At 59.9% G+C, this 55,976-nt stretch carries 59 protein-coding genes and 1 riboswitch (2 of these 60 cut by a window edge); of the genes, 38 read left to right on the top strand and 21 right to left on the bottom strand.

Features of this window, described 5'->3' with window-relative positions; translation table 11 throughout:
* From D3P04_RS13925 to D3P04_RS13870, 12 genes are all read left to right on the top strand, one after another.
* Positions 1-50 carry the final stretch of a TRAP transporter small permease subunit gene (locus tag D3P04_RS13925; RefSeq protein ID WP_119749904.1) on the top strand. 466 nt of this gene lie to the left of the window's left edge, so the window shows 50 of its 516 coding nt (coding positions 467-516); the start codon falls outside the window, past its left edge; it ends in the stop codon at positions 48-50.
* A gap of 3 nt (positions 51-53) precedes the next feature.
* On the top strand, positions 54-1,382 hold the full coding sequence (locus D3P04_RS13920; RefSeq protein ID WP_119749902.1) for a TRAP transporter large permease: 1,329 nt from the start codon (positions 54-56) through the stop codon (positions 1,380-1,382).
* Complete coding sequence (locus tag D3P04_RS13915) at positions 1,379-2,119, top strand: SDR family oxidoreductase (RefSeq protein ID WP_119749900.1); 741 nt, start codon at positions 1,379-1,381, stop codon at positions 2,117-2,119. Before D3P04_RS13920 ends, D3P04_RS13915 begins: the two co-directional genes overlap by 4 nt.
* The gene (locus tag D3P04_RS13910; protein WP_119749898.1) at positions 2,116-3,144 is read left to right on the top strand and encodes a Gfo/Idh/MocA family protein; all 1,029 of its coding nucleotides are present in this window, start codon (positions 2,116-2,118) and stop codon (positions 3,142-3,144) included. The genes D3P04_RS13915 and D3P04_RS13910 overlap by 4 nt, the downstream gene beginning before the upstream one ends.
* A gap of 49 nt (positions 3,145-3,193) precedes the next feature.
* The gene (locus tag D3P04_RS13905; protein ID WP_182912858.1) at positions 3,194-3,931 is read left to right on the top strand and encodes a GntR family transcriptional regulator; all 738 of its coding nucleotides are present in this window, start codon (positions 3,194-3,196) and stop codon (positions 3,929-3,931) included.
* Between the two features lie 208 nt (positions 3,932-4,139).
* Entirely contained in the window at positions 4,140-4,946 is an 807-nt protein-coding gene (locus tag D3P04_RS13900) for a FadR/GntR family transcriptional regulator (RefSeq protein WP_119749894.1), read from the top strand.
* On the top strand, positions 4,927-5,373 hold the full coding sequence (gene rpiB, locus D3P04_RS13895; RefSeq protein ID WP_119749892.1) for a ribose 5-phosphate isomerase B: 447 nt from the start codon (positions 4,927-4,929) through the stop codon (positions 5,371-5,373). Before D3P04_RS13900 ends, rpiB begins: the two co-directional genes overlap by 20 nt.
* A 69-nt stretch (positions 5,374-5,442) precedes the next feature.
* Positions 5,443-6,366, top strand: coding sequence for an NAD(P)-dependent oxidoreductase (locus D3P04_RS13890; RefSeq protein ID WP_119749890.1), 924 nt, complete (start codon positions 5,443-5,445; stop codon positions 6,364-6,366).
* Positions 6,363-7,040, top strand: coding sequence for an amino acid ABC transporter permease (locus D3P04_RS13885; protein WP_119749888.1), 678 nt, complete (start codon positions 6,363-6,365; stop codon positions 7,038-7,040). Before D3P04_RS13890 ends, D3P04_RS13885 begins: the two co-directional genes overlap by 4 nt.
* A 9-nt stretch (positions 7,041-7,049) precedes the next feature.
* Complete coding sequence (locus D3P04_RS13880) at positions 7,050-7,724, top strand: amino acid ABC transporter permease (protein ID WP_119749886.1); 675 nt, start codon at positions 7,050-7,052, stop codon at positions 7,722-7,724.
* A 21-nt stretch (positions 7,725-7,745) separates the two neighbouring features.
* On the top strand, positions 7,746-8,471 hold the full coding sequence (locus D3P04_RS13875) for an amino acid ABC transporter ATP-binding protein (RefSeq protein WP_119749885.1): 726 nt from the start codon (positions 7,746-7,748) through the stop codon (positions 8,469-8,471).
* Between the two features lie 42 nt (positions 8,472-8,513).
* Positions 8,514-9,314 carry a transporter substrate-binding domain-containing protein gene (locus D3P04_RS13870; protein ID WP_119749883.1) on the top strand — a complete coding sequence of 267 codons (801 nt, stop codon included), beginning with the start codon at positions 8,514-8,516 and terminating at the stop codon, positions 9,312-9,314.
* Positions 9,315-9,451: 137 nt separating this feature from the next.
* Here D3P04_RS13870 and D3P04_RS13865 read toward each other — a convergent pair whose 3' ends face one another.
* On the bottom strand, positions 9,452-10,156 hold the full coding sequence (locus D3P04_RS13865; protein ID WP_220475340.1) for a GntR family transcriptional regulator: 705 nt from the start codon (positions 10,154-10,156) through the stop codon (positions 9,452-9,454).
* A gap of 189 nt (positions 10,157-10,345) precedes the next feature.
* Between D3P04_RS13865 and D3P04_RS13860 the strand changes: the two genes are divergently transcribed.
* From D3P04_RS13860 to D3P04_RS13830, 7 genes are all read left to right on the top strand, one after another.
* Positions 10,346-11,623: a M20 family metallopeptidase gene (locus D3P04_RS13860; RefSeq protein ID WP_220475339.1), complete on the top strand. Its 1,278-nt coding sequence runs from the start codon at positions 10,346-10,348 to the stop codon at positions 11,621-11,623.
* A gap of 21 nt (positions 11,624-11,644) precedes the next feature.
* Positions 11,645-13,204: an ABC transporter substrate-binding protein gene (locus D3P04_RS13855; RefSeq protein WP_119749879.1), complete on the top strand. Its 1,560-nt coding sequence runs from the start codon at positions 11,645-11,647 to the stop codon at positions 13,202-13,204.
* Positions 13,205-13,282: 78 nt separating this feature from the next.
* Entirely contained in the window at positions 13,283-14,230 is a 948-nt protein-coding gene (locus tag D3P04_RS13850; protein ID WP_119749877.1) for an ABC transporter permease, read from the top strand.
* On the top strand, positions 14,223-15,047 hold the full coding sequence (locus tag D3P04_RS13845; RefSeq protein ID WP_119749875.1) for an ABC transporter permease: 825 nt from the start codon (positions 14,223-14,225) through the stop codon (positions 15,045-15,047). Before D3P04_RS13850 ends, D3P04_RS13845 begins: the two co-directional genes overlap by 8 nt.
* A 10-nt stretch (positions 15,048-15,057) precedes the next feature.
* Positions 15,058-16,695: a dipeptide ABC transporter ATP-binding protein gene (locus D3P04_RS13840; protein ID WP_119749873.1), complete on the top strand. Its 1,638-nt coding sequence runs from the start codon at positions 15,058-15,060 to the stop codon at positions 16,693-16,695.
* A 61-nt stretch (positions 16,696-16,756) separates the two neighbouring features.
* Entirely contained in the window at positions 16,757-17,995 is a 1,239-nt protein-coding gene (locus tag D3P04_RS13835) for a M20 family metallopeptidase (RefSeq protein ID WP_119749871.1), read from the top strand.
* Positions 17,988-19,112, top strand: coding sequence for a M24 family metallopeptidase (locus tag D3P04_RS13830; protein ID WP_119749869.1), 1,125 nt, complete (start codon positions 17,988-17,990; stop codon positions 19,110-19,112). Before D3P04_RS13835 ends, D3P04_RS13830 begins: the two co-directional genes overlap by 8 nt.
* Before the next feature lie 90 nt (positions 19,113-19,202).
* Here D3P04_RS13830 and D3P04_RS13825 read toward each other — a convergent pair whose 3' ends face one another.
* From D3P04_RS13825 to zigA, 5 genes are all read right to left on the bottom strand, one after another.
* The gene (locus D3P04_RS13825) at positions 19,203-19,613 is read right to left on the bottom strand and encodes a cytochrome C-552 (protein ID WP_119749867.1); all 411 of its coding nucleotides are present in this window, start codon (positions 19,611-19,613) and stop codon (positions 19,203-19,205) included.
* A gap of 16 nt (positions 19,614-19,629) precedes the next feature.
* Positions 19,630-20,913, bottom strand: coding sequence for a sulfite oxidase (locus D3P04_RS13820; protein ID WP_119749865.1), 1,284 nt, complete (start codon positions 20,911-20,913; stop codon positions 19,630-19,632).
* 265 nt (positions 20,914-21,178) lie between these two features.
* A complete protein-coding gene (locus tag D3P04_RS13815; RefSeq protein WP_119749863.1) occupies positions 21,179-21,850 on the bottom strand; it encodes a CobW family GTP-binding protein in 672 nt (223 codons plus the stop codon).
* Positions 21,847-22,149, bottom strand: a complete 303-nt coding sequence (locus D3P04_RS23715; protein WP_119750154.1) for a DUF6525 family protein — start codon at positions 22,147-22,149, stop codon at positions 21,847-21,849. The genes D3P04_RS13815 and D3P04_RS23715 overlap by 4 nt, the downstream gene beginning before the upstream one ends.
* Before the next feature lie 86 nt (positions 22,150-22,235).
* Positions 22,236-23,456, bottom strand: a complete 1,221-nt coding sequence (gene zigA, locus D3P04_RS13805) for a zinc metallochaperone GTPase ZigA (protein WP_119749861.1) — start codon at positions 23,454-23,456, stop codon at positions 22,236-22,238.
* 422 nt (positions 23,457-23,878) lie between these two features.
* Here zigA and D3P04_RS13795 point away from each other — a divergent pair, with 422 nt between their 5' ends.
* Complete coding sequence (locus tag D3P04_RS13795) at positions 23,879-24,412, top strand: hypothetical protein (RefSeq protein WP_119749857.1); 534 nt, start codon at positions 23,879-23,881, stop codon at positions 24,410-24,412.
* A gap of 215 nt (positions 24,413-24,627) precedes the next feature.
* On the opposite strand, the gene D3P04_RS13790 is transcribed toward D3P04_RS13795, so the two are convergent.
* Entirely contained in the window at positions 24,628-25,533 is a 906-nt protein-coding gene (locus D3P04_RS13790; protein ID WP_119749855.1) for a LysR family transcriptional regulator, read from the bottom strand.
* Positions 25,534-25,675: 142 nt separating this feature from the next.
* Here D3P04_RS13790 and D3P04_RS13785 point away from each other — a divergent pair, with 142 nt between their 5' ends.
* The 7 genes from D3P04_RS13785 (at position 25,676) to D3P04_RS13755 (ending at position 32,096) form a co-directional block, all read left to right on the top strand.
* Positions 25,676-26,719, top strand: a complete 1,044-nt coding sequence (locus tag D3P04_RS13785) for an ABC transporter substrate-binding protein (protein WP_119749853.1) — start codon at positions 25,676-25,678, stop codon at positions 26,717-26,719.
* A gap of 5 nt (positions 26,720-26,724) precedes the next feature.
* Complete coding sequence (locus D3P04_RS13780; RefSeq protein ID WP_119750152.1) at positions 26,725-27,537, top strand: ABC transporter ATP-binding protein; 813 nt, start codon at positions 26,725-26,727, stop codon at positions 27,535-27,537.
* Positions 27,537-28,340, top strand: a complete 804-nt coding sequence (locus tag D3P04_RS13775) for an ABC transporter permease (protein ID WP_119749851.1) — start codon at positions 27,537-27,539, stop codon at positions 28,338-28,340. The genes D3P04_RS13780 and D3P04_RS13775 overlap by 1 nt, the downstream gene beginning before the upstream one ends.
* A gap of 74 nt (positions 28,341-28,414) precedes the next feature.
* Positions 28,415-29,779: an FAD-dependent oxidoreductase gene (locus tag D3P04_RS13770; protein WP_119749849.1), complete on the top strand. Its 1,365-nt coding sequence runs from the start codon at positions 28,415-28,417 to the stop codon at positions 29,777-29,779.
* A gap of 11 nt (positions 29,780-29,790) precedes the next feature.
* Positions 29,791-30,960, top strand: a complete 1,170-nt coding sequence (locus tag D3P04_RS13765) for a CaiB/BaiF CoA transferase family protein (protein ID WP_119749847.1) — start codon at positions 29,791-29,793, stop codon at positions 30,958-30,960.
* Entirely contained in the window at positions 30,957-31,733 is a 777-nt protein-coding gene (locus D3P04_RS13760; protein WP_119749845.1) for an enoyl-CoA hydratase-related protein, read from the top strand. The genes D3P04_RS13765 and D3P04_RS13760 overlap by 4 nt, the downstream gene beginning before the upstream one ends.
* Positions 31,734-31,748: 15 nt before the next feature.
* Positions 31,749-32,096 (top strand): 4Fe-4S dicluster domain-containing protein, encoded by a 348-nt coding sequence (locus tag D3P04_RS13755; protein WP_119749843.1) that lies wholly within the window; start codon positions 31,749-31,751, stop codon positions 32,094-32,096.
* Between the two features lie 251 nt (positions 32,097-32,347).
* Here D3P04_RS13755 and D3P04_RS13750 read toward each other — a convergent pair whose 3' ends face one another.
* The 5 genes from D3P04_RS13750 to nrdH form a co-directional block, all read right to left on the bottom strand.
* The gene (locus D3P04_RS13750; RefSeq protein ID WP_119749841.1) at positions 32,348-32,749 is read right to left on the bottom strand and encodes a pyrophosphohydrolase domain-containing protein; all 402 of its coding nucleotides are present in this window, start codon (positions 32,747-32,749) and stop codon (positions 32,348-32,350) included.
* Positions 32,749-33,726 (bottom strand): class 1b ribonucleoside-diphosphate reductase subunit beta, encoded by a 978-nt coding sequence (nrdF, locus tag D3P04_RS13745; protein WP_119749839.1) that lies wholly within the window; start codon positions 33,724-33,726, stop codon positions 32,749-32,751. Before nrdF ends, D3P04_RS13750 begins: the two co-directional genes overlap by 1 nt.
* 8 nt (positions 33,727-33,734) lie before the next feature.
* A complete protein-coding gene (gene nrdE / locus D3P04_RS13740; RefSeq protein ID WP_232845015.1) occupies positions 33,735-35,816 on the bottom strand; it encodes a class 1b ribonucleoside-diphosphate reductase subunit alpha in 2,082 nt (693 codons plus the stop codon).
* 68 nt (positions 35,817-35,884) lie between these two features.
* Positions 35,885-36,301 (bottom strand): class Ib ribonucleoside-diphosphate reductase assembly flavoprotein NrdI, encoded by a 417-nt coding sequence (gene nrdI, locus D3P04_RS13735; RefSeq protein WP_119749835.1) that lies wholly within the window; start codon positions 36,299-36,301, stop codon positions 35,885-35,887.
* Between the two features lie 7 nt (positions 36,302-36,308).
* On the bottom strand, positions 36,309-36,530 hold the full coding sequence (nrdH, locus tag D3P04_RS13730; RefSeq protein WP_119749833.1) for a glutaredoxin-like protein NrdH: 222 nt from the start codon (positions 36,528-36,530) through the stop codon (positions 36,309-36,311).
* A gap of 101 nt (positions 36,531-36,631) precedes the next feature.
* Positions 36,632-36,822, bottom strand: a riboswitch (cobalamin riboswitch).
* Between the two features lie 201 nt (positions 36,823-37,023).
* Here nrdH and D3P04_RS13725 point away from each other — a divergent pair.
* From D3P04_RS13725 to D3P04_RS13700, 6 genes are read left to right on the top strand one after another with little or no spacing between them, the layout of a single operon-like run.
* Complete coding sequence (locus tag D3P04_RS13725) at positions 37,024-37,752, top strand: succinate dehydrogenase/fumarate reductase iron-sulfur subunit (RefSeq protein WP_119749831.1); 729 nt, start codon at positions 37,024-37,026, stop codon at positions 37,750-37,752.
* 4 nt (positions 37,753-37,756) lie between these two features.
* Entirely contained in the window at positions 37,757-38,089 is a 333-nt protein-coding gene (locus D3P04_RS13720) for a succinate dehydrogenase (protein ID WP_119749829.1), read from the top strand.
* On the top strand, positions 38,086-38,430 hold the full coding sequence (gene sdhC, locus D3P04_RS13715) for a succinate dehydrogenase, cytochrome b556 subunit (protein ID WP_119749827.1): 345 nt from the start codon (positions 38,086-38,088) through the stop codon (positions 38,428-38,430). The genes D3P04_RS13720 and sdhC overlap by 4 nt, the downstream gene beginning before the upstream one ends.
* Positions 38,431-38,432: 2 nt before the next feature.
* Entirely contained in the window at positions 38,433-40,196 is a 1,764-nt protein-coding gene (locus tag D3P04_RS13710; RefSeq protein WP_119749825.1) for an L-aspartate oxidase, read from the top strand.
* A gap of 21 nt (positions 40,197-40,217) precedes the next feature.
* Positions 40,218-41,174 (top strand): fumarate hydratase, encoded by a 957-nt coding sequence (locus D3P04_RS13705; protein WP_119749823.1) that lies wholly within the window; start codon positions 40,218-40,220, stop codon positions 41,172-41,174.
* Positions 41,171-41,839, top strand: a complete 669-nt coding sequence (locus D3P04_RS13700) for a fumarate hydratase C-terminal domain-containing protein (RefSeq protein ID WP_119749821.1) — start codon at positions 41,171-41,173, stop codon at positions 41,837-41,839. The genes D3P04_RS13705 and D3P04_RS13700 overlap by 4 nt, the downstream gene beginning before the upstream one ends.
* Positions 41,840-41,850: 11 nt before the next feature.
* Here D3P04_RS13700 and D3P04_RS13695 read toward each other — a convergent pair whose 3' ends face one another.
* The 8 genes from D3P04_RS13695 to hisD all read right to left on the bottom strand — a co-directional run bounded on the left by D3P04_RS13695 (position 41,851) and on the right by hisD (position 49,773).
* The gene (locus D3P04_RS13695) at positions 41,851-42,594 is read right to left on the bottom strand and encodes a sulfite exporter TauE/SafE family protein (RefSeq protein WP_408634378.1); all 744 of its coding nucleotides are present in this window, start codon (positions 42,592-42,594) and stop codon (positions 41,851-41,853) included.
* A 1-nt stretch (position 42,595) separates the two neighbouring features.
* A complete protein-coding gene (locus tag D3P04_RS13690; RefSeq protein ID WP_119749817.1) occupies positions 42,596-43,507 on the bottom strand; it encodes a LysR family transcriptional regulator in 912 nt (303 codons plus the stop codon).
* A gap of 177 nt (positions 43,508-43,684) precedes the next feature.
* Positions 43,685-44,683, bottom strand: coding sequence for an ABC transporter substrate-binding protein (locus tag D3P04_RS13685; protein ID WP_119750151.1), 999 nt, complete (start codon positions 44,681-44,683; stop codon positions 43,685-43,687).
* A gap of 78 nt (positions 44,684-44,761) precedes the next feature.
* Complete coding sequence (locus tag D3P04_RS13680; protein WP_119749815.1) at positions 44,762-45,664, bottom strand: ABC transporter permease; 903 nt, start codon at positions 45,662-45,664, stop codon at positions 44,762-44,764.
* Entirely contained in the window at positions 45,657-46,427 is a 771-nt protein-coding gene (locus D3P04_RS13675; protein ID WP_119749813.1) for an ABC transporter ATP-binding protein, read from the bottom strand. The genes D3P04_RS13680 and D3P04_RS13675 overlap by 8 nt, the downstream gene beginning before the upstream one ends.
* A gap of 309 nt (positions 46,428-46,736) precedes the next feature.
* Complete coding sequence (locus D3P04_RS13670; protein WP_119749811.1) at positions 46,737-47,714, bottom strand: alcohol dehydrogenase catalytic domain-containing protein; 978 nt, start codon at positions 47,712-47,714, stop codon at positions 46,737-46,739.
* Entirely contained in the window at positions 47,711-48,469 is a 759-nt protein-coding gene (locus D3P04_RS13665; RefSeq protein WP_119749809.1) for an SDR family NAD(P)-dependent oxidoreductase, read from the bottom strand. Before D3P04_RS13665 ends, D3P04_RS13670 begins: the two co-directional genes overlap by 4 nt.
* Positions 48,466-49,773: a histidinol dehydrogenase gene (gene hisD / locus D3P04_RS13660; protein ID WP_119749807.1), complete on the bottom strand. Its 1,308-nt coding sequence runs from the start codon at positions 49,771-49,773 to the stop codon at positions 48,466-48,468. Before hisD ends, D3P04_RS13665 begins: the two co-directional genes overlap by 4 nt.
* 201 nt (positions 49,774-49,974) lie before the next feature.
* On the opposite strand from hisD, the gene D3P04_RS13655 reads away from it, so the two are divergent.
* The 5 genes from D3P04_RS13655 (at position 49,975) to D3P04_RS13635 (ending at position 54,645) form a co-directional block, all read left to right on the top strand.
* Positions 49,975-50,991 carry a LacI family DNA-binding transcriptional regulator gene (locus tag D3P04_RS13655; RefSeq protein WP_232845006.1) on the top strand — a complete coding sequence of 339 codons (1,017 nt, stop codon included), beginning with the start codon at positions 49,975-49,977 and terminating at the stop codon, positions 50,989-50,991.
* Between the two features lie 191 nt (positions 50,992-51,182).
* On the top strand, positions 51,183-51,962 hold the full coding sequence (locus D3P04_RS13650; protein WP_220475337.1) for an ABC transporter permease: 780 nt from the start codon (positions 51,183-51,185) through the stop codon (positions 51,960-51,962).
* 1 nt (position 51,963) lies between these two features.
* Entirely contained in the window at positions 51,964-52,749 is a 786-nt protein-coding gene (locus D3P04_RS13645; RefSeq protein WP_119749801.1) for an ABC transporter permease, read from the top strand.
* 18 nt (positions 52,750-52,767) lie between these two features.
* Entirely contained in the window at positions 52,768-53,565 is a 798-nt protein-coding gene (locus D3P04_RS13640; protein WP_119749799.1) for an ABC transporter ATP-binding protein, read from the top strand.
* Between the two features lie 39 nt (positions 53,566-53,604).
* Positions 53,605-54,645, top strand: a complete 1,041-nt coding sequence (locus D3P04_RS13635) for an ABC transporter substrate-binding protein (RefSeq protein ID WP_119749797.1) — start codon at positions 53,605-53,607, stop codon at positions 54,643-54,645.
* 416 nt (positions 54,646-55,061) lie between these two features.
* Here the strand turns inward: D3P04_RS13635 and D3P04_RS23155 are convergent, their stop codons facing one another.
* Positions 55,062-55,976, bottom strand: the 3' portion of a protein-coding gene (locus D3P04_RS23155; protein ID WP_147391945.1) for a hypothetical protein. It continues 663 nt past the right edge of the window; the window shows 915 of its 1,578 coding nt (coding positions 664-1,578); its start codon lies beyond the right edge, outside the window; the stop codon is at positions 55,062-55,064.

Here is a 55,976-nt window from a genome sequence, read left to right as displayed (position 1 = left end):
TCGACACCGTGATCAATGGTGTCCCGGAAGAACAGATCGAGGGGGAATAAGCCATGGAATCCCTGATTGTTGCTTTTGGCATTCTTGCGCTGGTCATCTTCTTTCTGGGGATCGGCGTCTGGGTCTTTGCCGGCCTGCTGCTGGTCAGCACTGTCGGTCTGGTCTTGTTCATCGACATGCCGTTCCACCGTATCGGAACCATTCTCGCGCCACTGGTGATCCGCAGCTCGACCGCATGGGAACTTTCCGCCATCCCGATGTTCATCTGGATGGGAGAGATCATCCTGCGAACAGATGTATCGACCCGGCTTTTCAAAGGGCTGTCGCCCCTGACCTATTATCTTCCCGGCCGGATGCTGCATACGAATATTCTCGGCTCCGCCGTCTTCGCCGCGATCTGCGGATCAAGCGCGGCGACCACGGCGACCGTCGGCAAGATCACGATCCCCGAACTGAAGAAACGCGGCTATTCGAATGCGCTGTCCTATGGCTCGCTTGCCGGTGCAGGCAGTCTCGGGCTGTTGATTCCGCCTTCGATCATGATGATCGTCTACGGGGTTCTGGCCGAGGTTTCCATTTCGCGTCTTTTTGCCGCCGGTATGATCCCCGGTCTGATGATCGCCGGTATCTATTCGGTCTATGTGATCATCTACAGCCTGTTCCGGCCCAACGTGGCGCCGGCGGATTCCCATGCGCCCGGCTTCAGGGACATGATCACGGGTGTCTGCAATCTGGCGCCCATTGGCATCCTGATCGGGGTCGTCCTTGGCGCAATCTATTCCGGCCTTGCCACGCCATCGGAAACGGCCGCAATCGGGGTTGCCGTAACGCTGATCTATGCCGCCTGCACCTGGCAATTGTCATGGAATACCTTTATTTCCAGCCTCACGGCAGCAGTTCATACAAGCTGCATGATTTCGGCAATCATGATCGCGGCGGCATTCATGTCCACCGCCATGGGCTTCATGCATGTACCCCACAATATCGCCAGGGTCATCGACGGTCTGGAACTGTCGCCTTATCAGCTGATCTTCATTCTCGTGCTGTTCTATCTGTTGCTGGGCATGTTCCTTGAGGGTATCTCGATGATGGTGATGAGCCTGCCGATCACGCTGCCGCTGATCCTGGCCGCGGGCTTCGATCCGATCTGGTTCGGTATCTTCCTGATCCTCATGGCAGAGCTGGCGCAGATCACCCCGCCCGTGGGTTTCAACCTGTTCATCCTTCAGGATCTGACCAAGGTATCCATCACGCGGATCATCGCTGCATGTGTGCCTTTCTTCCTGCTGATGTGTTTCGGCGTCGCACTGATCACGGTATTCCCCGAGATCGTCCTGTGGCTGCCCGACTACCTGTTCCAGAGTGGCGGAGGATTGCCATGAACCGGCTGACCGGAAAGGTCTGTGTGGTGACCGGCGGCGCATCTGGCATCGGTCGGGAAACCGCGCTTGCCTATCTGCGCGAAGGCGCAACGGTTCATGTCCTCGATCGAGACGGACAGGGACTGGCGCTTCTGGCCCGGCAATACCGCGAATTGCATGTGGTCGAGATCGACATCACTGATAATGAGGCGGTGAGCCGGTTTCATTCTGGGCTGGAACGTCTGGATGTGCAGTTCAACTGCGCCGGTATGGTGGCGGTGGGTGATCTGAACGCATGCACTCCCGACGACTGGCAACGGTCGCTGGATCTGAATGTGACCTCTGTCTACCTGATGATGCGCGCGGCGGTGGAGCTGATGCTGCGGCAGAGAAGCGGCAGCATCATCAATGTCGCATCGGTCATTTCGTCGATCGGGGCCGCGCCGGACCGGTTCGCCTATGGGGCAACGAAAGCGGCGGTGATAGGTATGACCAAATCGGTTGCGCTTGATTATGCCTCGGCCAATATCCGTTGCAATGCGATCTGCCCCTCGGCGGTGGAGACACCGTCGATGACCGCGCGGATCGAGGCCATGCCCGACAGCGCGGCCGCGCGGCAGAGCTTCGACGCGCGGCAACCTCTTGGCCGCATGGGCACCCCCGCCGAGATTGCCGAACTTGCGGTTTATCTTGCCTCGGACCTGTCCGGCTTCATGACCGGCAGCGAACTGGTTATCGACGGAGGCGCGAAATTATGACCTCAGACGCATCCGTCCGGGCGGCGATTATCGGCTTGGGCCGTTGGGGGAGAAACCTTGTGGCCGCCAATGCCGCCAATCCGGCATCTGCGCTGCGTTTTACCCATGCCGCCACAGGAACGCCCGACAAGGCGCGGCCTTTCTGCCGCGAATACGGGCTGCAGTTGCTGCCGGGCCTTGAAGAGGTGCTGGGCAGTAATCGGGTCGATGCCGTTGTCCTTGCCACCCCGCATAGTCAGCATGGTGCGCAGATCTGTCGGGCGGCGCGCGCGGGCAAGCATGTCTTGGTGGAAAAGCCCCTGACACTTGCCCTTGCCGAAGCCGAAGCGGCTGTTGCCGCGGCACAGGCGGCGGATGTCAAGCTTTGCGTTGGGTTCAATCGCCGTTTCCTGCCTGCCTTTCAGCAGCTTGAGGCAAGCGTTGATGCCGGTGCGCTGGGTCGGATCCTGCATGTCGAGGGCGCGTTTTCGGGAAGTTTCGGTTATGGATATACCGATCAGATGTGGCGCGGTGACACGCAGGAAAATCCGGCGGGTGGCATGGCCGCTATGGGGATTCATATCCTTGACGCGATGATTGCCCTGCTTGGCCCTGTGCGCAGGGTATCGACCGTCAGCCGCCGCATCGCGGCGCCTGCGCAATTGAAGGATGTGACCAGTGTCATGCTGGATTTTCATTGCGGGGCGACTGGCAGCCTGTCGACGCTGATGACCACCGGCAGCTTCTGGCGGCTCCATGTCTTCGGCTCGGAGGGCTGGGCGCAAATGCCGGATCAGTCCAGTCTGATCACCTGTGATCTGGCGGGGACGCAGGAATGCAGGAGTTTCGATCCCTGCGACGGCCTTGCGCGGGAGCTTGACGCATTCGGGGGCAATATTCTCGCGAATCAATCTTATCCGGTGACGTATCATCAGGCACTGAGCGGTGTCGCGGCCATGCAGGCCATCGCGATTTCCGCGGAACATAATGCAGAGTGGACGGAGGTCGAATCCCCCGCTACATCCTTGGTGTGCCCTATGGCCTGAATGAATGCATCTGGCCGTGAATATTGATTCAAAGCGTTTCAGGATAAAAATGAATAAATCGGTGGACGAAAGGGATGGTCAGAAGGTCGCCAGAAAGATCCGCGAGGCCATTCTGAGACTGGAATTGCGGCCGGGATTGACGCTGGACGAAGCGGACCTTGCCGAACAGATGAATGTTTCACGCACACCGGTGCGCGAAGCCATCATTCAGCTTATCTCCGACGGGCTGGTGCATCGCCACGGTCGCAAGGCCATTGTCGCCACGATGGATTTCGACGAAGTTCCGAAGCTCTATGACGCCCTGCTTGTTTCAAGCCGCCTGATTCACCGGCTGGCCGCCGAACACCGGACCGACGAGGATCTGGCCGCGATCCACAAAACCATGCTGGCTTTCGAGCGCAGCAAGGATGTATCCAACGGTGTCGAAAGGTCCGAGGCGAATCTGCAATTTCATCTGGCGATTTCGCGTGCGGCGCATAACCGTTATTTTTCGACTTTCTACGACAATGCGCTGCTTGGGACGATTCGTCTGGCGAGGGCCTGTTTCGCTCAGATCAGCACCGTTGAATATCTGAACCCCACGACGAAAGAAGAGCTTGCGACGCATCTGGCGGAAACCGAACGCCAGCATCGTGCCCTATATGCCGCAATCGACGCATGTGACGTCGAACTTGCCGATAAATTGGCGGTAGATCATTATGTCCTGACCCGAAACCGGGTCGAGAAGGTCCTGTTCCGGGTAGATCCGGCCGTGGAAAATATGGATCTGTCAAAAGAATTGCCCTGAATTCTTCGCGGATATCTGGCGGATTCTCATCCGGTTGCATGCATGTGACCGGATGATTCCGTCCGGCCGACATGGCCATCGGCCGCGCTGCACCCGATCTGCGCGGCAAGAAAATTTTCAAAGAACCGTTAAATATCGCTGATCATGCGCATCGCGCATTGACTGGGGATGCCATTATGATACCAGTGGTCATACCACGGTTAGATGAATGGACGGATTTGTGTCGATTGTTCGTGAAAAGGCGGAAGGCAAGGGGGGCTATGAAGGCGTCGTGGCCTATCTGCGCGAACAATTGCTTTCGGGTGAGTTGAAGACCGGTGATTGCCTTTTGCCCGAAAGAGAGCTTTCGGCCCGTCTGGGTGTCAGTCGCCAGGTCCTGCGGGAAGCCTTGCGTGCATTGGCGATGATTGGCGCGGTCGAGATCCGCCATGGCGTCGGCACCATCGTCAGCCGGCCCGATGTCTCGACCCTGGGCGAATTCTTCACCTTCGCGCTGGCGCAGCAGTCGGAGGTGATCGATGATATCATGGAAGCGCGGATCGCCATCGAGCACCACGCCATCCGTCTTGCCTGTCGTCGTGCCGGGCAGGCCGATTTTGACCGCCTGGCCGAGCGTCTGTACGATATCGTGGAGACCATCCACGATCCTGAGGCGGGCGGGCATGCCGATTTCCGCTTTCACGAAGCATTGGTGCAGGCGGGCGGTTCACCGACGCTGATCAGTCTTTATTCCTCGATCGCCTCTCTGATGATGCGCTCGCATCTGGATCGCCGCGAGCAGATCATCCAGGTCGAGGGGATCACGGAATTCCTGATCGATCATCATCGCAAGATTTTCGAGGCGATCGTCGCGCGCGATGCGGGCGTCGCCGACGAATTGCTGACGCGTCATTTCGAGATCGGCGCTGATTTCAGGCGGCGGGCCGGCTTCCGCAGTGCGGCCGCCAATCTTCGCAGTAGCGCGTCAGAGACCAATATCATCCAAGGAGAACAGAATGCAGATCGTGATCGGTAGCGACCACGCCGGGTATCACCTGAAAGAGAGTGTCGTGAATTTCCTGCGTGAGCTTGGTCACGACCTTGTCGATATCGGCAGTTTCAATCCCGATCCGGTGGATTTTCCCGATATCGCGCGCAGCCTTTGCCAGAAAATTCGTAGCGGAGAGGGCGAGCGTGGCCTGCTGATCTGTGGCACCGGCGTCGGGGCCGTCATTGCGGCCAACAAGATCAAGGGGATCCGGGCAGCTGTCTGCCACGATGTGCATTCGGCCCATCAGGCGGTCGAACATGACGATGTGAACGTGATGTGCATCGGGGCGCAGATCGTCGGAGCCTGGCTGGCGCGGGATCTGGTCCAGTCGTTTCTGGATGCACGTTTCGTGCAGGATGATGATTTCATTCGCCGTGTCGAGAAGCTTGCGCAGCTGGAAGAAGAAAATTGACGATCGGGCGGATGCCAAGCCATCGCTTTGCATTGCGCCGGAAAAGTGAAATCTGGGAGGAGACAGGCGATGTCTGTGCAGACGAAGGGAAGTGTTGGCTTCCTTGGGCTGGGGGTCATGGGGCGTGAAATGGCCCGCAATCTGGCTGCGGCCGGTTTTGGTGTAAAGGCCTATGATGTTGTTCCGGCTGCGATCGATGCGATGGCGGAAACCGGTGTCACCCCTGCTGCGAGTATCGCGGATGCAGCTGCCGATGCCGATATCGTCATCTCGATGCTGCCCGATACGCCCCAGGTCGAAGAGGTCGTGCGCGGAGACGGGGGATTGCTGTCCAGCCCACCGCGGGGCGGGCTCTATGTGGACATGAGCACTATTGCCCCCGAGGCGACCCGCAAACTGGCGGCCGATCTGCTGCAGGCGGGGGTTCAGATGCTGGATGCACCGGTGTCGGGCGGCCCGGTGGGCGCAAGGGATGCCACGCTGACGATCATGGCCGGCGGTGAGGCGGCGGCTTTCGAGCGGGCGCGCCCGTTCTTGCAGGGCATGGGCTCGACGATCAACCATGTCGGCGCCTCGGGGGCCGGACAGACGGTGAAGCTTTGCAACCAGCTGATCTGCGGCATCAATCTTCAGGCCATTTGCGAAGCCTTTGCATTGGGACGGGCATGCGACATCGATCTTGTCCAGATGCGAGAGGTCCTGATGGGCGGGTCCGCCAATTCGTGGATGCTCGAAAATCTGGGTGCCGCCATGATCGAGGGCGATATTTCGGCCGGATTCCGTATCGATCTGATGATGAAGGATTTGCGTCTGGTGCTGGGCGCTGCGCAACAGAACCTCGTTCCACTTCCGGCGACCAGTCTCGTCACCTCGCAATATATCGACGCACAGGCCCATGGCGAGGGCGCGAACGGCAATCAGGCGCTGTTCCGGGTCTATGACCGCATGTCGGGACGGCCGACCCGGCCCGACACCCCCGCGAGCCTCACATGATACTGGACTTCACGCTTATCATCGCCCGCTGGCAGATGCTGATGGACGGTGCCTGGCTGACCGTTCAGCTGGCCGCGGTGACGACGCTGACGGGTTTTCTGGTCGGAACTCTTTGCGCCGTGGCGCGGCGGTCCCGCTTCCGCCTTGCCGCATCCACGGCGGGACTCTATGTCGAAGCCATCCGAAATACGCCCTTTCTGGTGCAGATCTTTCTTGTCTATTTCGGCCTGTCGAGCCTTGGTCTGTCCTTGTCGGCCGTCACGGTCGCCATTATCGCGCTGACGATCAATGTGGGAGCCTATACCGCCGAGATCATGCGGGCCGGGTTCGACTCGATCCATCGCGGCCAGTGGGAGGCCGCCGAGACATTGGGGCTGACGAAGTTTCAGCAATACTGGCATGTCGCGCTCCGGCCCGCGATGGAGCGGGTCTATCCGTCCCTGTCCAGCCAGTTCATATTGCTGATGCTGGCCTCTTCGGTGACTTCGCAGATTTCGACCGAGGAACTGACGGCGGCTGCAAATTTCATCCAGTCCGAGACCTATCGCCCCCTCGAAACCTATCTGCTGATCGCGCTGATCTATGTCGCGCTTTCGCTGGCCATGCGCGTGGTCTTCTGGGGCATCGGCATGATCATCTTTCCCCGACGCCGACGCCTTGGAACCAGCTTGTAGGATCTGAAAATGGATACGGCTCTCAACCTTAACCATATCGGGTTCCTGCTTGATGGCGCGCTTTGGACGCTTGTGCTGTCGCTGATGGCTTTCCTGGGCGGCGGTCTGGCGGGCTTTGCCGTCGCCATGGGGCGGATTGCCCCGCAGAGAATCATCCGCATCCTGACAACGGGTTATGTCCAGCTGGTTCAGGGCACGCCGCTGCTGGTCATCATGTTCGTAATCTATTTCGGATTGCCGACACTGGGCTTCTCCATATCGCCCCTGCTTGCGGCCGGCCTGTCGATGACCATCTATGTCAGTGCCTATCTGGGGGAAATCTGGCGCGGGGCCATTCAGTCCGTGCCGCGGGCCCAGTGGGAGGCTGCCGAATGCCTGGCGCTGAGTCGCGGGCAAAGAATGTTCAAGGTCATCCTGCCGCAAGCAATCCGGATCGCCACCCCGCCCACCGTGGGTTTTTCGGTCCAGATCATCAAGAATACCTCGCTTGCCTCGGTTGTGGGATTTGTCGAACTGACCCGCGCGGGCCAGCTTATCAATAATTCGATCTTCGAGCCGTTCATGATCTATCTGATCATCGCCGGTCTCTATTTCTGCCTGTGCTTTCCCGTCTCTCTGCTCAGCCGACGGCTTGAGCGGACGGGTGTTGCTCGCGCGCAGAGGATCGAACTCGTCTCAGCCTGACATTTCAAATCGGAGCGCCTCATGTCCATCGTCGTCCTCGACAATGTGAAAAAAAGTTTCGGTGCAGTAACGGTTCTGCATGGCGTGTCCTTCTCGGTCGAGAAGGGGCAGGTGATGGCCCTGATCGGCGCCAGCGGATCCGGCAAGAGCACCGCCCTGCGCTGCATCGACCGGCTGGAGCAGATCGATAGCGGCCGGATCGAGGTTTGCGGCCATCAGGTCGCCAGTGCCGATCTGGATCTGCGCAAGCTGCGCCTGGATGTCGGCATCGTCTTCCAAAGCTATAACCTGTTTCCGCATCTGACGGTCGAACAGAATATCACGCTGGGACCGGTTTCGGTGAAGCGGATGCCGAAATCCGAGGCAAGGAAGATCACTGCAGATGTATTGGCAAAGGTCGGGCTGGCCGACAAGGCCTCTGCCTATCCCGAACAGCTTTCGGGTGGCCAGCAACAACGGGCGGCGATCGCGCGATCACTGGCGATGCAGCCAAAGGTGATGCTGTTCGACGAGGTGACCTCGGCCCTTGATCCCAAGCTGACCGGCGAGGTTCTTCGCGTGATCGAGCAGCTTGCCGACAGTGGCATGACGATGATCATGGTGACCCATGAGATGAATTTTGCGCGGCGTATCGCCGACCGGATCGTCTTCATGCATGACGGCAGAGTACACGAACAGGGCGGCGCGGAGATTCTGTCTGCGCCCGCCACGCCCGAGCTGCGCGATTTCGTTTCGAACGAACTTTGACAATCGGGCAGCCTGAATGCCCGACATATTGTGGAGGAGAAGATGATGAAGAATCTTGGAAAGATGCTGGCCGCCGGTATGGCAGCCGCCGTATTGGCGCAGCTGCCGGTCACGGCTATGGCGGATCAATATGCCGATATCATGGCCGCAGGAAAGATCCGGGTTGCCACCGATCTTGCGATTCCGCCATCGGGTATGCTCGATGACGATCTGCAACCTATCGGATCTGATGTCGAAACCGCGCGTCTGCTCGCAGAAGACTGGGGGCTGGAACTGGAATTCGTCGAGACCACGGGTGCCACACGGATCCCGAACCTGCAGACCAACAAGGCGGATATTGTCATTTCCACCCTGTCGGTCACGCCGGAACGGGCTGAAGTGATCGATTTTTCCGAAGCCTATGCCGCGCTTCGGTCAGTTGTCGGCGCTCCGGCAGATTCGGATATCTCGGGCTGGGAGGATACCCAGGGCCTTGCGATTTCCGTAACACGCGGCACCACTCAGGACACCCATCTGACGCCTCAGGCCGCAGAGCGTGGTTTCACCGTTACCCGATATGAGGATGACGCCACGTTGGTGACCGCCGCTGTCAGTGGGCAGGCCAAGGCCGTGGCCACCTCCGAAACGCTGGTGCAGCAGATCGGCGAGCGCAATCCGCAGCTTGCGTTTGAGCCGAAATTCACGATCGAAACCTTTGATCTGGCTATCGGTTTGCGCAAGAATGAACCGGAACTGAAGGCAAAGCTTGACGAGTGGGTCGAGACCAATCTGAAAAATGGCAAACTGAACGACATTTACGAGAAATATCACGGCGCGTCATTGCCCGAGGAAATGCTGCAATAGTCTGATATCATCACCAGCACCGGGCGGGCCTATGCGAGTGTTGATGTCGCTCGCATGGGTCTTTCTGCGCGGCATTTTTACATCGTCTTTCAAGGTAGATGGCGCCATGTCGTGGGTCAGGCGTGTCTGAAAGGCAATTACTGAATCTCGTTGATATAGACATCGTCGCTTGTTGTCGCGCGATGTGAGTTCAGCAGGATGGGCTGCGCCTGCTCGTCATAAGCCACCTCCCGCAGCACCAGCACGGCGGCGGGATGCGACAGGTTCAGCAATGCGTGATCTTCAGCATCCGCGATACTTGCTTCGATCTGTTCGCGAATGGCTGAAATTTTAAGCCCATATTCGTTCCACAGCATCGGATAGAGCCGCGCCGGAACCCGGGCGGGGTCTGTCGGGAAACCAGGGACCAGCCGACAAGGTATCACGATCGTCTCATGCATGACCGGACGGTCATTCACCAGACGCAGACGATGCAATGCATGAACCTGGGTGCCCTCTGGAATCGCTAGCCGCCGCGCCTCGTCGGTGGTCGCTGCGCGGGATTGCAGCTCCAATACGCGCGCGGTGGAGTTCTGCAAGTCACCGGCGCGGGAATGCAGCCGGAAATATGTGTAGTAAAAGCGCAGCGAATGACGCGGTGTGCGCCCGGTAACGACTGTCCCGGTCTTGCGCCGTCTTGCAAGCGTCCCCTCGGACACCAATTCGCCCAAAGCGCGTCTGATCGTGCCGACCGAGACACGAAATTCCAGCGCAAGCGCGGTTTCAGACGGCAGGACGGTTCCTGTCTGCCATTCGCCGGAAGTGATTCTTTCGGCAATCTGGTTTGCAACCGTCCGATACATCGGGGCGTAGGCAGTATCTTTGTTTAAAATTTCATCACTCCCATCGTTCCGGCTGACCGCCTTTGGCATTTCATTGAACTGATCGCGGCAACGGTCTTGACGTCAAGCCCGCAGTTCTGTTTATTTCTATATAGTTTATAGTTTTCATCATGCGCCGCAAGCGCCCATTTGGAAGCAAGCGACATCGGAATGACCCAGAACACGGCATTTGCCCGGGCCGACAGATTGATCGAGACCGACCTCAGCCTGGCGGTGGCGGACCTCGCACGGATGGTAGCGACGGATACGACATTCCCGCCCGGCGCGGGCTATGACGCGTTTGCCGCGCTGATGGAAAGCATTCTGGCACCATTGCGGATGACCACACGGCGGGTCACCGTGCCCAAGGATTTATGGCATGTCGAAGACGGACCGGCCTTTGGCGCGCGGACCAACCTGATCGCGGACATGCAGGGCGATCTTCCGGTTTGCAGTCTTTACTTCCATGTCGACACTGTCTGCGCCGCGCGTGGCTGGAAGCGCGATCCTTTTCGGCTGACCGAAGAAGAGGGCGTTCTTTATGGTCTTGGCGCCGCCGATATGAAAGGCGCCATTGCCGCGGCCGTTCACGCCCTGCGCGTAGCCGAGGAAACCGGCCTGCAATTGGCCTATCGTCCGCAACTGCTGCTATGCACCGATGAGGAAGGCGGACTTTATCCCGGCATTCGCTATCTGGCGGAACAGGGCTTGATCGACGGACATCTGTTGAACTTCAACGGCTCGGCCGGGCCGCGGATCTGGGGAGGCTGCTTTGGCAGCTTCAATCTTCAGGTCACGGTGGACGGTTTCGCCGCACATGCCGCCGACCGTGCGCAGCGGGGCGTGAATGCGATCGAGGCGGCATTGCCGATGATGCAGGCGGTGCAGGATCTGCGGCCGTCTATTGCTGCACGCGTCTCGGATCTGCCAGTGCAGCCCGGAGCAGAGCCGCTGCGCCCGCAGATTGCGGTCACGGTGGCGAATGGAGGAACCTGCGGCGGTCAGGTGCCTGACCGCTTTACCTTCGTGGTCTCGCGCCGCTATGCTCCAGAGGAAGATTTCGCAGCCGCCCGGGCCGAGATCGAAACCGTGCTTTCTGCCGCCTGCCCGACAGGCGCACGCTCTCGCTTCGACCTGATCGGCCATCTGACCCCCACGGCAGATCCCGAAGGGCCGCATTACCCGCGCTGGATCAAAGCGGTTCAGCACGGCTTTGGCTATGGCGCGGAAGAGTTCGTGAAATATGGCGCCGCCAGCGCATCGGATTCAGGCTACGTTCAGCAGGCCGGTGTGGCGCAAGAGATCATTCTTGGCGGGCTGATCCGTCCTGCCGCGAATGCGCATGGCGCCGAAGAACACACCACCCGCGCCGATCTTGCCGCATTGTCGCGCGCGATATTGGCCTATCTGGCCGATGATTTCGCGGCCGAGCTTAATCCAGATAAATAAGTCCAACCGAGGAGTTCCAGAATGTCCTTCAATCGTCGAGCATTCCTGAAGACAAGCACCGCCATCGCCGCCCTTGCCGTCGCGGCCCCGCATCTGGCACTTGCGCAGGCAGAGCCGGAACAGGGCGGGACGCTGCGTGTGGCCGTTGATCAGGCCATCAGTGTCATCCATCCCCTGCTGACACGGGTGAATCCAGAATATCTGGCGGGAGAGTTGCTGTATTCCGGCCTGACCCGGTTGGGCACAACGATGGAGCCGGAACCAGATCTTGCGACCTCGTGGGAAGCCGATGACGATCTGACCGTCTGGACCTTCGTCCTGCGAGAAGGTCTGAAGTTCCATGACGGCTCCGACTGCACCAGCGCGGACGTGGTTGCCAGTTTCGAGGCGATCCTTAACCCCGAGCTGGCCTCACCGGCGAGCAATAATGTCGGTCCGATCGAGACGGTTGAGGCCATCGACACGACAACGGTGAAATTCACCCTGTCGTCACCCTATGCCGATTTCCCGGCTGCGCTGGCCTATAACAATGCGCGGGTCATTCCCGCCTCGGTGATCTCCGACGATTTCGGCAGCCTGCGATCCACCGCGATCGGAACCGGGCCGTTCAAGCTGGTTTCCTACGAGCCGGACCGGCTTGTGGTGGTCGAACGCAACCCGGATTACTACGATCCGGCGCGTCCCTATCTGGACCGGGTCGAACTGCATGTCTTCCCGGATCCGGGGGCACAGGTGTCCTCGCTGATCGCGGGCGATATCGATTTGGTGATGACCATCGGGCCGAATGATTTCATGCGGCTCGAAGGGCAGGATGGCGTCGATGCGCAGCGCGTTGCCTCGGGGCAGTTCTGCAATGTCAATTTCGGCTGCGATATGGCGCCATTCGATGATGTGCGGCTGCGTCAGGCGCTGGCTCTGACCATCGACCGCCAGGCCATGGTTGACTTCATGACCGAAGGGTTCGGCACCATGGGCAACGACACGCCACTGAACGAAGCCTATCCGTTCTTCCAGCCGGTGCCACAGCGCGAAAAGGATATCGAACGGGCAAAGGTATTGCTGGCAGAGGCAGGTTATCCCGATGGGTTCGAGGCGGAACTGATCGCGTCAGACCGTCCGGCAATCCGTACCCAGCTTGCCGTCGCCTTGAAGGAAATGGCGAGCGAGGCGGGCATCACCATCAATGTGACGACGATGCCGCATGCAACCTATCTTGATCAAGTCTGGACCAAGGGGGCGTTCTATATCGGCTTCTACAACATGCAGCCGACACCGGACGGCATCTTCAGCCTGCTGTTCACATCGGATGCGGCCTGGAACGAGACCCGCTGGAACAACAAGGAATTCGACGAGCTGATCGGCAAGGCCCGCGCCGTCAGTGCCGCCGAAGAGCGCACGGCGCTTTACACCGAAGCGCAGGCGCTGATGAATGAAGAGGCTCCGTCGATCATCCCGGCCTTCTTCGATATGCTGGGCGCCAAGCGCAGCTGGATGCAGGGCTACGACATCCACCCGCGCGGATCGGTCTTCCGGCTTGATTTTGCCTGGCTCGACGGCACTGCGCCGACACGTCAGGGATAAGCACGAGAGCGGCCGGCCCGGATAATTCCGGCGGCATGATTCCAACGGGAAGAACGGCTTACGATATGGGTAACTGACGTGTCGGCGAACTACATTCTCAAGCGCATCGCGCTGATCTTCTATACGCTGTTCATCGTCTCGGTGCTGGTGTTCGGGATCACCCAGATCCTGCCAGCGGACGCCGCCGTGATGATGCTGGGCGAAAACGCCACGCAAGAGGCGTTGGAGGCCCTGCGCCAGCGCATGGGCCTGAACGACCCGGTCTGGATGCAATATCTGCATTGGGCCGGAGGCGTGCTGCAAGGTGATTTCGGAACCTCGCTGCGGACCGGTCAACCAGTCGGACCCGCGCTGTTCTCGGCCCTTGGGACCTCGCTGACGCTGGCGGGGTTCGCGTTGATCTTCATGCTGATCCTGGCGATGCCGATGGGCGTGATCGCCGCCATACGCCGGGGCAAACCCGCCGATCTGATCGTGGGTTTCATCTCTTATATCGGAGTCTCGCTGCCGGAATTCGTGACCGCTACACTGGCTGTCATGCTGGTCGCGGATATGTGGGGACTGCTACCGCCTGCCGGTTATATCCCGTTGTCGCAGGATTTCTGGGGCGGGCTGGAACGCCTGATCCTGCCGGTTGTCGTCGTTTCGGTGATGATGATCGCCCATGTCTCGCGCATGGTGCGGTCAGAGCTGGTCGATGTCATGCATACCGATTATATCCGGGCCGCCCGGCTGAAGGGCCTGCATCCGCGCCGGGTACTGTTCCGCCACGGGCTGCGCAATGCGCTGTTGCCGACTATCACCATCGTCGCGCTGGATGTGGGTTATCTGCTGGGCGGCGTGATCGTGGTCGAGGAAATCTTTTCCATCCCCGGCATCGGCCGATCATTGATGTCGGCGATCCAGAACCGCGATCTGCCCGTGATTCAGGCCGGTGTCATGATTATGGCGGCCACCTATTCCATCGTCAATTTCGCCGCCGACCTGATGTATGCGTGGCTGGACAAGAGGATCCAGTATGACTGACTTCCTCCGTCGTCTTTTGCGGACACCTCAGGGTTTTCTGGGTAGTCTGATCGTCGGCCTGATCCTGATCGCTGTCGCTCTGGGACAATGGCTGACGCCTTATGGCCCTGCCGACATGCAGGCTCTGGCCCGCTATGGCGCGCCGTCGATCGAGCATTGGCTGGGCACCGATCAATATGGGCGCGACATCCTCAGCCGATTGCTGGACGGCGCGCGCTCGACCGTGGTCATGGCGCTTCTGGCAACCTTTATCGGTACGCTGGGCGGTGCCGTTCTTGGTACCGGATCGGCCTATCTGGGCGGACGCGCGGATGAATTCATCATGCGCACGGTCGATGCAGTGATGGCGATCCCGTCGCTTCTGCTGGCGCTTCTGGTCGTGTCATTGCTGGGGTCAAGCTCGGCCAATGCGCTTCTGGCTATCGCCATCGCCTTCATGCCCAGCATGGCGCGGATCAGCCGGTCGGTCGCGCTGGCCGTGCGCAAGCAGGATTACGTCAGTGCCGCCATCGCCCGCGGCGAGGGCAGCACATATATCATCCTGCGCGAGATGCTGCCCAATGTCATTGCGCCGATCGTTGTCGAAATGACGATCCGCGTATCCTTCGCCGTGATGCTGTTCGCGACGCTGTCCTTTCTTGGGCTTGGGGCACAGCCGCCTGCGACCGATTGGGGGCTGATGGTGTCCGAGGCGCGGCAATATCTGCACCGGTCCTATTGGATCCTGCTCTGGCCAAGTGCCGCCATCGCACTGACCGCCATTGGGTTCAACCTGCTTGGCGACGGGTTGCGCGACGCCCTGAACCCCCGGACCTGAGGAATTGACGATGACCAACTCTAGCCAACCGGTCCTGCAAATACGCGACTATTCGCTGGCCTATCATGTTCCTGCCGGACCTGTGCCGGTCCTGAAGGGTATCAACCTCCAGATCGAAAGGGGCGAGATCCTTGGCCTTGTAGGGGAAAGCGGTTCGGGTAAATCCACGCTGGCGGGGGCGGTCATGCGCTATCTGTCCGGCAATGCCCATGAAAATGACGGCGGGATCTTCCTTGGCGATACCGATCTGCGCGCGCAAACCCAACGGGCGATGTCGGATATCCGGGGCAGGCGGATGAGCATGGTGTTTCAGGATCCGGCGACCTCGCTGAATCCCACCCTTCGCCTGGGCGAACAACTGGCAGAGGTTCTGATCCGTCATCGCGGACTGAGCCGGGCTCAGGCTTGGCGCGAGGGCGAGGCGCGGCTGGCTCATGTCGGGTTGAAGACGCCGGCAGAGATGATGCACCGCATGCCGCATGAGGTCTCGGGTGGGGAAAAGCAGCGGGTGGTGATCGCCACCGCCTTTGCCTGCAATCCCGAACTGATCATCTTCGATGAGCCGACGACGGCTCTTGATGTGATCACATCGCGCCAGATCCTTGATCTTTTCGCGGAATTGCAGTCCGAGACCGGTGTGGCATCGCTGTATATCTCGCACGATCTGGCGCTGGTGTCGCAGACGGCGGGTCGGGTCGCGGTTCTGGAAAAGGGCAATATCGTCGAAGAAGGCGAGACGCGCGAATTGTTCCGCAATCCGGTGCATTCCTATACCCGTGCCCTGATCGATGCCGTGCCCCGCCCGGAACGGCGGTTGGTGCAGCCATTGGCAGCGGCAAGTGCGCCGCCGCTGGTGACCATTCGCGATGTCAGCGTCAGCTATGGCCGTAAATCGCTTCTGGACAGCGTCCTGCGCCGGGATTTTCAGGCGGTGGTCGGCAATCGCGCTATCACGCTGGATATCCGCCCGGGTGAGGTGCTTGGCATCGTCGGCGAAAGCGGCTCGGGAAAATCCACGCTGGCCAAGGCCATGACCGGGCTGAACCGCTTTGACGGGCTGATCGAATTCGACGGTCGTCCCGTGCGCGGCCTGACCGATATGAACCGCGATTACCGCCGCGACGTTCAGATCATCTTTCAGCATCCCGATGCCTCGCTGAACCCGCGTCAGAAGATATCAGAGATCCTGGCGCGGCCGATCCGTCTTTACGGTGACCGTGCGGATGGTTCGGCGCGTGACCGCATCGCAGCCATGCTGGAGCGGGTGCGGTTGCCCGCAAGCTATATCGACCGCTATCCGCATCAGCTTTCGGGCGGAGAAAAGCAGCGCATCGCCATCGCCCGGGCATTCCTGTCCAATCCGCGTCTGGTCATCTGCGACGAGATCACCTCGGCTCTGGATGTTTCGGTTCAGGCTTCGGTGATCGATCTGTTGATGGAACTGCATCGCGACACCGGCGCGGCCTATGTCTTCATCACCCATGACATCAACCTGATCCGCCAGATCGCCCATCGTATCGCGGTGATGTATCGCGGCGATCTGATCGAGGTCGTCGAGGCGGACAGGATCGGCGATTCCGACCGCGCGCCCTATACACAGCAGCTTCTGTCGGCGGTGACAGCGCCCGCTTCGGCGCTTGGGGGGTGACGGAGGCAGTACGACATCTACTACCGGGGGCCTTTGGCCCGATTGTTCTCAGGAGAAGATAATGGACCGTAAAACACTGCTTGACAGTGTCGATGAGAAGGCTTGCCTCGACTTCGTGTCGATGATGGTCAGGCACAAGACCTATTCAGAGACCGAAGGCGAGACCATTCTGGTCAAGCGCATGGTCGAAGAGATGCAGGCTGTCGGGCTGGACGCGCATATTCATCATTTTGGCAGCAAAGGGCGCTGCAATGCGGTCGGGACATATAAGGGGAGTGGCGGCGGCAAAAGCCTGATTTTCAACGGCCATCTGGATACGAATCCGGCAACCGAAGGCTGGACGGTCGATCCCTGGGGCGGGCTGGTCGACGAAAACTTCATTTACGGCATCGGCGTGTCGAATATGAAATCATCCGATGCGGCCTATTTTTGCGCCGTGAGGGCGTTGAAGCAGGCTGGCGTGAAACTGAAGGGCGACGTGATCCTGACATTCGTGGTCGGGGAGTTGCAGGGCGGAGTCGGTACCGAGGCATTGATCCGCGACGGGTTGAAGGCCGATTATTTCGTCAATTGTGAACCCAGCGATCTGGTGGCGGTGACGATGCATTCCGCGGCGCTGAAGTTCCAGATCAACCTGATCGGCGATACGCGCCACCTGTCGAAGCGGGAAGATGCCGTCGATGCGGTGATGGCGGGATGCGATCTGGTGCCGCGCCTGAACGCGATGACTTTCTCGGGGGCGATGTCGCCGGAACACGCCTCGGTCAATCGCTGTCATGTGGGTGTTTTCAAAGGCGCGCTTGGCCGCGAGATGGAAGAATGGCGTCCGCCGCAAGTGGCGGATTATTGCGTCCTGAAAGGGTCTGCCCGCTACGCGCCCGGACAAACCCGCGAGGGTGTACTGGCCGATATGGAAAAGGAGCTGACGGCGCTGCGTTCCCGTTTCCCCGGGCTCAAGACGGAACTGATTTCGATGGACGCGATGGAGGAACAGGGGCTTTCCCTGATGCCACCCTACGAGGTCCGGCGCGACAGCGGGATCGTGACCGCGATCAACGCCGCCTACAAGGAGGTCCGGGGCGAGGAACAGCCCACCGGAGCGATTACGCCGACGCGCTTCTACGGATCGGATGCGGGCCATCTATACGAATTAGGCGGGATGGAAGGCATCGTCTGCGGCTGTGGCGGGCGCTACAATACGATGCCGGATGAGCGTGTCGATATTGTCGATTATATCGACATGATCAAGGTCTATATGCTTACCATCCTTAATGTCTGCGGTATCGATGAGGATGCCTGATATCCCGCAGGAATACCGCTGGCGTCTGGACAGGGCGCGGGCCGAAATGGACCGGGCCGGTTGCGATCTGCTGATCCTTGACAGCGGCGAGATCATGGCATGGCTTTCGGGCTTCACCGTCTCCGAAACCATGTATCGGGCGATCTTTCTTCCGCGCGAGGGCGATCCCTGGTTCGTATTGCGCGAACTTGACATGGCGCCTTGCCGCGAGGGCGGCTGGATCAGCGACATCATCGGCTATGCTGATGATGCGTGCCCGGTGACCGAAATGATCGCTCAGATCCGGGACCGAGGCCTCGGAAATGTCCGGATCGGAATCGATTTCAATTCGATCAGCTGGAACCCGGCGAGGATGGAGGCATTCTCTGCCGGGCTTCCGGGCGCAGCTTTCATCGATTTGCGGAGCCTGTCGGAATCGCTTCGTTGGATAAAATCCGCGCATGAGATCGATTTATTGACCCGGGCATCCATTATTGCGGACAAGGCGATGGCGGAAATCGTTGCCGCCGCCCAGCCGGGGCTGACCACGCGCGATGCCGCAGCGATTGCGGCAAGCTGTTTCCTGCGCTCGGGCGCGGATATCGGCGAGACCGGTCCGATCGTTTTGGGCAAAGGCAGCCACGAATTCCTTCACGGCCTGTTCCAAACGAATAGCCTGACGGCAGGCGATGTGCTGCATGTGGAGTTGACCCCGTATGTCTCTCGCTACGGGGCAAGACTCATGCGGCCTGTCGTGATCGGTGAACCCTCGGTCGGGCAATACGAGGCCGCGCAGACACTCGTGGCACTTCAGGATGAACAGATCGCGGCGATGAAACCGGGCGCGGTCGTGGCCGATGTCGATTGTATCATGCGGCAAGGTGCGTTGCAGGCGGGGCTGCGCGACGAATATAAAAATGTCACCGCCTACACGCTGGGCCTTTATATCCGAACGCCCCGCAGCAGCGATTTTTCCCGTGTTTTCCTGCCTGGTCAGACCTGGATGCTAGAGGAAAACATGGTCTTTCACGTCTATACGACCGCGCGGGGACTAGGGTTTTCCGAGACGGTTGTGGTGACGCCTGAAGGTGGCCAGCGGCTGACACGCTCGGCCAGAAAGATTCTGGGCAAGAGTTGAAAGCCATGGATATTCCGCTTCGGCAAGGGTAGCCGATAGCGGAAATGCTGAACTCAGCGAGTGTCCGGCGGGGGAAATTATCCGGGGCTCCTATCTCTCGGACGAAAAATTCTGCTTGAGATAGGTCAGGATGATCTCCTTGGTTTCCTCATCCGGTTCGACCATGCCTTGCGCCTCGACCATCCATGTCCACAACTCGTTCCAGCGGTGATCGGTCACGCGCTGCTGCTTTATGATTTCGGCCGAATGGCAGGCGACGCATTGGTAAAAAGTCTCTTCCGCACCCACGCCATCGGGCAGGCCACCCAGTTCTTCGTTGCCTGCCCCCTTGTCACCGGTATCGGCTTTGGCGCGAATGGCTGTCATGGGATCAAGCGGGTCCGAGCCTGCCGGCCTGCCGGCCAGCGCGCTCATCGGATCGGGTCTTGCGTCAGCCGCGGCCAGACCCGCCCCAAGCACCAGCACGGCCAGACCGGCCGCGCATTTCGTAATAATGGTCATCGCTCGCCTCATCCGCTCAGGCAACCGCGACAAGCGCGATGCGGTGCTGGATATTGTTGGCATAACCGCGAGGGTTCCAGACCGGGGACAGGGGCGGCTGGCTGATGCCATCCTGATCGGTCGCCCGGGCCCAGACCTCATAATAGCCATGCTGGGGCGGAGTCACATTCGCGCGCCAGCGTTGCCATGCAAAACGGTTTGGCGCGGGATCCAGTTCGGCTTCCTGCCAGGTCTGGCCGAAATCCAGAGAAACATGCATCGCGGCGACGTCCCCCTTGCCGCACCAGGCATGGCCCCGCACTTCCGCCGTTTCGCCGGCTTTGACCTCGAAGCCGGTTTCGGGGAAGGTGATAACGGATTTCACCGGCATTTCCATAAGGATGACCATGTCCTCCTCGGGCACCTCAGTGCCGGGCGCGACAGGATAGGCCGGGATGCGATAGGAATCGCCGGTCATTTTCGCGCCGTCATGTTCCTTGTCGCGAATCCAGATGCGATTGAGGTATTTCTGCGACGCCGATGCCGGATATCCCGGAACGATCAGCCGCAGGGGAAAGCCGTGCAACGCGGGCAGTGGTTCTCCATTCATTTCCCAGGCGATGATCGCATCTTCCTGCAATGCCTTGTCGATGGGGACACCCCGTGAAATGACCTCTTTGCCCTCTTCGCCGTTCAGATGCGCGTCATTGCCATAATGTCCGGTATAGACCGCGCTTTCCTTGATGCCCGCCTCTTTCAGCACATCGGCCAGCCGGACGCCGGTCCATTCCGGGCAGCCGACCGCGCCGACAGTCCACTGATTGCCCGATGTCCCCGGCTGGAAGAATGCGCGCCCGTTTCCGCCACATTCGATCACCAGCCGCCGCGTGACGTTTTCGAAACGTGACTTCAGATCTTCGATTGTCAGTTCCAATGGAGTGTCAACTTCCCCGTCAATGGTCAGCGTCCAGCCAGCAGCGTCCTGATCCAGCGCCGTTTGCGGGACAAGGCCATTCATGCGGATGAACAGCTTTTCATAGGGCGTGACATCGTCATCCAGCAGATGTGCCGGGGTTTCCGCGTTCAGCGGGCGGTTACCCAACACCACCAGCCCCTTTTTTGCCGCCATCAGATCCAGTCCGGTATCCTGGGCCAGAGCCACGGGAAACAAGCCTGCCGGAAGATTGCGCTCGAAGGGTATGGTCATGCCCAGCATGGCCCCCATCGCCGTCAGGCCGCTTGTTCTGAGAAAGCCGCGACGCGACCTGTCGGGCGCGTCCGCATCCCGCGTTGCTCCGGCGTTTCCAGACTGTTCAGACATGTTTCCTCCTTCGTGGCTTGGCACATCCCGGGAATCGGGCGCTGCCGGCTTCTTCCGGTTGCAGGGGCTGACCCTCCCGTCGGGACCTTACTGCAACTTCACCCGCGAAGGATGGCAAATCATTCGTCTATCGGCAATGTGATAGTTCCGCGGAATATGCGGATGTTATGATGGCAGGAGTAAGAATGTTGTGCATCGGAAGTGGTTGCGCCAAGATAGGCGCCGGCTGGCAGAGTGGGGCCGAAGTCATCAAATACCGCCGTCGCTATCCTATACGGTTGGCATGATGCGCCGTCCAATATGCGGTATCGGGCGGTTTGCCTGCAGGATCGAATGCCGCAATCGAGAAGATATCGGCAGGATTTGTGTCCTCACCGCGCAGCAGCAGCGCATTCGGCGCCCAATGTCGAAGCCATGCGCCCAGTGTCACGTGATCGCCAGTGATCGCAATGTCGAGTTTGGTCAGCACGATAAGATCCGCGACGGCAAGCTGCCGTCGCGCCGCTTCGAACTGAGCCAGCGTCGCTTCCGCGTTGACCGAGTCGACGCAGGTCACCACGCCATTCAGCGAGAAGAGTCGACGGAGTTCGGCATCGGCCATGAAGGCTAGAAGAAATGGCGCGGGATCCGCGATCCCCGGCGTTTCGATCACGACCCGGGAAAATGAGGGGCCCTCTCCGCGATCGGCAGCCTGCGCGAGCGCAAGAAGCCCCTTGCGGATGTCACCCGGGATCGAGCAGCAGAGACTGGACGTCGCCGAGTTCATGGGGCGCTCATTGCATCTGTGCAATTGTTGGCCGTCGAACCCCACCGTATCCACCTTATTCACGATCACAGCGGTGTCGCCGAAGCTTTCGTCGGCAATCCAGCTTTTCAGCAGCGTGGATTTGCCCGCGCCGCGAAAGCCGGTAAGGATCGTGACCGGGCGCGGGATCATGAAGGCGCCACCGAGGCTGCGGGGTGATCGTTTCCCCAAATGCGGCAGACATCCCTGCAAAGCTGTTTGCGCTCGATCCGGGTGAGGTGAAGATGCACCCTGGTCACATCTCCATCGCAGTCCCGAAGCGCGCGGCGCCAGACGCGGAGCGCCGATTGCGCCGACCAGGGCAGTGCCGCCTGAGCAAGCCAGAGCCGCAGTTCGGCAGGCAGCCGGTCATAGGCTGCCATCGAGTCACTGGCCCGCCGGCGGCGTCGGAGGGTGCTTCTGGTATTGGGGCTTGTGCGAGGTGCTGCCAATTGTCCCGCTTCGCAACCTTGCCGGTAGGCAGAAGGCGGCTTTCGCCGGATTGCGGATGCGCGCTTTGTCCTGACCGTCGGCGGCATCAGGCGGCCTGCGGCGCGTTTCGCCAGCCGGGAAATGGATCCGGCAGATCAGTCCATTGATGCGGTGCGAATTCGCTCTCGTCTCCGATCAGGGATGAATCCAGCGCGGCAGTAATGGCGGTCTGGTCCATCCCGGAGCCGATGAAGACCAGTTCCTGACGTCGATCGCCGAAAGGCTCAAGCCAGTTCCGCTTCAGATATTCGATCGCCTGCGGATGATCAGGCCAACGGTCTCTCGCCACCGTTGCCCACCACATGCCCATCGGCCTGATGCTGCTGAGCGCGCCGGCAAGCGAGAATTCCGCCAGCCAGTCGGGCCGCGTGGCAATCCAGAAATGCCCTTTGGCGCGAAGCACGCCGGGCAGGGGGCCGTTCAGCACATCGTGGATTTTCTGGGGGTGGAATGGACGGCGCGCCCGGTAGACGAAGGATGAAACGCCATATTCCTCGGTCTCGGGGACATGATCCGAAAACCCGTAAAGCTCCTTCGCCCACATCGGATGCAGATGGGCCTTGTCGAAATCGAAAAGTCCGGTATCGAAGATACGATCCTGCGGGACATGCCCGTAATCGGTCTCGATAATCCGGGCGTCGGGATTGAGCGATGTGACGATCTTGCGCGCCGCATCGAGTTTCTGGACACCGGCATCGCTGATCTTGTTGAGCACCACCACATCGGCGAATTCGATCTGATCGACCAGCAAATGCACCAGTGTCCGGTCGTCTTCCTCTCCCAGGCTTTCGCCCCGGTCGCGGATGAAGTCGTGACTGGAATAGTCCCGTAGCAGGTTAACCGTATCCACGACGGTGACCATCGTGTCGAGCCGGGCGACATCCGACAGGCTCTTGCCGTTTTCGTCGCGGAACTCGAAAGTCGCGGCAACGGGCAGGGGTTCTGCGATGCCCGTTCCCTCTATCAGCAGATAGTCGAAGCGCTTCTCGCCGGCGAGCCGCCGGACCTCTTGCAGCAGATCGTCGCGAAGCGTGCAGCAGATGCAGCCATTCGACATCTCGACCAGTTTTTCTTCGGTATGGCTGAGATCGGCACTGCCCCCGCGCACGAGATCGGCATCGATATTCACCTCGGACATGTCATTGACGATGACGGCGACACGCCGACCCTCGCGATTGTTCAGCACATCGTTCAGGAGGGTGGTTTTCCCGGCGCCAAGAAAGCCCGACAAGACTGTAACAGGCAGGCGTGTATCCGTGTTTTGCATATTTCTCTCCTTGAAATGTTATATCATAACATATTAAGAGAGATCCACGGACGCCGCAAGCCGGTTTCCCATATCCTGGGTCAATCCGAGGATGTCGCCGGGAAACATTGTCGTGAAGGACATCCGCGCGAACAGCCCGCGGCATCGAATGGTTTCACGCCGTGGGCATTCGCTTCGGCATTGTCATGAAGGCACAATCGTGTCCGCAAGCTTGGCTTGAACAGCGGGCATCTGCCGATTGCCCCCGAAAGCTGAATGCCGTTCGGTCAAGGAAGCGGCGTAAATACTATCCGGAGCACTTCGCGGAAAAATGGGAACAAGCACGCGTGATTTGCGGGTTTTGATCGCCGCCCTTGCAAGCATGGGCATCCATACCTACGTCCTTGCCGTAACCCGCCGGCAGCGACAACAGAACAACGGGCATGCTGACGATGCGATTCCTGCTGATATTTCATTCCGAGCTGGCCGATCAATGGCGCTGCTTCGATACTGCACATCTTCCCGCGTTTCGTTCGGGGCGAGTAGAGGATCTGCCCTCGGCCCTGCGGGCTGCGCCGGCGCAGGTCATGCGCTGGATGCTTGGGCGCTACGAAATCTCGGGTGATCTTATACCTGTGCCGGAACGCCCGAACCATGAGGCGGGGCGGGATGGTGTGATCTCGGTTTACGCTCTCGATCCCAAGCAAGCCGTCATCGGTCTTGAAAACGAATATCTTGGCGCCTGGCTTGAGATGTTCCTGCATGAGAACCGGCCGCTTGGTTATATCACCGCCCAGAAAGAACGGGTCTTGCCGACTGCGGACGTGATGACCCCGCTGGAAGAGCGCGCGGCGCGGCCTTTGCATAGCGATGACGCGGCTTGCCGCCAGACAGTGGACAGGATCACCGAACACCAGCATTCGCTGGACGAGTTGCGCAATCTCGAAGGACCAAACCATCTGAGGGAGAGGGCCTGACTACAGCCGTGGTGCCCAGAGCCTTCGGGATCTCCTCAATCGGCGTTGATTTCATAGAGCCGTGGTTTCAACGGAATGCAAAAGCCATCTGCATGAGTTCCGGATCGGTGACCCGATCCGGAATAACCTTGCTGATTTCTTGCCGCAGCATACCGTCCATTCCAGCGACAATCCTGCCTGTCGATCAGACATCGTCACGCGATAAGAATTTCTTCTTAGGAATCAAGGCGCATGCGGCTCATTTCCTTGGCGAGCATATCGCACATCAGCCGCTTTGCGGTATCAATGGCGCTTGTAGCCGAGACAAAAATCCCGACCCGGATATTGGCGAGCATCTCCTGTATCAGCGGAACGAATTCCAGATCGCCGCGCTCCACCTCGTCATAGAAACCGATTTTTGTGTAAAGCCCGATACCGCGGTTGGCGAGGATCATTTCTTTCGAGAGAAACAGGGTATTCGTGAAAATATGAGTGGATAACGGAGTGACCAGGGTTGCGATCGCCTGATCGATGATCGATTTGCCGCCCCGGGCGTCGATGGTGCGCACCAGCCGGTAATGCGAAATATCCTCGACCGTGACACTGGCGCGCCCGGCAAGGGGATGATCAGGTCGTACCAGCACACCGAAAGGCGCCGATTTTTCCGACAACAGCCTGATATCGGGATGTTGGGAAAAGGTGAAGGCAATGCCGATCTCGGCCGTGCCTTCGGCCACTTGCTGAACCACGTCTTCCGGTTGGGCCGTTGTGACAGAAATAGAAATATCCGGGTAGATTTTGCCGAATTCGATCATCGCGCGGGGCAGGCAGCCGACCGCGATGGAATCGATGGTGTGGATGTTGATATGGCCGGTACGCAAGTCCCGCATATCATCGATCAGGATTTTCATACGTTCGTAATCGTGCAGCACCTTGCGGCAATGCTCGAGCAGAATCGTCCCTACCGAAGTCAGCTCTACGCCCTCGGGCGTGCGATCGAACAGCGATACGCCCAGCCTGTCCTCGACGCTGAGGATCTTGCGATTGACCGAGGTCGACGACACGTTCAGCAGAAGCGCCGCCTTGCGGATCGATTTTTGCCTGGCAACTTCGTCAAAATATTTCAGGAAGATGGAATGCATCGCAACCTCCGGGTGGGTGGTGCAAAAATCGCACCACTGTTGGCTGATCTTTCTTCTACCTGCATCACCATCCCGGCGATAGAGTGGAATAACATAAGGCCGAACCAAGGGCCGCTTCCCATCCCCAGCAGGAGAAATGCAAATGACGAGATACATGTTGGACGGGCTGTCCCGCCGCAATCTGTTGCGAAACATGGGGGTTGCCGCAGGCGCAGCCTTTACCGGTTCCGTTGTCGGAATCGACCGCGTATGGGGCGCCGATACCTTCGCTGTAACGCTGCAGCTGGGCTGGCTGGCCGGTAATGGAATTCTGGGTGAGCTTGCGGCTGACGAACAAGGGTTCTTTGCCGAAGAAGGTCTGACGCTAGAGGTCGTGCCGGGCGGGCCGAATATCGACGGCGTTGCCTCGGTCGCGTCGGGGCGGGCGAATCTGGGCTCGATCAGCTCCAGCCCGTCCCTGATGCTTGCGCGCTCGCAGGGATTGCCGGTCAAATGCATCGCTGCGGGTTATCAGCAGCACCCATTCACCTATTTCTCGCTGGAAAAGAACCCGGTCCGCGAACCGAAGGATCTTGTCGGCAAGACCGTGGCGACCAACGGCACCGCGCGTATCCTGCTTCAGGCGCTGCTGGCGGCGAATGACATCTCTGAAGATCAGGTCGAAGTTCTGGTGATGGGCGCGGACATGTCACCGCTTCTGACCGGGCAGGCCGATGTGGTTACCGGCTGGAAGACGAATATCAACGCCCTGTCGGTGCTGGGCGAGGATCGGGTGGATATGACCCTGTGGGATGCCGGGATCCAGCTTTATGCCAATCCCTATTACGTGACGGACAGCTCGCTTGCGCAGCATCCCGATCAGGTGAGCGGCATGCTGCGCGCCATCGCCCGTGGCTGGGGTTGGGTTCATGACAATCCGGAGGCGGCGGTGGATATTCTTGTCGGGCGCTATCCCAATCTCGACCGCGAAAGCGAGTTGGCGGCGGTCGATTCGGTAATCGATTTCAGCTTCGGCGAGGCGACGGTTAGCGGCGGATGGGGAACCATGACCCGCGAAAACTGGCAGGCGCAGATCGATATCTATGATCGCCTTGGTCAGTTCGAGAACGGCGCTCCGGCGGTGGACGACGTCATGACCCTATCGGTGCTGGAGGATATTTCCTCGGCGCGGCCAACCTACGGGTGAAAGAAATGATGGAAACGAAAGAGTCACTGACCGGGGCCGCCGTGGCCATCCCTTATGGCAGGTCTGCCGCGACTTTGAAGGCTGCGTCGGTCTGTTTCGGCAGTTTCACCGCCATCGACAAGCTGGATCTCGAGATCGAGGCAGGTTCTTTCTACACGATCCTCGGCCCGTCCGGTTGCGGCAAATCCACGATGCTGCGGCTGGTATCTGATCTGATTCCCGCGGCACGAGGCGAGGTGTCGATCTTCGGCAAGACAACGGAAGAAGCGCGGTTGGCCCGTAAATTCGCCTTTGTTTTTCAGGATGCGGCATTGCTGCCGTGGCGCTCGGCGTTGAAAAATGTGGAACTGCCGCTGGAAATCGGCCGCAAGCGCAATATCGATATCCCGACGGGTCCCCGCAACCCGCGCGAGTTGTTGGAGCTTGTGGGCCTCAAAGGTCGAGAGAATGCATTGCCGCACGAACTTTCGGGCGGAATGCGGCAGCGCGTCGCCATTGCGCGGGCGCTGGTCTGCCAGCCGAAATTGCTGCTGATGGATGAGCCCTTTGGCGCTCTGGATGAGATGACCCGGGACCGGCTGAATCTTCAGTTGCTGGATATCTGGCGCGAGACGGGCACTACGATCCTGTTCGTCACCCATTCGATTTCAGAGGCGGTGTTCCTTGGCCAGAAGGTGGTGATGCTAAGGGCGAATCCGGGCAGGCTGCGCGAGATCGTCGATATAGACCTGCCCGAACCACGCGAAACCAAACTGCGCGATACCCCGGAATTCACCCGTTACTGCGGATATCTGCGCGATTTGCTGGAGACCTGCTGATGGCTGTTGTCGAAACCGTATCCGTTCCTGATCCCGTTGCCGATGCCCACGCGGCGGCGCGACGGGAAAGAACCATGACCGCCGCCGTGCCCATCGCAACTGCCGCCGCGCTGATCCTGCTGTGGGAGGTCGGTGTGAGGGGGTTCGGTGTCCCGACCTATATCGCCCCGGCACCCTCGGCGGTGGCAGCGACCTTTGTGGACAAGTTTCCGGTCCTGATGCAGAATTTCTGGCCGACTTTCGTGGAAAGCGTGGCCGGTTTCGCTGTCGGAAATCTGGCCGCGATTCTGATCGCCGTCACCTTCGTGCATTCGCGGCATATGGAACGCGCCTTTTTTCCCATCGCGGTTTTCGTCAATACGATCCCGATTCTGGCCATCGCGCCTGTGCTTGTGCTGATCCTCGGGCCGGGCATCACCGCGAAAGTCGTGATCGCTGCGTTGATCTGTTTCTTCCCGACGCTGGTCAACATGGTGCGCGGCCTGCAATCGGTCAGTCCGCAAACGCTTGAACTGGCGCGGATCCTCTCGGCCTCGAAATCCGAGATTTTCTGGAAGATGCGCCTGCCTTCCTCGCTTCCATTCCTGTTTTCGGCGTTGAAAATTTCGGCGACGACCTCGGTCATCGGCGCGATCGTCGGCGAATGGGTGGGCGCGGATCTGGGCTTGGGAGCGTTGATCATCGACGCGACCTTCAATTTCAACTCGCCGCTGCTTTACGCGACCGTGTTCATGTCGTCCGGCCTGTCGGTGCTGATGTTCGCGCTGGTGACATTGGCCGAACGCCGGATCGTCCGCTGGTAGCCTAAGAGATTCATTTCAGGAAAACGGCGCCCGGATGTGAAGCCGCCGCGGCGCGACAGGAGGAGTTTGTCCAAATGACTGACCGTATCAAGGATTTCGTCATGTCCGGCGCAAGCCAGGTGCCCGTTATATCCGACACCGATGTCGTGGTGATCGGAGCGGGGCCGGCGGGACTGTCCGCCGCTGTTTCGGCCGCCCGCAATGGTGCGCGGGTCACGCTGGTAGAGCGCTATCACCATCTTGGCGGCATGGCCTCCGGTGGGATGGTGCTGGTGCTGGATGACATGGTGAACGACGGCAACGAAATCGTCACCACCGGCATCGTCAGCGAATTTGTCGACCGGATGCAACGGCAGGACGCGGTAGTGTTTCCGCCGCCAGAAGATTGCCTGACCAATTGGGAGATGTGGCAGAAGTGGTCCCGCTGGGGCTGCATCGATTTTCACAAGCAGGGCATGCCGCAACCGATCATCCATGCCGTGGCCTTCGATCCCGACGCATGGAAACGCGTCAGCCTGGATCTGGTTCGGGAGGCAGGGGTCGAACTGCGCACACATAGCTGGTTCTCGGAAGCGCTGGTCGAGGACAGCCGGGTGACCGGTGTCATCGTCCAGACCAAGCTGGGCAGGCAGGCGATCCGGGCGAAAATGCTGGTGGATGCCTCGGGCGATCTGGATGTGGCGGCATCCGCCGGGGCATCCTTCACGACCGGGCAGTTCATCGTCACCACGGTTTTCCGCCTGATGGATGTCGACACCGCGAAGGCCGAGGCATTCGAATACGGGCAGCCCGAGGAATACAAGAAGCTTGACCGGCAGGCGCGGCGGATCATCGGCGGGGCCTGGGGGATGTGGTGGCTGAAGACGCCGCTGCCCGGTGTGGTCTGGTGCAACTGTCCGCATATGCCCGGTTACGACGGTCTTTCGCCCGAACATATGGTCGAGGCCGAGTATGAAGGCCGCCGCCGGATGATGGCGCTGCTGGATTTCGCACGCGAGAATCTGCCCGGCTTCGAGAACGCCAGAATGCTGGGCGCGGCCGAGCAGATGGGCATCCGGCAAACGCGGTTGTTGCAGGGCGAATATATCGTCACCAAGGACGATGTGAAAAAGCGCCGCCACTTCGCTGACAGCGTTTGTCGCGGTCGCGATTATTACACGCCATATCGCGCGTTGCTTCCCAAGGGCATCGACAATCTGATCGTCGCGGGCCGGCATTATTCCGTGGAAAGCGAGGCGCAGAAGCAGTCCCGGGAAATTCCGCCCTGCATGGCTCAGGGCGAGGCGGCAGGCATCGCCGTGGCCAAGGCGATCGAGGCGGGATGCGCGTTGCGCGATGTCGATGTGACCGCAATCCAGAAACAGATGCGCGCGCAGGGTGCCGATCCGGGTGACGTGCCCTCGGCCAATGCGCTGATTGACGAACGAGTGGACGCGTGAAGGAGGATAAGATGACAGAGCAGAAACTTCCGCTTGAGGGCATCCGTGTCCTTGATTTCACCCAGGTGATGATGGGGCCTTGCGCAACCCAGATGCTTGCCGATTTCGGGGCCGACGTTATCAAGATCGAACGGCCCGGCGCGGGCGATCTGTCGCGCAACTTTTTCGGCGACGCGTCGGAAGAGGCGATGAACAACGCCGTCTTTGCCTCACTCAACCGCAACAAGCGCTCGGTCGAGATCGACACCAAATCCGAGGAAGGCCGGCAGATGGTTTACGATCTCGTGGCCGGGTCCGATGTCGTGGTGGACAATTTCCGTGCCGGGGTCATGAAGCGGCTGGGCTTCGACTACGATACCCTTAGCAAGATCAACCCGGCGATCATCTGCGCGTCGGGGACCGGTTTTGGCGAGGTCGGGCCCTATGCGCATAAAGGCGGGCAGGACGTGCTGGCTCAGGCGATGACCGGCGTCATGGAAAAGACCCAGGATCCGGCAGTGCCGAAATCGATCTATCCCACAACGCTTTGCGACTACACGGCGGGCATGCATCTGGTTCAGGGTATTCTTGCGGCGCTTCTGGCGCGGGAGAAATCCGGGCTTGGTCAGAAGGTCGGCGTGTCGCTTTACGACTCGATGCTAGCCATGCAGATGCAGGAAGCGGCGCAATGGTCGAAACATGGCGACGTGCTGAACTGGGCCGCCATGCCGCTGACCGGTGTTTTTGACACCTCCGACGGCGCGGTCGTGGTCGTGGGCGCCTTCAAGCAGAATCCCTTGCGCGATATCTGCACGGCGCTTGGAATCGAGGATCTGTCCCCGGAATATCCCGATCTGGCAACGCAGCGTGCCCATAAGCCCTATCTGCAGGGGCGTTTTCGAGATGCTTTCGCCACCAACAGCACCGAATACTGGATGGCGCGGCTGGAAGCGCAGGATCTGCTTAGCGCCCCGGTCCGGTCGCTTGGCGAGGCGCTGGACGATCCGCAGACGCAGGCGAACGGAATGCTTGTCGATATCGAGCATCCGATCCTTGGACAGATCACGCTTGTCGGCTCTCCGGTGCATCTGAGCGATGCGCCGGTCGTCATCCGCCACACACCGCCGCGGCTTGGCGAGCATACGGATGAGGTCATCCGCGAATTCGGCCTGCGCGCCGTGGCAAGGAAGGAAGCGGTATGACTGTTCTTTTCGAGATTACCGATCATGTCGCCCGCGTGACGATAGATCGACCCGAGCGCATGAACGCGGTGGACGCTGCGACCGAGGCCGAGTTGGAGCGGATCTGGAGCGAGATCGAAGCGCGGAATGATATCCGTTGCGTGGTGCTGACGGGCGCGGGTAACCGGGCCTTCAGTGCAGGCGCGGATCTGAAAGCCGATGGCGGGTCCAGCGGCCTTGATTATTGGGCGGCGGCCAATCCCAATGGTTTCGGCGGTATCGCATTGCGTCAGACGCTGACCGTCCCGGTGATCGCCCGGGTGAACGGGCTGGCCTTGGGCGGCGGATTCGAGATGGTCCTGGGCGCCGATATCGTCATCGCCTCGCAGAGCACGAAATTCGGGCTGCCCGAGGCCAGGGTCGGACGACTGCCGCTGGATGGCGGCATGGTCGCATTGCAGCGGCTGATCCCGCGCAATATTGCCGCGGGTCTCATGATGACCGGCAGGATGCTGGACGCTGCAGAGGCCGAACGCTACGGGCTGGTCAATGCGGTGGTTCCGCCAGAGGATCTGAATGCCGAGATCGATGGTTGGGTGGCTGACATTCTGTCCTGTGCGCCGCTTTCGGTCGCCGCGGTCAAGGACACGATCCGGGCCACGGCTCATCTCAGTCCTGTCGAAGCGCGCGATCTGCGCCGTCCTGCCCTGATTGCAGCCCTGAAATCCGAGGATTCCGACGAGGGTGTCCGCGCATTTCGTGAAAAACGTGCGCCGGTCTGGCGCGGCAGGTAAGCCGGGAAAGAGGCTATGGCGCTTGTGATCCAAAGTCAGTGCATCGACATCAAGGATGGCATCTGCACCACCTCCTGCCCGGTCGATTGCATCTATGAAGGGGAGCGGATGTTCTACATCCATCCCACGGAATGCATCGAATGCGGCATGTGCGAAAGCATCTGTCCGGTCGATGCGATCCGCTATGACGACGAGCTGGATGCCGAGAATGCCGTTTTCGCCAGGATCAACCGGGAGGTCTTCCTGAACGCGGAAGGCGAGCTCGACGAGCCGGGCGGCTGGTTTCGCGGAACAAGTCCACGCGCCGATCATCCGGAGCTGGCGGGTTATGCCCGCAGGAAACCGGTATCGCATGAAGCCTGAGGAGGGCGGGTTACAATAACCAGAGCCTGTCGCGCTGAATCGGAAACGCCGGTGACTTGCGTCCCGCGATGATCGGGGGCGCTGCCCCCGGACCCCCGAGGTATTTGGACAAAGAAGAAGGGGAGGAAGAAGCGAATCCGAACAGGCGCGACAGGCTCTAAGCCATCGCTCATTCTGCGTTCCGATCCAGCCCCATGATCAGCGGACCTTGCGCGGTCCCTGTTTCGTCTGGTGCCGTGAGGATGATCGGATCATTTTTCCCTGGCCAGCACAGCTGTCAAATCCGGCGGACAGAAATCCGGTCCTTTCAGGACCTTGCCATCCTCGCGCAGGACCGGGCGGCCATCGGCGCCAAGTTTCGACATATTGGAGGCATGCACTTCCGCCATTGCCGCCGCCTTCAGCGGGTGCAGGCCGAATTCGAGGAAGGTGCCGTCGAGAACATATTGGATGTCGCAAAGCGCGTCGAGCACCTCGACCATGTCGCCTGCCTCCACGGCCTGCCGCAGTTCGGCCACTTCCTCTTCGAGGATGGCGAGCCGCATCGGAGCGCGGGCTTCAGGGATCGATGGGGTTTCCACAACCGGCACGTCGAAAGCTTCGTGCCATTCCCTCACGATCGAAAGCGTGTCTCTTTCAGCCTTGTCAGCCATCAGAAATTCCAGTCCTCATCCTCGGTCGCCATTGTCTTGCCGATCACGTAAGATGATCCGGAGCCCGAGAAGAAATCGTGGTTTTCGTCCGCATTGGGGCTGAGCGCGGCCATGATCGCCGGGTTCACGCGGCAAAGCTCATCGGGGAAGAGCGACTCGAAACCCAGATTTTGCAGTGCCTTGTTGGCATTATAGTGCAGGAAGGCCTTCACGTCCTCGGTCAGGCCAAGCGGGTCATAAAGCGTTTCGGTATAGCGGCACTCGATCTCGTAGAGATCGAAGATCAGTGCGAAAGCGAAATCCTTGATGCTCTGCCGTTCGGACTCGGCCAGCCGCTCCAATCCGCGCTGGAACTTGTAGCCGATATAATAGCCATGCACCGCCTCGTCGCGGATGATGAGCCGGATGAGGTCGGCGGTGTTGGTCAGCCGTGCCCGGCTTGACCAGTGCATCGGCAGATAGAAGCCGGAATAGAACAGGAAGCTTTCGAGGAAGACGCTCGCCACCTTCCTGCGCAGCGGATTCGCCGTCGCGTCATATTCCTTCAGGATAAGCCGCGACTTTTCCTGAAGCTGTACATTCTCCTCGGACCAGCGGAACGCTTCGTCTACCTCGGCGGTCGAGCACAGGGTCGAGAAGATCGAGGAATAGGATCGCGCGTGGACGGCTTCCATGAAGGCAATATTGGTCAGCACCGCTTCTTCATGCGGGGTGATGGCGTCGGGCATGAGCGAGGGCGCACCTACGGAATTCTGGATCGTGTCCAGAAGGGTCAGCCCGGTGAAGACGCGGATGGTCAGCCGCTGCTCGTCCTCGGTCAGTTGCGACCAGCTTTGAATGTCGTTCGACAGCGGAACTTTCTCGGGCAGCCAGAAATTCACCGTCAGCCGGTTCCAGATTTCCAGATCCTTGTCGTCCTGCAACCGGTTCCAGTTGATCGCAGGCGGGACGGGGCGGGTAGGGGGCAGGTCTTTCATGGGGTTTCTCACAGCGAACAGGACACGCAGCCCTGCACCTCGGTCCCTTCCAGGGCCATTTGGCGCAGGCGGATATAGTAGATGGTCTTGACGCCCTTCTTCCAGGCATGGATCTGGGCACGATTGATGTCGCGCGTCGTGGCCGTGTCCTTGAAGAACAATGTCAGCGACAGACCCTGATCGACATGCTGGGTTGCCGCAGCATAGGTATCGATGATCGCCTCGGCACCGATTTCATAGGCATCGCGGTAATATTCGAGATTGTCATTGGTCATGTAGGGGGCCGGATAGTAGACGCGGCCGATCTTGCCTTCCTTGCGGATTTCGATCTTCGACGTGATCGGATGGATCGAAGAGGTGGCGTTATTGATATAAGAGATCGAGCCGGTCGGCGGCACCGCCTGAAGGTTGCGGTTGTAAAGCCCGTGCTTCATCACCGATTCTTTCAGCGCACCCCATTCTTCGCGGCTGGGCGCGGCAGTGGCAAAGCGCTCGAACAGGGTTTTCACCGTATCGGTTTCGGGCTGCCAGTCCTGTTCGACATATTTGTCGAAGAAGGAGCCATCGGCATATTTCGACGCTTCGAAGCCCGCAAAACTTTTGCCCCGCTCTTTTGCCAGTGCGTTCGAGGCGCGCAGGCAGTGAAAGAGAATTGTGGCGAAATAGACATTGGTGAAGTCGATTCCCTCGGGCGAGCCGTAATGGATATGCTCGCGGGCAAGGAAACCATGCAGGTTCATCTGGCCAAGCCCGATGGCATGGCTTTCGTCATTTCCGCGGCGGATTGAAGGCACCGAGTCGATGGCAGACATCTCGCTTACCGCGTTAAGCGCGCGCACCGCAGTTTCCACCGTCTCGCCCAGATCGCCGCCATCCATCGCACGCGCGATATTGAGCGAGCCGAGATTGCAGGAAATATCGGTTCCCAGATGCTTGTAGCTGAGATCGTCGTTAAATACCGACGCCTCGTTCACCTGCAGGATTTCGGAACAGAGGTTCGACATGGTGATCCTGCCCGCCACCGGGTTGGCCTTGTTCACCGTGTCTTCGAACATGATGTAGGGATAGCCGGATTCGAACTGGATTTCGGCGAGTGTCTGGAAGAACTGCCGCGCGTTGATCTTTTTCTTGCGGATCTTTGCGTTGGTCACCATCTCGCGGTATTTTTCGGTGACGGAAATTTCCGAGAAGGGCACGCCATAGACCTTTTCCACGTCATAGGGCGAGAAAAGATACATATCCTCGTTCTTCTTCGCGAGTTCAAAGGTGATATCGGGGATCACCACGCCCAGAGAAAGCGTCTTGATCCGGATCTTCTCATCGGCATTCTCGCGCTTGGTATCGAGAAAGCGCAGGATGTCCGGATGATGCGCGTTCAGATAGACCGCTCCCGCTCCCTGTCGCGCGCCAAGCTGATTGGCATAGCTGAAGGAATCCTCAAGCAGCTTCATCACCGGGATGACCCCGGAGGACTGGTTCTCGATACCCTTGATCGCTGCGCCATGCTCGCGGATATTGGTGAGCATCAGCGCGACGCCGCCCCCTCGCTTTGAGAGTTGGAGCGACGAGTTGATCGCCCGCCCGATGCTTTCCATATTATCCTCGATCCGAAGCAGGAAGCAGGATATCAGCTCTCCCCGCTGCGCCTTGCCGGCATTGAGGAAAGTCGGCGTAGCGGGTTGAAAGCGGCCATTCAGCACTTCCTGCATCAGCCGCATGGCCAGTGCCTCGTCGCCACGCGCAAGGGTCAGGGCAACCATCACCACGCGATCCTCGAACCGTTCAAGATAGCGTTTCCCGTCACGGGTCTTCAGCGTGTAGCTGGTGTAATATTTGAACGCCCCCAGAAAGGTCGGGAAACGGAACTTCAGCTTGAAGGCGGCATCCCAGATCCGCGCGATGAAGGCGTTCTCATATTGCGCCAGCACCTGTGCCTCGTAATAGCCTTCATCGACCAGATAACGCAGCTTCTCTTCCAGCGAGTGAAAGAACACGGTGTTCTGGTTCACATGCTGAAGGAAATATTGCCGCGCGGCCATGCGGTCGGCGTCGAAGCGGATGCGGCCCTTTTCGTCATAAAGGTTCAGCATCGCGTTCAGTGCATGATAGTCGAACCCCTGCCATTCGGCGGGCACCGCCTTGGCGGGCGCGGCATCGTTCAGATCGCGGTCGAGAAGTGCGTTTTCCAAAACCTGTCCAGTCCTTCGCTGACCCGGGCGATATCGGTCTCTGTTCCGGCCAGTTCGAACCGGTAGAGAACGGGGACACAGCATTTCTGCGCCACCACATCGCCCGCCAGGGCAAATGTCGCCCCGAAATTGCGGTTGCCCGAGGCGATGACGCCGCGGAGATGATGCCTTGTGTCCGGATCGTTCAGGAACCGGATCACCTGCCTGTGGACCGCCCCCCGGCCCAGCCCGTCGGAATAGGTGGGCGTGATCAGGACGAAGGGCGCGCGCGGAGCGGGCATCGGCTCTTCCGGCGGGATCGGGATGCGGCTCGCCGTCTGTCCCAGACGGGCGACGAAGCGCGCTGTGTTTCCCGACCGCGAAGAGAAGTAGACGATCCCGCCCATCGGACTATCAGCTGAGCGCGCTGATCTTGTCGGGGCGGAATCCGGCCCAGTGGTCGTCGGCGGTCATCACGACAGGCGCCTGCCGATAACCAAGTTCGGTGACCCGGGCCATCGCCTCGTCATCCTCGGTCAGATCAATCAGATCGAATGCAATGCCCCTGGCCGAAAGCGCGCGAGTCGTGGCGGTGCATTGTACACAGGCGGGTTTGGAATAAACGGTAATGCTCATCTGCTGTCCCTTTTTTCTGCCTTGTTATGATCGAGAGGCATAAGGGACGCGAACACATGCGGCGGACCGCATTGCACAACGTCTCCGGGCCCTCCGACCGGTTCGTTACTGTCGTCCTGGCAGGTCTCCTGACTTGCGGTTCAGTCGCTTCGACCCTCCTTCCCGGCGATCTTTGCCAGTGGAATAATGGGCCTGGGCTTACCGCTCACAGTTGCGGGGGCAGCGCCGGTTTCTCACCGGCTTCCCTTTTCACCCGAGATGAGTCGCGGGCACCAAGACATACCCTATGTAGACACTCGCAATGCTTTACTGTCAATATGCAGTATCATCTTAATTATTTTCGAGTGGCGGTCCTGAGGAAGTCCACTTGCTGTGAGAGCGAACAGACATGGGTTATGCGTAAGGATATCTTACATGAATAATTAAAATTACTCGTTTTTTGTTAGCTCATCTGCCGCTTACATCTGTAACAAGGAAAGCCAACAGGTGTGCTGTGAGCGACAGGTCAAAATTGCTGGAGGTATCCGTCTGGCGCGGGACGGGTGATGAGGGCGCCTATGAGACATTTCAGGTGCCGGCGCGGGATAACCAGACGGTCCTGGATGTGGTCAGCTGGATCCAGCAATCCGCCGATCCGTCGCTGACCTATCGCTATGCCTGCCGGGTGGGCATGTGCGGGTCATGTGCGATGATGGTGAACGGGGTGCCGCGCTGGACCTGCCGCACTCATGTCAAGCGGGTGCTGCGCGATGGCGCCTTGCAGGTCGGGCCGCTGCGCAATCTGCCAGTGATCAAGGATCTGGCCGCCGACATGGATCCTTTTTTCGACAAATGGATCAGGGCGGGTGGCGTGCATCGCCCCTCGCGCAGCCGGAACGATCCGATCCAGCAGGTGCCCCCTGACGATCCGGGCCGTGTCGAGGCGAACAAGGGGATCGAGTGCATCAACTGTTCGGTCTGCTATGCCGCCTGCGATACGGTTGCGGGCAATCCCGATTATCTGGGTCCGGCGGCGCTGCAACGGGCATGGACGCTGTATAATGACGCGAAGGTCGAGGACCGGCAGGCGGTTCTGGACAGCGTATCGGGCGCGGGCGGGTGCCATAACTGTCATTCGCAGGGCAGCTGCACGCGCTTCTGCCCCAATGAACTGGATCCACTAAGCGCGATTGCCGGGCTGAAACGCGCCAGCGCACGGTCATTCTTCAGGCGCGGAGAATAAGGCAATGCTGAATATCAGACTGTATATGGCGCAACGGCTGAGCGCGATGGTCATGGCGCCTCTGGTGCTGGGACATATCGCGGTGATGATCTATGCCGTGCAGGGCGGGCTTTCGACCGCCGAAATTCTCGGGCGCACGCAGGGCAGCGTCTGGTGGTTCCTGTTCTACGGCAGTTTCGTCCTTGCGGTTTCGGTCCATGCGGCGATCGGGCTGCGGGTGATCCTGCATGAGATGACCGGGCTGCGCGGGCGGTGGTTGGAGGTCTTTACCTGCGGCATCGGGGTGTTGCTGCTGATCATGGGGGCGCGTGCCGTTCTGGCCGTGACATTCGCATGATGCTGAAAGCGCACAGGAATCATCCGCTTTGGCTTGCATATATGCTGCATCGGCTGTCGGGACTGGCGCTGGCGCTGTTCCTGCCGGTGCATTTCCATGTGCTGTCATTGGCGCTCACGCGGCCCGAAAGCCTTGACCGCTTTCTTGGCCTTGCCGATAATCCGGGGGTGAAACTGGCCGAGTTCGGGCTGGTCTTCCTGCTGGCGGTACATTTCTTCGGCGGGCTGCGCCTTCTGGCGCTGGAGTTCCTGCCGTGGTCGGCGCGGCAGAAAACGCTGGCGGCGGCCTCGATTGCCGGGGCGTTCCTGATCTCGGGCGCATTCCTTTTGCAGGCGGTGTGAATATGACGTCAATACGCGATATCGAACGCGAAGACACCGATATCCTGATCCTTGGATCAGGCGGGGCGGGGCTGTTCGCCGCGCTACACGCCCAGCAGTCCGCGCCCGAGGGCACCCGGATCACGCTGGCCGTCAAGGGGCTGATCGGCAAATGCGGCTGCACGCGGATGGTGCAGGGGGGCTATAACGTTGCGCTTGGCGGCGGTGACACGGTCGAGCGGCATTTCATGGATACCATACAGGGCGGCAAATGGCTGCCCAATCAGGACATGGCGTGGCGGTTATGCGAACAGGCCGTCATCCGTATCCGCGAACTGGAAAATGAGATTGGCTGTTTCTTCGACCGCAATCCCGACGGGTCGCTGCATCAAAAGGCTTTTGCCGGTCAGACCGCTGACCGCACTGTTCACAAGGGTGATCTGACCGGTATCGAGATCATCAGCCGGTTGATGGAGCATGTTCTGGCCCGCCCAATCCGCAAGCTGCAAGAGCATCGCGCCATCGGGCTGATTCCGACGCGCGATGGCTCTGCTTTGGCCGGGGTGTTGTTCATCGACATGCGCACGGGCCGGTTCCGCCTTGTGCGGGCCAAATGCGTGATGATGGGCACGGGCGGCGGGCCGACCATGTATAAATATCACACGCCATCGGGCGACAAGACGATGGACGGTCTGGCGATGGCGCTGCGCATCGGGCTTCCCCTGCGCGATATGGAGATGGTGCAGTTCCACCCGACCGGCCTGTTGGCGGGCGATGACACCCGCATGACCGGGACCGTGCTGGAAGAGGGTCTGCGCGGCGCGGGCGGGCAATTGCTGAACGCGCGGGGCGACCGCTTCATGTTCGATTATGACCAGCAGGGAGAACGGGCGACGCGGGATGTGGTCAGCCGCGGCATCTATGCCGAGATGCGCAAGAACAACGATCCCGAGCAGGTCGGCATGTTCATCTCAATGAGTCATCTGGGCCCCGAGAATGTGCGCCGCAAATTCGCCGGGATGGTGAAACGCTGCGCCGATTCCGGTTTCGATCTGGCGGGCGGCAAGGTCGAGGTGGTGCCTACCGCGCATTATTTCATGGGCGGCGTTGTCGTCGATCCCGACACGCGCACCGCGATCGAGGGGCTGTATGTTGCCGGCGAGGATGCGGGCGGCGCGCATGGCTCGAACCGGCTGGGCGGCAATGGCGTGGCGAATTCGACCGTTTATGGCGGGGTCGCGGGGGATGTCATGGGCATGGATATGCGCCGCATGGGAGCGTTGCGCGATCCCGACGAACAGGTGCTGGCCGCCGAGATCGAGCGCGCCTGCCATCCGCTTCGGCGCAAGCCGGGCCATATCCAGAACCTGCGCCACAAGCTGCAAGAGGCGATGTGGGAAGATGTGGGCGTCATGCGCACCGGCCCCGGCCTGCAACGCGGACAGCGGCGAGTGGCGGAAATTCGGGCGGAACTGATGGAAACCGGGGTGGATCCGTCTAATCTCGCCTTCAACCTGACATGGCATGACTGGCTGAACATGGCGTCCCTGACCGAGATTTCCGCCGTCATCGCGCGTGCGGGTGAATTGCGCGAGAATTCTCGCGGGGCGCATTACCGCGAGGATTTCCCCGAGCCGGGCGAGATGGAGGCATCCTATTTCACCGTGGCCCGCCAGAAGGGCAATGAACTGGAGCTGGAACGCGAGGATGTGCGCTTCACCATCGTCCGGCCCGGCGAAACCATCCTGCCCGAAGGCGAGCCGGAAACGCTGGTCGCCGCGCAATAGCCGACCGAGGAGGAAGCGAACATGATTCCGATCAATGTTATAGAAGCCACCGCCGGAACCCTGATGGCCAAGGCCGCCATCGAGATCCCCGAGGATTATCTGAATGGGCTGAAGGCTGCCGCAAAGACCGAGGACGGCGATCTGAGTTCCTTCGTGTTGCAGGCGATGCTGGAAAACTACGAGGCGGCGAAGCAGGACCGGCGCGCGATGTGCGGCGATACGGGAACTCCGCGCTGGTATGTGAAGATGGGCAACGATACCCGGATCGAGGGCGGCCCGATCGCACTGGAGGCGACTTTGCGCCGCGCGACCGCCGATGCCACACGCTCCGTGCCGTTGCGGCCGAACCGGGTGCATCCGCTGTGGCGAACCGACCATGACAACAATGTCGGTATCGGTGCGCCCGAGATCGAATATGGCTATGAGCCGGGCGGCGAATGGATCGACCTGATCACCGTTCACAAGGGCGGGCTGTTCGGGACCGATTACCGGATGCTGTTCCCTTCGGATGGGATCGAGGGGATCAAGCGTTTTTATCTGGACAGTCTGGTGGCCTTTGGCAAGCGGGGCCTGGCCTGCCAGCCTGCAATCATCGGCATCGGTTTGGGCGGCTGCAAGGACAGCTGCATGGTGCTGGGCAAACGTGCCGCCTGTCTGCGCACCGTGGGCGACCGCAACAGCGATCCCCGCATCGCCGCGCTGGAGGAGGAACTGAAAGAGCTTGGCAATTCCATCGGCATGGGCGCGATGGGTTTCGTCGGCAAGAACATGGTGATCGATGCTCATATCGAGGTCGGCTATTGTCACACCGGGGGCATGCAGATGTCGGTTCACGCATTCTGCCTGTCCTCGCGCCGGGCTGTGGCGCGGATCTTTCCCGATGGACGGGTCGAGCATCGCACCGATCCCGACTGGTTCACCCCCTATCAGCGGCGCGAGGGCGTCGACTGGGATATGGCGCTGGAGGCTGCCGGATGAAACTGCGTGAAGTGATCCTGTCCACCACCCCCACGCATGAAGATATCGCCGCGTTGCGGCTGGGCGATGTCGTTTATCTTCAGGGGCTGATGTATACGGCGCGTGAGGGCGTTTATATGAGGGCGTTGGAAGGGCGGGCCAATATTCCGATGGAATTGCCTTCGCAAAGCGCGGCGAATTTCCATTGCTCGCCCGCGGCCTCGATCCGCGAGGACGGCACATTCGACATGGGCGCGGTGACCGCGACCGCCAGTTTCCGTTTTGCCAAATGGCTGCCCGAATGGATGGCCAGAACCGGCGCACGGCTGATCGTCGGCAAGGGCGGCATGTCCTCGAAGGATTACAAGGAATATTTCGTTCCGAATGGCGCGATCTATCTGTCCACCGTCGGCTATGGCACCGGCGCGTTGCTGGGGCGCGGGGTCGAGAATGTCGAGGCCGTCCATTGGCACGAGGAACTGGGGCTGGCTCAGGCGATGTGGGTGCTGAAATGCAACCGCATGGGGCCGTTCCTCGTCGCTTCGGATCTGGAGGGGAACTGCCTCTTCGAACGCGAGAACGCCAAGATCGCGGAGAATCTGGAACGGGTTTACGAGGGCACGAGACCGGCCACGCTGAAGCGCTTTGGCGAGACGGATGATCGCCGCGACGAGTTGATCGGTTGATCCCCGAGCCGTCAGAACAACTCGCGCAGCGCCAGCAGCAGGCCCGAGGCGAACATCAGCCCGATCAGCAGCCGCCGGAAGGCCAGATCGTCCAGCCGGTGAAACAGGGTGATGCCCAGTTGTGCGCCGATCATGGTGGCAGGCAGCGCCAGCCCGATCAGCAGCAGCGTTTCGCGGGTATATTGCCCTTGCCATGCCAGAAACAGCATCGTCAGCGCCAGAACTGAAACATTATAAGGTTGCAGCACGGCGCGGGTGTCGCCTTTGGTCCAGGGCCGCATGGCGCACCACATCGTCGGCAACGCACCTGACAGCGAGGCTGCCCCGCCAAGGATGCCGCCCAGAAAGCCGATAGTGGAATCCGCGACCGGCGTCGGGCGGTCAAATCGGGGCAGAGACCGGCGCAATGTGAAGAACCCACCATAGACGATCATGAAAGCGGCGATGGTCATCTTCAGCGTGAAGGTGCCGATCACCGACAGTAATGTGACCCCCAGCGGAATGCCGAAGATAGCAGGCAGCAGAAACCGGGCCAGCCTGCGCGGGTTGTCACGGATATTGCCGCGCACGATCCAGACCCCCTGCAAACCGCTGGCCACCGACATCACCACAGCGATCGCGACGGCCTGCGGTGGCGGCATGATCTGCAACCAGATGCCAAGCGCCAGCAGCGCCGTGCCGAATCCCGCAAGCCCGTTGATGAAGCCTCCGGCAAGGGCGCCCGCCATCAGGGCGGCTATGAATCCTGTCGTCACGTCACGATGCTCCGGTAATCGTATCGGGAGAGAATTTGCCGATCACGACCGCGCGCTGCATGGCGCCGACCAGTTCTTCGATGGCGCGGCTTTTGCTTGTGTCGCGGATATGGATCAGGCCCAGCTCGCGTGTCGGCGGATCCTTGGCGGCCAGCGAGAAATGGCGCAGCGGCAGCGGGTTCAGCACCTGCACGCAGGGACGTGGAATGATCGATACGCCCAGATCCGCCATCACAAGGCTGGATATCGCATCCAGTCCGACCATCTCCATGCTGTCATGGACATGGATGTCATGAGCCTGCATCCAGCCCTCGATGATGGTGCCGACGACGGCATCGCGCGAAAAGCGGATGAAGGGATGAGTGCGCAGGATCTCGGCCGGGTCGTCGCTGTCGACGCGCTGCGATGTGATCAGCACCAGTTCCTCGCTGGCGATCTGATGCCAGACCAGATCGCGGGGCAGGATCGGCGGTTTCGACACCAGTGCCGCATCAAGGCTGTTCCGCTCGACCTGATGGATCAGATAGGTGGTGAGACCCGGAAACAGCGCTACATGCAGATCGCGATAACGCGCCTGAAGGATGGATGTCGCCAGCGGCACCAGCCCGGTCAGCGCCGTGGGCGCAGATCCCAGCGAGAAGCGGCCGCTAAGCCCGTCATTACCGATCACCGAGGGCAGGATGTCGTCATAGGCGCGCACCACTTCGCGCGCCTTGGCGACGATGTCGCGGCCGACCGGGGTCAGTTCGGGGGTCCGGGTCGAGCGATTGAAGATCGCCACCTGCCATTCCTCCTCCAGCGCACGCATCTGCTGGCTGACAGCGGCATGGGTGACGAACACCGCATCTGCCGCCGCACTGAACGTGCCGCGATCCGCGATGGCGATCAGTGTCCTGAGCATTCTGATGGACATGGGATCCGTCTTTCCTGAGCAGCTACGGGCCGGATGCCCGCGCAGGCTCATCCTTTACCGTCGCATCCCGAAAGAGTCATTTACACGAGCTTTACGCAGGTTACGGGATTGTTCAGTTTTGCTTAAATGTGCCTCCGCCGGCCGAACCGGCGGGGCAGGGCATGCCGCTGTCTGCCCTTAGCTGCCATCCGTGTCGTGGACGGTCTCGAAGAAGATATCGCGCCAGTCCTCGGTCGAGACCGTGATCAGCCCTGAACGCGACATGTATTCGACATAGGGCAGGATGCCCTCGGGCGTGGTCGTCCAGTTTACCCGCTCATCCGTGATCAGCTCGACGATTTCTTCGTGGGTGAGGTTGGTTGCCTCGGCTTCGGCCCAGATCCGTGCGGCCTCCTCGGGGTTTTCCTTGATGAAGGCGATGCTTTCCTCAAGCGCGCCCATCAGCGCGGCGGTCACCTGCGGGTTGTTCTCGATAAAGTCGTTCTTGGCCCAGATCAGGTTGAAGGTGTGCGGGCCGCCCAGCACCTCGAAGCTGTCCAGAACCTTATGCGCGCCTTCATCCTTCAGTTCCTGCTGCTGGAAGGGCGGGGCGCCGAAATGGGCGTTGATCTCGGACTGACCGCCCATCATGGCAAGCTGCGCATCGGGATGACCCATCGAGACGGTAAAGGCGTCCAGCGCGCCATGCTGACCCTCGCCCAGCAACTTCTCGGCCCCCATTTGCAGCGTGATCGCCTGAATCGAGGTCTTGACCGCCGGCAGCGCGATCTTGTGAGAGCTGTTGAAATCGGCCAGCGACTGCACCTCGGGATCGGTCGTCACCAGATAGAGCGGCATCGATTCGAGTGCGGCAATCCCCTTGATCTGCATGTTGTTCTGGGTGCGCGCCCAGATCGTCAGCAGGGGTCCGACACCACCCGACGCGATGTCGAGATTATCCGACAGCAGCGCCTCGTTCATGCCCGAGCCACCGGTAAAGCGCAGCCATTCGGTGCTTAGCTCAAGCCCGGCCTCCTGCGCGTGCTTTTCCAGCAGGCCCTGTTCCTCGATCAGGGTCAGCGGCAGATAGCCGATGCCGAATTGCTTGGCGAGACGCACGGTCGTTACCTCGGCCAGAGCAGGCACGGCGGTCATGACCAGACCCAGAGTCAGCGCGGTTAGTTTGAAATGTTTCATTTTTTCCTCCCTGATGCCGGCCATGTGCCGACTTGTGATGGCGGACCCCCGGCGTTGTTGCGGGGGTCGGCTGTCTTGTCAGTGCTGCACGCCCCAGCGCTCGATCGTGAGCCGCTCGATAGTGCGGAAGATCAGGTTCTCGACGACAAGGCCAATGATGATGACGGTCAGCAACCCGGCAAAGACCTTGGGGATGTCCAGCATGTTCTTGTTCTCGAAGATCAGCCATCCAAGCCCACCCGAACCCGAACTGACGCCGAAGACCAGTTCCGCCGCGATCAGCGTGCGCCATGCGAAGGCCCAACCGATCTTGAGACCGGTCAGGATGCTTGGAAAGGCGGCGGGGATCAGGATTTTGGCGATGAAGCGGGGGCCCCGCAGGCCATAGTTGCGCCCCACCATTTTCATCGTCTGGCTGACATTGAGAAAGCCCGAATGGGTATTCAGCGCGATGGCCCATGTCACCGAGTGGACAAGCACGAAGATCAGGCTGGCATTGCCCAGCCCGAACCAGATCAGCGCCAGCGGCAACAGTGCGATGGCCGGCAACGGGTTGAACATCGAGGTCATGGTTTCCAGAAAATCGGTGCCGATCCGCGAGGCCATGGCCAGCGCCGTCAACGTTGCCGCCAATGCGATGCCAAGACCGTAACCCATCAACAGCACTTTGCCCGAGGACCACGCGGCGGCGGGCAACGAACCATCCATCACCGCCCGGAAAAACGCCGCTATCGTCGCCGAGAAGGTGGGAAACAGCAGATCGTTGTTCAGTGAACGGCCATAGATTTCCCAGATCACGGCAAGCACGATCAGGATCAACAGTTTGCGCAGCCATGCTTCGCGATAGAGGATTTCGAACAGGGACAGGCGCTGTTCGACGACGCTCAGATCGTCACCGTCGATCTCGTCGTGAAAGATTTCGGGACGGGGCTCGTCCGGTTCGGGGCGGATAGAGCGCAATTGTGCAACCGCTTCAGACATGCTCGGCCTCCTCGGGTTCGTGGGCGAACAGCATTTGATGGATATACTGTTCCAGTTCCGTGGCACGGGCCGGGTCGGTAGTGCTGTTCAGCTCAGCCTTGACCCGGCCGGGATGGGGCGACAGCAGCAGGATGCGGTTGCCGATCTTGATTGCCTCGGCGATGGAATGGGTGACGAAAAGAACGGTGAAGCGGGTTTCGTCCCACAGTTTCAGCAATTCGTCCTGCATCCTGCGCCGGGTCAGCGCGTCCAGGGCGGCAAAGGGCTCATCCATCAGCAGGATATCCGGTTCCATCGCCATGCCGCGAGCGATGGCGACACGCTGTTTCATCCCGCCCGACAGCATATGCGGATGGCTGTCGGCGAAGCTTTCCAGACCGACCTTGACGACATATTCCATCGCCTTTTCTTCGGCTTCGCGCTTGTTCATCCGCCCCGATGCCTGCAGCGCGAAGGTCACGTTCTGCTTGACGGTCTTCCATGGCAGAAGTTGGTCGAATTCCTGAAAGACCATCATCCGGTCAGGTCCGGGCTGGGTGATCTTGCGCCCTTTCAGGCGCATTTCGCCTTCGGTCGGGGTGATATAGCCGCCCACCGCCTTTTGCAGCGTGGACTTGCCGCAGCCTGACGGGCCAAGCAAGATGAAACGATCGCCCTGCATGACGTCGAAGCTGACCCTATAGGTCGCCGTGATCAGATGATGGGGCGTCTTGTATTGCAAGGTGACACCCTGCACGGTCAGCAATGGATCCTTGTGTTGCATGTCTCCTCCCTGGACTGGTCTGGCTTGAACCACGTCTCCCAACGCGGCCCGTCGATGCTGGCGGTGTTCCCCGACTGTGGCAGGGAAGTCAGAAGGTGAAAGCCGGCGGATTTGGGCGAAACCGAAAAAATCCCTCCCTGAATTCAGGTCTTGCCCGAACAGACTGCATCGTGCCCTGTGCTGAACCTTGTTCCGGCAGAATCAATGTATTTGAAATCTCCGCTGCCAAAAACGGATTAATTCTTATATGAACTGTAAGATTTTTTTACATTACCTGTCAAAAGACACAGATCCGGATAAGTGGATAGGTCATGGCAACAGGACAAGCTTGGGTGAGGCGATGCGATTGCCAAGAATATCGGCAAAAGCTGCCGGGCCGTCACCAAGGGTGCGCGTTTCGGTCCAGTTGCAGGGGCCAAGGCGGCCATCAAAGATCGCCTGCGCACAATCGTGGAAATCCTGCTGCGTATAGGTATAGGTGCCGATGAAAGTGATTTCCTGCAGGGTCATGCGCCGGATGTTCAGCCCGTCACTGGCCTGACCCAGACCGATATGCAGGATACTCCCGCCGGGACGGACCAGATCCGAGGCATTTTGCCGTGTTGCGGCAATGCCCACCGCGTCGATGACCAGATCCGGGGCGATATCGGTGGGCGGTTGTTCCAGAACCTCAAAGCTGTCGGCCCCGGCAAGTTTTTCTCGACGTAGCGGATTCGGCTCAATGATAGTGATGCTGTGGCAGCCAAGGGCGCGGGCGCACAGGGCCGCGCCGAAACCAATGGCTCCGCCGCCAAGGATCAGAACCCGGTCCGCGCCGCCGTCGAGCGATTGCAAGCCTCGCCTGACCGCGTGCCAACCGCAGGCTAGCGGTTCTGTCAGACAGGCGACGGTTGCGGGCACATGGTCGGGCAGCGGCACAAGGTTGCGCTCGGGCGAACGGATCAGTTCCGCAAATCCGCCCTCGCGCCCCGGCATCGAGATGATATGGCGATCAGGGCAAAGATTGTCGCGCCCCGACAGGCAGGCGGGGCAGGCGCCGCATGTCGCCAGCGGGTTCACGGTCACACGCTGGCCTTTGCGGGGACCGCTGGCGATGGTACCGGCGACCTCGTGACCGAGGATCAGCGGCGGGGGGCGGCGTTCGTCATGGCCCAGAAAGGCATGCATGTCCGATCCGCAGATGCCGACCGCCTCGACTCGTACCAGAACTTCGCCCGTCTGTGGGACCGGGTCGGGCAGATCGGCCATCCTGAGCGTTTCGGCAGCGGTATAGACCAGGGCTTTCATTTCGCGGTGAATCCTCCGTCGACCATCAGGATCTGCCCGGTCACATAGGCCGAGGCCTCCGAGCATAGAAAAAGCAGCGGCCCATCCATGTCCTGTGACTCGCCATTGCGACCGATACAGGTCTGCCCGGCATTGCGCGCGGCAAGGGCATCGTCGGCAAAGACGGCAGCGGTCAGCTCGGTACGGAAGAAACCGGGGCCAAGGGCGTTGGCGGTGATGCCGGAACCGGACCACGCCTCGGCCATCGCGCGAGTCATCTGGGCGATGCCGCCCTTGGATGCGCCATAGGCGATACCCGCGGCGAAGGCGCGATAGGATTGCAGCGATGCGAAATTGACGATCCGGCCCCAGCCGCGTTCACGCATCGCCGGGACCAGAGCCTGCGCCAGAAAGAAGGGCGTTGAAAGGTTCAGCGTCAAGGTCAGATCCCAGTCCGGGCGGGTGACCTGATCGGCTGGCTGGCGCAGATTCACGCCCGCTGCGTTGATCAGGATGTCCGGCGCGCCAAAGGGTTGTGCAGCGGCGGCGGCAATATCGGCGATGTCGTCCGGATTGGCCAGATCGGCGGGCAACGGATGGACATGCCCCTTGGTCCCTGCCGCCAGCGTTTCCAGTGCGCCCGTCCGGCGGGCAATGGCCACGACCTGCGCGCCGTTCCGCGCCAGCGTCAGGGCAGCATGGCGGCCAAGACCGCTGCTGGCGCCGGTGACGCAGGCAATACGGCCTTTGACGGAAAACAGATCGGACGGCATCATTTGGCCACGTCCAGATCGAAAGAGGTGTCAGGGAAATATTTTTTCAGCCTGATATCGGCGGTGCGGGCATGGCCCTCCATCCCTTCGAGGCGGGAGATGCGGGCGGTGGCTTCGGCGATGGGACGCGCGCCTTCTCGGGTTGCACGCTGCCATGTCACCAATTTCATGTATTTATGGACTGACAGCCCACCCGTATAGCGCGCCGCGCCGGAGGTGGGCAGAACATGGTTCGGACCCGATGCCTTGTCGCCGAAAGCGACCGTCGTTTCCTCGCCCAGAAACAGCGAGCCATAGCATTGCAGCCGATTCAGCCACCAATCGGGATCGGCTGCCTGCACGGTCAGATGCTCGGGCGCGTAATCGTCGGATGCCGAGGCCATTTCCTCGCGGTCGGCGCAGAGGATCACCTCGGCGTAATCGCGCCAGGCGGCGTCGGCATTCATGCGGTTGACCTCGGGCAGATCGGCAATCAGCCGGGGGACAAGCGCCAGCACCTTGTCGGCCAGCGCCTGATCATCGGTCAGCAGCCAGACCGGCGAGTTATAGCCATGCTCGGCCTGTCCGACCAGATCGGCGGCGACCAGCATCGGGTCGGCGCCTGAATCAGCCAGAATCAGGCTATCGGTCGGACCTGCGAACATGTCGATTCCGACGCGCCCGAACAGGATGCGCTTGGCCTCCGCCACGAACTGGTTGCCGGGGCCGACAAGGATATCGGCGGGGGGGCTGCCGAACAGACCATATGCCATGGCCGCGATACCCTGAACGCCGCCAAGCGACAGAATGCGATCCGCTCCGCAAAGATCGGCGGTAAAGATGATTGCGGGGTTGATGCCAACACCCGGACGAGGCGGTGAGCAGGCGGTAATGTTCTGGCAACCTGCAACCTTGGCGGTGGTGACGGTCATGATCGCCGAGGCCACATGGCTGTAGCGACCACCCGGCACATAACAACCAACCGAGCGGCAAGGGATCGCGCGCTGGCCGGTCGTCAGCCCCGGTATCAGCTCGACCGAGAAATCCCGCAGCGAATCGCGCTGCGCCCTGGCGAAGCGTTGGACATTGTCATGGGCAAACCTGATATCGTCCTGCAGTCGCTGCGGAACCTGTGCGCTTGCGGCCTCGATTTCGTCCCGGGTCAGGACGATGTTGCCGTCGTATTTGTCCAGTTCCAACGCATATTTGCGGGCTGCCTTGTCACCACCCTGCTCGATTTCATCAAGAATTTTCTGGACGATCCGACGCGTTTCACCGGCATCGGTGGCCGCGGTCTTCGGGGCTTTTTTCAGGTAGCGTAGGGCCATGTCATCCTCCGGTCTTCTTATGATCGGCCGTGGGCTTTGGCGGGGTGAACAAGACCTCCCACGGAACGTTTTTCCCTGCGACCGTTCCGTGATGTAAGCGCTTTCATGCGATTGTTGCAACCCCCTCGTGATCGGTTCTGGTCAAATTCCGCGCAGGCTGCGAAACTGCCTGCCACGTTGCGGGATGGACGGGGGCGGGCTGTGAGCGACAGGGCGATGCATGCGACGGTGGACGATGTGGCGGCGCTTGCAGGGGTATCCACAGCGACCGTTTCGCGTTGTCTGAACGACCCCGACCGGGTTCTGCCCGCCACTCGAAAAAAGGTCATGGAGGCGATTCGCACACTGAATTATTCGCCCAATTTCGGCGCGCGGGCCTTGGCGTCGCGGCGGACCGGAATCATCGGTGCGGTGGTGCCGACGCTGGAAAATGCGGTTTTTGCGCATGGTATCGACGCATTCGAACATGCGCTGCCGGAAGGGAAGTTTGCATTGCTGGTCGCGTCCTATGGCTATGATCCGCAGCGCGAAAGGGAACAGATCGAGGCATTGGTCGCGCGCGGGGCGGACGGGCTGCTGCTGGTGGGTTTCGACCGCGATCCGGCGATTTACGAATGGCTGGCGATTCGCAAAGTTCCCTATGTGCTTGCCTGGGCCTGTGGTGATGCGCATCCCTATGCGGGGTTCGACAATGTCGCGGGTATTGTCGCGATGGTGCGTCTGGTTTTGGATCTTGGCCATCGCAATATCTCGATGCTCTCGGGGCTGACCGCAGGGAATGACCGGGCCCGGAACCGGTTGGAGGGCGCCCGTGCGCTGCTGGCAGAGAAAGGCCTGTCGTTTCGGGGCGTGGCCGAAGTTCCCTATGGGCTGGAAAACGGCGCGAAAGCCTTTGCCGAGTTGATGGCGGATCGGGCGGTTACGGCGGTCGTCTGCGGTAACGACGTTCTGGCGGCCGGGGCATTGCGGGCCGCCCATCGCATGGGACTGCGGGTTCCCGAAGATGTCACCATTACCGGATTTGACGATATCGACATTGCTTCGATCACTTTTCCCGAACTGACGACAGTGCGGGTGCCGCATAAGCGGATGGGGCAAGAGGCCGCCGCATTGCTGCAGCAACTGATCGATGGAAAATCGGGGCAGAGCATTCTTTTGCCGACGAAAATCGTCGCGCGGGGAACCCATGCGCCGCCTCCTTCGTGCAGGAACGCATGATCCGGCGGCATATTGCCGTATCTGGCACAATCACAATTGGGTCCCGCACATAATTTATTGATTTATATAATTAATTTTTTGAAATCCGCTCAATTGTAGATCAGCTTGCGCGTTGCGATGCCGCTCCGTTGAAAAAAGATTGACTGTCATTTCCATCTATGTAACCGCTTACATAGATGGGGAGGATCGGAATGTCACGGAAGACGGTGATCGGAAGCGCGACCATATTTGCGGTGCTTGCTCTTTGGTTTCTGCTGACTTCGGTGACGCAGGTGATCTCGCCGGGCAGGTTCCCGTCGCCATCGGATACATGGCTCGCTTTTGTCCAGATCACCGGCAAGGGCTATGCCAACGGCGTGCTGACCGAGCATATTCTGCGGTCGGTCATGCTGGTGACGCTGGGCTTTCTGGTGGCGGTCTGCACCGGGGTGCCGCTGGGGCTGCTGATGGGCTGGAGCCGCAGGGCCGAGGCGCTGATCAACCCGGTTTTTCTGATCATTCGCCCGATCCCGCCGCTGGCATGGATTCCGCTTGCCATTCTGTGGCTGGGACTGGGCGATATGGCAAAGATCATGGTGATCTGGTTCGCGGCCTTCGTGCCTTCTGTGATCAACGCCTATGCCGGGGTGCGCAGCCTTGATCGGACGTTAATCGAGGCTGCGCAGATGCTGGGCACACCTATGCTGACTTTCATGCGCGAGATCCTGTTGCCGGGAGCCAGCCCGATGATCTTTACCGGGCTGCGATTATCCTTGCAGGCGTCCTGGACCACGCTGGTCGCCGCCGAACTGGTCGGTGCGATGACGGGGCTGGGACGGGTCCTGAACGCGGCGCAGCAGGATCTTTATCCCGGAATGATCCTTGTCGGAATGATCGCTGTGACCTTGTGCGGGTGGTTGATGACGGTCGCTCTGGGGATAGCAGAGCGCTACGCACTTGCCTGGAACACCGCTGCAAAGGCTTTGGACTGACATGACGCGCATTCTCAAGACCGACAACGCTTTCCTGTTGGGGACCATTGGATTGTGCAGCTTCCTCGCGCTCTGGACGCTGCTGAGCCTGTCGGGGCTGGTGCCACGGCTGTTCCTGCCCTCGCCCGTTGAGGTCGCCGGGCGCTTTATCCATCTGTTGTCCCACCGTTTCGCGGATGGAACATTGCTTGATCATCTTTGGGCCAGCATGCTGCGCTTTGCGGGCGGTTTCGGCCTGGCGGTATTGATCGGTGTCCCGCTGGGCCTGCTGATGGGCTGGTTCCGGTTGCTGGACGACATCGTAACGCCGCTGTTCGATGCCGTCCGCTTCATCGCGCCGATCGCATGGGTGCCCTTTGCCGCGCTGTGGTTCGGCACCGGCATCGGCGGGCCGATCATGATCATCTTTGCCGGCGCGTTTCCGCCCTGTCTGATCAACGCCTATCGCGGCGCGAAATTCGTCGATCCCCGGCTGATCGAGGCCGCCCGCATGCTGGGCACGCCGGATCTGCGCATGATTTCCGAGGTGCTGCTTCCCTCGGCGGTGCCGTCGATCATTGCGGGGTTGCGTATCTCGGCCGGGCTAGGGTGGCAATCGCTGGTCGGGGCCGAACTGATCGTGGCCTCTACGGGCATCGGCTACATGATGGTGCAGGGGCAGGGCAATGTTTCGACCACGACCGTCATGTCGGGAATGATCGGCATCGGCATCATCGGGCTGGTCATCGATATTGTTCTGCGCGGTGCCGAAACCGCAATCCTGCGCCGCCGTGGCCTTGCAACATAATCTGAAAGGAATGGACGAATGGGAGCGATCCGCTTTGACAATGTCGGCCGTGTCTATGGCGGCAAGCAGGGCAGCGTCGAGGCGCTGAAAGGCGTCCATCTGGATATCGCCGACAAGGAATTCATGGCGGTGGTCGGCCCCTCGGGCTGCGGCAAGACCACCTGCCTGCGCTTTGTCGCGGGGTTCGATCAGCCGACATCCGGCACGGTCAGCGTCGATGACGTCAGGGTAACCAGCCCGGGCCCGGATCGTGCGGTGGTGTTTCAGCAATTCGCGCTGATGCCGTGGAAAACCGTCCGCGGCAATATCGAGCTGGGCTTGCGCAATAACGGCATTGCACGGGCCGAGCGTGACGACCGGATCGAGCGTATTCTGGCGCTGATGAACCTGACCAGCTATGCCGATGCCTTTCCGCATCAGCTGTCGGGTGGGATGCAGCAGCGGGTCTCGATCGCGCGGGCCTATGTGCTTGATCCCGATGTGTTGCTGATGGACGAACCTTTCGGCGCTCTGGATGCGCAGACCCGCGTCGTCATGCAAGAGGAATTGGTGCGCCTTGCGCGCCGCAACCCGCGCACGGTCATGTTTATTACCCATGCGGTGGAAGAGGCTGTGTATCTGGCGGATCGCGTGGCTGTCATGGCGCGTCAGCCGGGCCGGATAAAGGAGATCCTCGATATCCGCTCGGTCCGCGAGGCTGAACGCTGGGACGAGCATGAAAAGATCGAGGATGTGATGGATCTGGAAAGCTTCGTCCATCTCCGCACCCAGATCTGGCGCAGCCTGCGTCAGGAAAAGGCGATGGAAATCGCCTGAGGGACAAAACCAAACGAATGCCATTCCTGGGAGGAATAAATGAAAACCAGAATTTCGACGGGTCTTGCGCTGTGCGTCGCGGTGGCAGGGGGTGTGGTGACGGCAGGGACGGCGAATGCGGAAACGATCCGCATCAGCTATCAGCCCTCGCTGTACTGGGCGCTGCCATTCTATATCGCGACCGAAAATGACTGGTGGGCCGGGGTCGGGTTGGAACCCGAATTCGTCACCTTCCCTGCGGGCGCGCCGCAGATCGCAGCTGCACAGGCGCAGGATTGGGATGTCGGCGGCACCGGTTCGGTCCCGGCAATCCTTGGGGCGGCGCGGTACGGGCTGACCACCATCGGACTGACCAATGACGAATCACGGACCAATGCGATCATGGCCGCCAAGGACGAGATCGAGGCGATCAAAGCCGATCCTTCAATGATCGACAGCCTGCTGTTGACCACTAACTCGACCGCTGATTACACCGCACGCGCCTGCCTTGAAAAATGGGGCGTCGATCCGTCAGGCGTGGAGTTCGTCAATCTGGCGCAGGCGCAGATCATCTCGGCGGTGATCAGCGGCAATGGTCGTTTCGCCGGGGTCTGGGCACCGAATACCTATACGCTGCAGGAACGCGCTGGTTACGACTATCTGTGTTCGGGCGCGGATGCCGATGCGGTGGTGCCGGGCGCGCTGGTGGCGCGTTCAGACTATGCCGAGCAGAATCCCGAGACGGTTCAGAAATTTCTCGCCGTCTATCTGAAAAGCATCCGCTGGATCAAGGCGAACCCGGAAGAGGCGCAGGAGCTGCTGGTCGATTTCTATTCCGAAGGCGGTGTCGAGATTTCGGACGAGGGAGCCAGCGCCGAATTCGAACTGCGACCAACTTTCACGCTGGAAGAACAGGTCGCGATGATGGCGCGCGACGGAGGCGCGTCTCAGGTCGACGGCTGGATGACGCAGATCGCCGAATTCATGACCAGTGTCGGCACTATCCCACAAGCGCCCGAGGCTGAAACCTATATCGAGCCCGGCTATATGCAGGCTGTGGCAGATAATCAGGAACTGGCCGCTTTCGTCAATGCCGATTGACGTGCCGCGCTGAAGTTCTGACGATGGCCGATCTGCGGGCTGCCATCGTCAGATCAAGGAAATCCGACAGGCCCGCTGATCGGTTCAACCCCGGCAGCAGTCCCGCAGGCTGAAAGACGAACGGCCCAGCTTCGAGGCAATTGCCCGGTAGGCGGCATTGACGCTGCTGTGATCGGAACGATGTTCTTGGAAAAGCCGGACGCCCTGCGCGCGCGGAACTCGGCCGTATAACTCGGGTGTGTTTCGTCTCCGTCATGTGGCTTACCATTTGAGAGCTTTACTCTCCGGTAAACCCGGGGAGGTTCAAAAGGATGAGTTTTGATGCTTAATGTCGCAGCAATACGAACACAGCAATCATACGTATTGCACGATAGACCTGCTTTCGCCTGTGCTTCACAGAGAGCTGGAGGTCTGCTTCAATTCGCTATCATATTTAACGAAAGCACAGCGGCGATAGCAGGATATAGCCCAGGATTAGGGGATTCAGCTTTTTCCTTCAGCCGTTGAAGCTCGTTTCGAGATGCTTTTAGCATATTTGGTGGCAGTAGCCCATGCTTGCCGATTGAGTCAATAGCCGCTTCTATTTCAAAAATAAAACTTTCGGTAATAAATTTTTTCCGACTGGCGCGCACATTTCGAATTTTCTCATCAATCATCCCGCCCGAGAATACGCCCTCTTTTCCAATATCAGGCGCGAAAATTTTTCTTGTGTACAGATCAGATTCGGGAATGCGGATTCTTTGCCAATCAACTGGAATTTTACCATTAAAGCACTTGGAATCGTCATCAAACGGATGCCTGAGTATATCTTCACCACCGAGCTCAAAGAGCAACCGATGTATTGGCAGGTTATTACCTCGCCCGGATCCATTTGAAAGTAAAGAGTAAACTAACGGAGGGAAATTCATGACAGATTCAGATGCTTCTCTGCCAAAGTGAAAACGGTTTCTGAATGTCTGATAGTGCTTGTTTTCTACAGTGAGAATTTGTTTGCATTGACCGTCAAACGAAGAAAGAGATAAATCAATATCATTGATAATTTCCTTCCATATATCGCGCGGAATATATGGGTGTCGGGTAATATTACTCGTTGAGTTATCCCAAGAATAGAATTCTCGAGCTAATTCGCCGCATGCGCCCGTGAAGACGGGCAATGGTGGACCGTATTTTGGAAAAGCAGCAATTTGAGATTGGCCGCCGAGGTAGAGATTTTTCCAATCCTCAATGCTTGGATACTCAATGGCTTGCAAATCAGTAGTGCCACCAAACGGTAATTTTTCCAACATACACATTACGATATCGTGCTCATGGGAAAATTGGGGCTGCCTGCT

The organism is Paracoccus onubensis, assembly GCF_003591515.1.
Taxonomy (GTDB): domain Bacteria; phylum Pseudomonadota; class Alphaproteobacteria; order Rhodobacterales; family Rhodobacteraceae; genus Paracoccus; species Paracoccus onubensis.
The sequence above is the reverse complement of the archived record's forward strand: the minus strand, read 5'-3'. Positions and strand labels throughout refer to the sequence as shown.

What these genes read in the sequence shown, in the direction of transcription:
- D3P04_RS13920 (WP_119749902.1), top strand. Translation starts at nt 54, where the DNA reads ATGGAATCCCTGATTGTTGCTTTTGGCATTCTTGCGCTGGTCATCTTC.
- D3P04_RS13915 (WP_119749900.1), top strand. Translation starts at nt 1,379, where the DNA reads ATGAACCGGCTGACCGGAAAGGTCTGTGTGGTGACCGGCGGCGCATCT.
- D3P04_RS13910 (WP_119749898.1), top strand. Translation starts at nt 2,116, where the DNA reads ATGACCTCAGACGCATCCGTCCGGGCGGCGATTATCGGCTTGGGCCGT.
- D3P04_RS13905 (WP_182912858.1), top strand. Translation starts at nt 3,194, where the DNA reads ATGAATAAATCGGTGGACGAAAGGGATGGTCAGAAGGTCGCCAGAAAG.
- D3P04_RS13900 (WP_119749894.1), top strand. Translation starts at nt 4,140, where the DNA reads ATGGACGGATTTGTGTCGATTGTTCGTGAAAAGGCGGAAGGCAAGGGG.
- rpiB (WP_119749892.1), top strand. Translation starts at nt 4,927, where the DNA reads ATGCAGATCGTGATCGGTAGCGACCACGCCGGGTATCACCTGAAAGAG.
- D3P04_RS13890 (WP_119749890.1), top strand. Translation starts at nt 5,443, where the DNA reads ATGTCTGTGCAGACGAAGGGAAGTGTTGGCTTCCTTGGGCTGGGGGTC.
- D3P04_RS13885 (WP_119749888.1), top strand. Translation starts at nt 6,363, where the DNA reads ATGATACTGGACTTCACGCTTATCATCGCCCGCTGGCAGATGCTGATG.
- D3P04_RS13880 (WP_119749886.1), top strand. Translation starts at nt 7,050, where the DNA reads ATGGATACGGCTCTCAACCTTAACCATATCGGGTTCCTGCTTGATGGC.
- D3P04_RS13875 (WP_119749885.1), top strand. Translation starts at nt 7,746, where the DNA reads ATGTCCATCGTCGTCCTCGACAATGTGAAAAAAAGTTTCGGTGCAGTA.
- D3P04_RS13870 (WP_119749883.1), top strand. Translation starts at nt 8,514, where the DNA reads ATGATGAAGAATCTTGGAAAGATGCTGGCCGCCGGTATGGCAGCCGCC.
- D3P04_RS13865 (WP_220475340.1), bottom strand. Translation starts at nt 10,156, where the DNA reads ATGTATCGGACGGTTGCAAACCAGATTGCCGAAAGAATCACTTCCGGC.
- D3P04_RS13860 (WP_220475339.1), top strand. Translation starts at nt 10,346, where the DNA reads ATGACCCAGAACACGGCATTTGCCCGGGCCGACAGATTGATCGAGACC.
- D3P04_RS13855 (WP_119749879.1), top strand. Translation starts at nt 11,645, where the DNA reads ATGTCCTTCAATCGTCGAGCATTCCTGAAGACAAGCACCGCCATCGCC.
- D3P04_RS13845 (WP_119749875.1), top strand. Translation starts at nt 14,223, where the DNA reads ATGACTGACTTCCTCCGTCGTCTTTTGCGGACACCTCAGGGTTTTCTG.
- D3P04_RS13840 (WP_119749873.1), top strand. Translation starts at nt 15,058, where the DNA reads ATGACCAACTCTAGCCAACCGGTCCTGCAAATACGCGACTATTCGCTG.
- D3P04_RS13835 (WP_119749871.1), top strand. Translation starts at nt 16,757, where the DNA reads ATGGACCGTAAAACACTGCTTGACAGTGTCGATGAGAAGGCTTGCCTC.
- D3P04_RS13830 (WP_119749869.1), top strand. Translation starts at nt 17,988, where the DNA reads ATGCCTGATATCCCGCAGGAATACCGCTGGCGTCTGGACAGGGCGCGG.
- D3P04_RS13825 (WP_119749867.1), bottom strand. Translation starts at nt 19,613, where the DNA reads ATGACCATTATTACGAAATGCGCGGCCGGTCTGGCCGTGCTGGTGCTT.
- D3P04_RS13820 (WP_119749865.1), bottom strand. Translation starts at nt 20,913, where the DNA reads ATGTCTGAACAGTCTGGAAACGCCGGAGCAACGCGGGATGCGGACGCG.
- D3P04_RS13815 (WP_119749863.1), bottom strand. Translation starts at nt 21,850, where the DNA reads ATGATCCCGCGCCCGGTCACGATCCTTACCGGCTTTCGCGGCGCGGGC.
- zigA (WP_119749861.1), bottom strand. Translation starts at nt 23,456, where the DNA reads ATGCAAAACACGGATACACGCCTGCCTGTTACAGTCTTGTCGGGCTTT.
- D3P04_RS13795 (WP_119749857.1), top strand. Translation starts at nt 23,879, where the DNA reads ATGCTGACGATGCGATTCCTGCTGATATTTCATTCCGAGCTGGCCGAT.
- D3P04_RS13790 (WP_119749855.1), bottom strand. Translation starts at nt 25,533, where the DNA reads ATGCATTCCATCTTCCTGAAATATTTTGACGAAGTTGCCAGGCAAAAA.
- D3P04_RS13785 (WP_119749853.1), top strand. Translation starts at nt 25,676, where the DNA reads ATGACGAGATACATGTTGGACGGGCTGTCCCGCCGCAATCTGTTGCGA.
- D3P04_RS13780 (WP_119750152.1), top strand. Translation starts at nt 26,725, where the DNA reads ATGATGGAAACGAAAGAGTCACTGACCGGGGCCGCCGTGGCCATCCCT.
- D3P04_RS13775 (WP_119749851.1), top strand. Translation starts at nt 27,537, where the DNA reads ATGGCTGTTGTCGAAACCGTATCCGTTCCTGATCCCGTTGCCGATGCC.
- D3P04_RS13770 (WP_119749849.1), top strand. Translation starts at nt 28,415, where the DNA reads ATGACTGACCGTATCAAGGATTTCGTCATGTCCGGCGCAAGCCAGGTG.
- D3P04_RS13765 (WP_119749847.1), top strand. Translation starts at nt 29,791, where the DNA reads ATGACAGAGCAGAAACTTCCGCTTGAGGGCATCCGTGTCCTTGATTTC.
- D3P04_RS13760 (WP_119749845.1), top strand. Translation starts at nt 30,957, where the DNA reads ATGACTGTTCTTTTCGAGATTACCGATCATGTCGCCCGCGTGACGATA.
- D3P04_RS13755 (WP_119749843.1), top strand. Translation starts at nt 31,749, where the DNA reads ATGGCGCTTGTGATCCAAAGTCAGTGCATCGACATCAAGGATGGCATC.
- D3P04_RS13750 (WP_119749841.1), bottom strand. Translation starts at nt 32,749, where the DNA reads ATGGCTGACAAGGCTGAAAGAGACACGCTTTCGATCGTGAGGGAATGG.
- nrdF (WP_119749839.1), bottom strand. Translation starts at nt 33,726, where the DNA reads ATGAAAGACCTGCCCCCTACCCGCCCCGTCCCGCCTGCGATCAACTGG.
- nrdE (WP_232845015.1), bottom strand. Translation starts at nt 35,816, where the DNA reads ATGCTGAACCTTTATGACGAAAAGGGCCGCATCCGCTTCGACGCCGAC.
- nrdI (WP_119749835.1), bottom strand. Translation starts at nt 36,301, where the DNA reads ATGGGCGGGATCGTCTACTTCTCTTCGCGGTCGGGAAACACAGCGCGC.
- nrdH (WP_119749833.1), bottom strand. Translation starts at nt 36,530, where the DNA reads ATGAGCATTACCGTTTATTCCAAACCCGCCTGTGTACAATGCACCGCC.
- D3P04_RS13720 (WP_119749829.1), top strand. Translation starts at nt 37,757, where the DNA reads ATGCTGAATATCAGACTGTATATGGCGCAACGGCTGAGCGCGATGGTC.
- sdhC (WP_119749827.1), top strand. Translation starts at nt 38,086, where the DNA reads ATGATGCTGAAAGCGCACAGGAATCATCCGCTTTGGCTTGCATATATG.
- D3P04_RS13710 (WP_119749825.1), top strand. Translation starts at nt 38,433, where the DNA reads ATGACGTCAATACGCGATATCGAACGCGAAGACACCGATATCCTGATC.
- D3P04_RS13705 (WP_119749823.1), top strand. Translation starts at nt 40,218, where the DNA reads ATGATTCCGATCAATGTTATAGAAGCCACCGCCGGAACCCTGATGGCC.
- D3P04_RS13700 (WP_119749821.1), top strand. Translation starts at nt 41,171, where the DNA reads ATGAAACTGCGTGAAGTGATCCTGTCCACCACCCCCACGCATGAAGAT.
- D3P04_RS13690 (WP_119749817.1), bottom strand. Translation starts at nt 43,507, where the DNA reads ATGTCCATCAGAATGCTCAGGACACTGATCGCCATCGCGGATCGCGGC.
- D3P04_RS13685 (WP_119750151.1), bottom strand. Translation starts at nt 44,683, where the DNA reads ATGAAACATTTCAAACTAACCGCGCTGACTCTGGGTCTGGTCATGACC.
- D3P04_RS13680 (WP_119749815.1), bottom strand. Translation starts at nt 45,664, where the DNA reads ATGTCTGAAGCGGTTGCACAATTGCGCTCTATCCGCCCCGAACCGGAC.
- D3P04_RS13675 (WP_119749813.1), bottom strand. Translation starts at nt 46,427, where the DNA reads ATGCAACACAAGGATCCATTGCTGACCGTGCAGGGTGTCACCTTGCAA.
- D3P04_RS13670 (WP_119749811.1), bottom strand. Translation starts at nt 47,714, where the DNA reads ATGAAAGCCCTGGTCTATACCGCTGCCGAAACGCTCAGGATGGCCGAT.
- D3P04_RS13665 (WP_119749809.1), bottom strand. Translation starts at nt 48,469, where the DNA reads ATGATGCCGTCCGATCTGTTTTCCGTCAAAGGCCGTATTGCCTGCGTC.
- hisD (WP_119749807.1), bottom strand. Translation starts at nt 49,773, where the DNA reads ATGGCCCTACGCTACCTGAAAAAAGCCCCGAAGACCGCGGCCACCGAT.
- D3P04_RS13650 (WP_220475337.1), top strand. Translation starts at nt 51,183, where the DNA reads ATGTCACGGAAGACGGTGATCGGAAGCGCGACCATATTTGCGGTGCTT.
- D3P04_RS13645 (WP_119749801.1), top strand. Translation starts at nt 51,964, where the DNA reads ATGACGCGCATTCTCAAGACCGACAACGCTTTCCTGTTGGGGACCATT.
- D3P04_RS13640 (WP_119749799.1), top strand. Translation starts at nt 52,768, where the DNA reads ATGGGAGCGATCCGCTTTGACAATGTCGGCCGTGTCTATGGCGGCAAG.
- D3P04_RS13635 (WP_119749797.1), top strand. Translation starts at nt 53,605, where the DNA reads ATGAAAACCAGAATTTCGACGGGTCTTGCGCTGTGCGTCGCGGTGGCA.